This window comes from Streptomyces sp. CC224B, assembly GCF_030010595.1.
Lineage (GTDB): Bacteria > Actinomycetota > Actinomycetes > Streptomycetales > Streptomycetaceae > Streptomyces > Streptomyces longispororuber.
On record NZ_JASCXL010000009.1, the window covers coordinates 1 to 57,254 of the forward strand.

Here is a 57,254-nt window from a genome sequence, read left to right on the forward strand (position 1 = left end):
GCGGGCCGGGCGGCGGCGGCGCCCCCCGCCGCCGCGCCCCCCCCCCCCGGGGGGGGGGGGGGCGCCGGCCCCGCCCCGGGGGGGGGGGCCGCCGCCCCCCCCCCCCCCCCCGACGGCGGTTTTCCCCCGGCTCTCCGGGGCCCGCGGCCGCCCCGCGCTAGACCTGCTGCCCGTCGCCGCCGCCCCCGCCGCGGGCCTCCTTGATCCCCTTGGTGATCACGTCCATGGACGACACGGGCGGCGCGTCCTCGTGGTCGTCGACGCCGAAGCGGACCAGCACCATCGTCATGTCGTCGGCGGGGGACTTGAACGCGAGCGACTGCACGTAGCCGTCCGGGCCCTTACGGGTGTCGGCCTTCCACCGCACGAGATAGCCCTTCTGCCCGGCCACCGTGACCGGCTTCGAGAGGAGCTCCTTGTGCGACTTCAGCGAGCCGCCGTAGATCGTGCCGCCGTAGGACTCCTCCGCGTTCTTCTCGATGTCCGCCTTGGCCGCCGCCTCCGGCGTCGACGCGGTGACCTTCAGCCGGACCGCGGGCGCCGAGAAGGCGCCGCCGCGCACGCACTGCTTGCCGGAGTCGCCGGGGCAGGGGTACTCGCCGGTCTTCACGCCCGCGCCGACCCCGCTCGACTCGCCTTCCCAGCCGTCCGGGACGGGCATGCTGATCCCGCTCGCGGTGTCGGTGGCGTACCCCTTCTCCGTCTCGGGCCCCTCGGACGGGCCCGGCGAACCGTCGGGCGACTCGCTTCCGCCGTCGTCGTCGGGGCCCGGCTTCTCGGGCGCGGACGAGGCCGGGGGCTTGGCGCTGTCCTTGTCGTCGTCCTTGTCGTCGGCGGTCAGCGCGTAGACGCCGCCGCCGATGCCCGCGAGGAGGACCAGCACGACGCCCACGCCGATCGCCGTACGGACACGGCGCCGCCGCGGGTCCGGCGGCTGCGGGGGGTAGCCCGGGCCGGGGTGGCCGACGGCGCCCGGGGCGCGGACGTGATCGGTCCACGTGGTCCCGTCCCACCACCGCTCGGAGGGCGGGGCGCCAGGGATCTGCCCGGGGTCGGGGTACCAGCCGGGGGGAGTCGCGTGCGTCATGGCCGTCAGGGTAGGACCCCCGCCTGAAAGCCCGATGAGAGGGGGGCCGCGGGTTCCGGCCAACTCCCGCCCGCCGACACGGGTTCGTCCCGGTCAGACCGATATGCGACACCGCCCCGGGGACCGGTCGTCGTCTCTTCGCTCCTACCGGTTGTCGTCCCCTTGCCTCGACCGGTTGTCGTCCTCTTGGCCCGACGACCGGACGGCTGCTCACCCCTGCGCGCGGGCCGTCAGCCCGGCCGGACCGGTCATGCCCGCCCAGCCGGACCAGTCGTCAGCCGCGCTGGCCGTCCACCACCAGGCGGGTCGGCGTCGGCACCGGTGTCTCCCGGCCCGCGCCGGCCAGGCCCGGCAGGCGGAGTCCCGCGCGGCCGGGGGTGATCGAACCGAGGACGCTCGGGTGCCGCGCCCCGGTGCTCGCCGGTACGGTGCCGGGCAGGCCGTGGGCCGTCAGGAAGCCCAGGACGGCGAAGGCGTACGACTCCTTCGCCGCCGACGGCAGCCCGAGGTCGTCGGAGCGGCGCACCGGCACGGCGGGGCCCAGCTCCTCGCGCAGTATCGCCATGAGCGCGGGGTTGCGGACGCCGCCGCCGGAGGCGAGCACCTCCGTCGCCCCGGTCGCGCGTACCGCCGCCGCGACCGTCAGCGCCGTCAACCGCGTCAGCGTCGCCACCACGTCCTCGGCCGCCAGCCCCTCGAACCCCCGCAGCGCCTGGCGCAGATAGGCCGGGTGGAACAGCTCCTTGCCCGTCGTCTTGGGCGCGGGCAGCGCGTAGTACGGCTCGTCGAGCAGCCGGGCGAGCAGCTCCTCGTGCACCGTGCCGCACGCGGCGAGCTCGCCCCCTCGGTCGTACGCCAGGTGCGCGGCCCGGCCCTCGGGCGTCAGCTCCCGCACCGCCGCGTCGATGAGGGCGTTGGCCGGGCCCGTGTCGTACGCGGTGCCGTCCGGGGCGGTGATGTTGGCGATGCCGCCCAGGTTCAGCGCCACCGGGGTGCCGGCCCGGCCGCGCAGCCACATCTGGTCCACCAGGCTCACCAGCGGCGCGCCCTGGCCGCCCGCCGCGACGTCCCGCGGCCGGAAGTCCGCGACCACCGGCAGGCCCGTGGCCTCCGCGATCCACGCGGGCTGGCCGATCTGCAGGGTGCCGCGGACCTGCCCGTCGGCCACCCAGTGGTAGACGGTCTGCCCGTGGGAGGCGACCAACTCGGCGCGCCCGTCGCACAGTTCCCTGTCCGCCTCCACGGCCGCGGCGGCGAAGGCCTGCCCGATGAGCGTGTCGAGGCGGCACACGTCGGCCAGCGTGGTGGCCGCCGGGGGCAGGGCGGTCGCCAGGGCCGAGCGGAGCGCGTCGTCGTAGCCGCGGCTGATGAGGCCCAAGGGGGTCATGACCAGGCGGTCGCCGTCGAGGTCGAGGTCGACGGCGCCGGCGTCGATGGCGTCGTAGGAGGTGCCGGACATCAGGCCGATCACACGCACGGAGTCTCCTCTTTCCGGTCTTCCGGTTCCGCCAGCCCGCGCCGGGCACGGCCCTTCCCACTATGCCCCCCTACCGCGGCCCCTCAAGGAAGCGCCCCCTCCGCCCCGGATCAATGCGCTTTCCCCACGCGCCCCTTGGGAAGCCGCACTACCACCGGGCGCGCGCACCAAGCCCGGCACGGCGCCCTCCCCGAGCCCGGTACCACCATGCTTCCGGCCCGGTGCCACCCCCGTGACGCCCGCGCGAGCGCCGCGTGCGCCCCCGCCGCCTCGGGCTCGTCCGTACGGGGATGCCGAGCGGGGTGCTCATCCGAGGCGGCCGGGGCCTGTCGGTCTCCCCGGGCTCACCGGGGCGGGGGGCAGGGCCAGGCCGCGCCAGTGGCTGACGCTGCCCCAGGCTCCCCGCAGGGCGCGTGCCTTGAGGAGCCACAGGGACAGGTCGTACGCGGAGCTGTAGCCGATCGCGCCGTGCAACTGGAGCGCGGCCCGCGCCGAGCGGTACGCCGCCTCGGCCGCCGCGACCTTGGCGGCCGCCACGTCCCCCCACCCTTCCTCGGGCAGCGTCACCGCCGCCCCGAACACCAGCGGCCACGCGAACTCCAGCCCCACCAGCACGTCCGCGAGGCGGTGCTTGACGGCCTGGAAGGAGCCGACCGGGACCCCGAACTGCGTCCGCTGCTTCACGTACGCCACGGTCCGGTCGAGCAGCGCCGTCCCCACGCCGAGGCACTGCGCGGCCGTGGCGAGGGCCGCCCACCGCAGGGCCCACCGCGCCGCCTCGGCCACCACGGGCCCGGAGGCGAGCACCTCCCCGCCGGGCAGGGGCTTGGCGAGGCGCCGCGCCGGGTCGAGGGACGCCCGCACGCGCGCGTGCCCGGGCGCGAGCCGCACCTGCTCGGCCTCGACGGCGAGGACGAGCGACGCGGCGTCCGCGTCGAGCACGTACGGCCCCGTACCGGGCAGCGCGAGCGTCGCCCTGGCCTCACCCGCCACCAGGGAGGGCAGCAGCCGCTTCGCGGGCCCGGTCACGCCCCGCTCGGCGAGCCGGGTGAGGAGCGCCGCCGCGGCCGCGGTCTCCACCAGCGGCCCGGGCACCGCGTGCCGCCCCAGCTCCACGAAGGCGACGGCCACGTCGACGGGCAGCGGCCCCACGCCCTCGTACTCCTCGCCCGCCACCAGCGTGAACACCCCGGTGTCCGCGAGCCGCCGCCACACCGCCGCGCCCGGCGCGTGGTCCCCGGCGGCCCAGGCGCGTGCCACCGCCGGGGTGTCCGCGGCCGTCAGCAGGCCGTCGAGGGAGCGCGCGAACGCCCGCCGCTCGTCGTCCAGGAGGAACCTCATCAGCGCCGCCCCCTGGGCAGGCCGAGCAGCCGCTCGGCGATGATGTCGCGCTGGATCTCGTTGGTGCCCGCGTAGATCGGGCCCGCGAGGGAGAAGACGTACCCCTCGGTCCAGGCCGACGGATCCCCCCAGCCGCCCTCCGCTCCTCGGGCCTCCGTGCCCCGAGCCTCTGCCCCCCGGGCCACCGCGCCCCGAGCCTCCGCGCCCGGACTCCCCGCCCTCCGCCCGCCCCCGGCCTGGCTCTCCGTCAACTCCCCCTCCGCACCCAGCAGGTCCAGCGCCGCCTCGTGCACCGCGATGTCGTACTCCGACCAGAACACCTTGTTCAGGCTGGACTCGGCGCCGAGCGTGCCGCCGGCCCGGATGCGGGAGGCGCCGGCCCACGTGAAGAGCTGGTACGCGCGGGCGCCGATCACCGCGTCGGCCACCCGGTCGCGCAGCGCCGTGTCGGCCACGTCGCCGTACGCGTGCCACAGCCGCACCAGGCGGTCCGCCGTGGCGAGGAAGCGGCCAGGGGAGCGCAACGTCAGGCCGCGCTCGGCACTGGCCGTCGACATGGCGATGCGCCAGCCGTCACCGGGCGCCCCGATCACGTCCTCGTCCGGGACGAAGACGTCGTCCAGGAAGACCTCGGCGAAGGCGGGCTTGCCGTCGAGCCTGCCGATCGGACGGATCGTCACACCCTCGGCATCCAGCGGGAACATCACGTACGTCAGGCCCTGGTGCGGCCGCTCCGCGCGCGGGCCGCTGCGGAAGAGGCCGAACGCGCGGTCGGCGAACGCGGCCCGCGACGACCACGTCTTCTGCCCGCTCAGCCGCCAGCCGCCCGCCACCCGCCGGGCGGTGGCCCGCAGCGACGCCAGGTCCGACCCGGCCTCCGGCTCCGACCAGGCCTGCGCCCAGACGACCTCGCCCCGCGCCATCGGGGGCAGCACCCGGGCGCGCTGCTCCGCGGTGCCGTGGTCGAAGAGCGTCGGCGCCAGCAGGCTGATGCCGTTCTGCGAGACGCGGGCCGGGGCGCCCGCGGCGTAGTACTCCTCCTCGAAGAGGAGCCAGGAGACGAGGCCGGCCCCCTGCCCGCCGTACTCCTCGGGCCAGCTCACCACGGACCAGCGGTCCGCCGCCAGCTCGCCCTCCCAGGCGCGGTGGGCGGCGAAGCCCTCCTCGGTCTCCAGGGACGGCAGGGGAGCGCGGGGCACGTGCGCGGCGAGCCAGGCGCGCGCCCGCAGCCGGAACTCCTCTTCCCGCGGGGTGAAGTCGAGGTCCATCCCCTGCTCCCGTCTCTCGCCGCACACGCGGCCGCTCGCCGCTTCCGTCCGCTTCGCCGCCCATCGGCACGCGGCCCTTCCCTAACAACTGTTTGGTAGATTATCGTGCGGAGGGTCGGTCGTCGAGCACTCGATCGGGGGACGCCATGGCAGCACCGACGTACGTGCCCGGACACGGCCTGCTCACCGGCCGCGCCGCGGTCGTCACCGCGGGCGCCGGCGCGGGCATCGGCGGCGCTACGGTCCGCCGCTTCCTGGAGGAGGGGGCCCGCGTCGTCATCGGCGACGCGCACGCGCGCCGCACGAAGGAGGCGGTGGCCGCGCTGGCCGCCGAGTTCGGGGCCGCCCGCGTCGACGGCGTCCGCTGTGACGTCACGGACGAGTCCGAGGTGGCCGCGCTGTTCGACCTGGCCGAGCGGAGCCACGGCGGCCTGGACATCGTCGTGAACAACGCGGGCCTCGGCGGGACGGCGGCCCTCACGGAGATGACCGACGAGGAGTGGCACCGGGTCGTCGACACCACCCTGACCGGTACGTTCCGCTGCACCCGCGCAGCCCTGCGCCGCCTGCGCGCCACCGGCGGCCGGGGAGTCGTGGTGAACAACGCCTCGGTGCTCGGCTGGCGCGCCCAGGCGGGCCAGGCGCACTATGCCGCAGCGAAGGCCGGTGTCATGGCCCTCACCCGGTGCGCCGCCCTGGAGGCCGCCCCGCACGGCATCCGGGTCAACGCGGTAGCGCCGAGCCTCGCCCTCCACCCCCACCTCGCCAAGGTCACCTCGGCCGAGGTGCTGGACGAGCTCACCGCGCGCGAGGCCTTCGGGCGGCCCGCCGAGCCCTGGGAGATAGCCAACGTGATCGTCTTCCTCGCCAGCGGCTACTCCTCGTACATGACGGGCGAGACGGTCTCCGTCAGCAGCAGGCACCCCTAGGCGGAGAATGAGCGCGTGCCGACCCAGAAGCAGACCCAGAAGCAGGCCCCGAAGCAGACCCCGGACCGGAAGCCGAGCCGCAAGCAGACCAGCCGGACCGACCCGGCCGACGTGACTGACCCGACCGACCGAGCCAACCCGGCCAACCGAACCAGCCCGACCCGCCCGGCCAACCCGGCCAAGGACCAGGGCGAGCGCCGCTCCGAGCTCCTGCGCATCGCCGCGGACGTCTTCGCCGAGCAGGGCTACAAGGCCACCACCGTCCGTAAGATCGCGGACGCCGCGGGCATGCTCGCGGGCAGCCTCTACTACCACTTCGACTCCAAGGAGTCGATGCTCGAGGAGATCCTGCGCACGTTCCTGACCGAGCTGTGGGACGGGTACGAGGCCGTCCTCGCCGCGCCGCTCGGCCCGCGCGAAACGCTGGAGGCGCTCGTCACCGAGTCCTTCCGGGAGATCGACCGGCACCGCGCGGCCGTGGCGATCTACCAGAAGGAGTCCCGGCACCTGGTCGCCCAGACGCGCTTCGAGTACCTCCTGGAGTCCCAGCGGCGCTTCGAGAAGACCTGGCTCACGACGCTCGAACGGGGCGTCGCCGACGGCGTCTTCCGCGCCGACCTGGACGTCCGGCTCACCTACCGGTTCGTCCGCGACACCGTCTGGGTCGCCGCGTCCTGGTACCGGCCGGGCGGCGGCCACAGCCCCGAGGAGATCGCCCGCCAGTACCTGTCGATGGTGCTGGACGGCATCGCCGTCCGCGCCTAGCCCGGCGCCGCCGCGCGGCGCCCGTCACGCGAGGAGTACGCAGCCATGGCCGAGGCCTACATCGTCGAAGCGGTCCGTACGCCCGTCGGCAGGCGCGGCGGCGGACTCGCCGCCGCGCACCCCGCCGACCTCGGCGCCCACGTGCTCACCGCGCTCATGGAGCGCAGCGGCGTCGACCCCGCCGCCGTCGACGACGTCGTGTTCGGCTGCCTGGACGCGGTCGGCCCGCAGGCCGGGGACATCGCCCGTACGAGCTGGCTCGCCGCCGGGCTGCCCGAAGAGGTGCCGGGCGTCACCGTCGACCGGCAGTGCGGCTCCTCCCAGCAGGCCGTGCACTTCGCCGCGCAGGCCGTCCTCTCCGGCACCCAGGACCTCGTCGTCGCGGGCGGCACGCAGAACATGTCGATGGTCCCCATCGCCTTCGCCTCCCGGCGCGCCGCCGAGCCCCTCGGCCTCACCGAGGGCCCCTTCGCGGGCAGCGCGGGCTGGCGCGCCCGGTACGGTGACAAGCCCGTCAACCAGTTCCACGGCGCCGAGCTGATCGCCGAGGAACGGGGCATCTCCCGCCGGGAGATGGAGGAGTACGCGCTCGGCTCCCACCGGCGCGCGCTGCGGGCGCTCGACGAGGGCCGCTTCGAGCGCGAGGTCGTCCCGTACGGGGACGTGACCGCCGACGAGGGGCCGCGCCGCGACACGACCCCGGAGAAGATGGCGGCCCTGAAGCCCGTCCTCGACGGCGGCCGGATCACCGCCGCCTGCTCCTCCCAGGTCTCCGACGGCGCCGCCGCTCTCCTCCTCGCCGGTGAACGCGCGGTGCGGGACCACGGCTTGACGCCCCGCGCCCGCGTCCACCACCTCTCCGTGCGCGGCGAGGACCCCATCCGCATGCTCACCGCGCCCATTCCGGCCACCGCGCACGCCCTGCGGAAGACCGGCCTGGCGCTCGACGCCATCGACCTCGTCGAGATCAACGAGGCCTTCGCGCCGGTCGTCCTCGCCTGGCTGCGGGAGACCGGCGCCGACCCGGAGCGGGTCAACGTCAACGGCGGCGCCATCGCCCTGGGTCACCCCCTCGGTGCCACCGGCGCCCGGCTGATGACGACGCTCCTGCACGAACTGGAGCGCACCGGCGGCCGGTTCGGGCTCCAGACCATGTGCGAAGGAGGGGGCCAGGCCAACGTCACGGTCATCGAACGCCTGTGACCCGCGCCCCCGGCCCGGCACGCCGTCCCGGGCCGGCCGCCGCCGCCCACGGCCCGTCCCCCGCGGGTGGCCTGGCATATGACCGTCTGTCACCCGTGCGGGAGGAGCTGGCCGGACCTCGCTCCGTGCCGGGCCCGACCCGGCTAGTCTCAAGTTCTGTACGTCGATTGAGCGACCCCGGGAGGTAGCGCGATGACGCAGGGACGGCCCGGAGGTGGCGCCTGGGCCCCGCTGTGGGAGCGCGACGAGGAGATCCGCGCGGTCGAGCGGGCCGTGTCCGCCCTGTGCTCCGACCGGTCCAACGAGGGCGGCCTGCTCGTCTTCAGCGGCGAGGCCGGCATCGGCAAGACCGCGCTCATGGCCGAAGTGCGCCGCATCGCCCACGGCCGGGCCACCGTGTGGGCCGCGCGCGGCGGCGAGACCCTCCGGTCCGTGCCCTTCAACGTGGTGCGCCAGCTCCTCCAGCCCGCGCTCCTCGCCTTCACCCCCGACGAGGCCCGGGCCTACCTCGACGACTGGTACGAGATCGCCGGCCCCGCCCTCGGCATAGCCGAACCCGGCAGCGGCAGGCCCGACCCGCACGCCGTGTGCGACGGCCTGGTCGCCGTGGTCTCCCGTCTCGCCCGGCTGCACTGGCCGCTCGTCCTGCTCGTCGACGACGCGCACTGGGCCGACCAGGAGACGCTGACCTGGCTCGCCGCGTTCGCGGAGCACCTCGACGACCTCCCCGTCCTCGTCGTGGTGGCCCACCGGCCCGGTGACGCCCAGGGCGAGAGCGTCCGCCTGCTCGACCGGATCGGCCAGGCGGCCCGGCCCGCGACCGTCCTGCGCGCCCTCACCCCGGACGCCACGGCGGGCCTGACCCGCGCCACGCTCGGGGAGCACGCCGACGCCCCCTTCTGCCGCGAGGTGTGGGCCGTCACCGGCGGCAACCCGTACGAGTCCGTGGAGCTCCTCGCCAAGGTGCAGGACTGCGAGATGGAGCCGGTCGAAAGCTCCGCCGCCGAACTGCGCGCCCTGAACCGCACCGCGCGCGGCCGCGGCCTCGTCGCCCGCCTGGAGGAACTCGGCACCGACGTCGTCCGCTTCGCCTGGGCCGGCGCGATCCTCGGTTCCGCGATCTCCGTCGACCTCGCCGCGTCCCTCGCCGGGATGCGCCGCGACGAGGCCGAGCGATGCGCGGAGCGGCTGCGCGCCGCGCGCATCGTGACCGGCGGCGAGGAGGGCCTGGAGTTCGTGCACCCGCTGATCGCCTCGGCCGTGTACGACTCCATCCCGCCCGCCACCCGCACCGCCATGCACGGCCGTGCCGCATGGGCCGTCACCCGCTCCGGCCGCGGCGCCGCTGCCGCCTCCCGGCACCTGCTGCAAGTCATCCCGGACGACGATCCCGAGCTCGTCGAGCAACTGCGCCAGGCCGCCACCGAGCACCTCGCGGTCGGCGCGCCCGACGCCGCCCGGCGCTGCCTGGAGCGGGCCCTGCGCGAACCGCCCCGGCCCGACGTGCACGCCCACGTGCTCTACGAACTCGGCTGCGCCACCCTGCTCACCTCACCCGTCACCACCATCGGCCACCTGCGGGAGGCCCTGGCGATGCGCGGCCTGAGCCAGGAGCTGCGCGTCGACGCCGTGTGCCGCCTGTCCCAGGCGCTGGTCCACAACGACCAGCTCGGCGAGGGCCTGCACGCCATCGCCGAGGAGGCCGCCCGGCTGCCGGAGGGGCCCGCCCGGCTCCGCCTCCAGGCCGTGCACTTCATGTGGGAGGGCATCCACGCGGGCGAGGAGGACTCACCCGGGCGCTCCCGCCGCCTCGCCGCGCTCGCCGGCCCCCTGACCGGCCGCGACAACGCCGAGCGGGCCCTGCTCATCCTGCGCGCCTTCGACGCGATGACCCGCGGCGAGAACGCCGAGGAGGTCGTCGAGCTGTGCGACCGCGCCCTCGTCAACGGCCGCCTCGCGCCCGGCCTCGGCTGGACCGACGCCGAGTGGAGCTTCGAGCTGCGCCTCATGCTGGGCGGCTCGTACGCGTTCGCCGACCGGCTCGACCGCGCCGAGAGCCTGTTCACCGAGGCGGTCAAGGCCTATGAGACGGCGGGCTGGAGCGGCGGCCACCTCGCGCTCGCGCACGCCTTCCTCGGCTACGTGTACCGCCGCCGCGGACGGCTCAGGGACGCCGAGAAGTCAGTGCGCGAGAGCCTGCGACTGGCCGACCGCGTCGGCCAGGGCCAGCTCCCGATGCACTGGGAGGCGGCCAGCATGCTCATCGACACGCTGCTGGCCCGCGGCCACGCCGAGCAGGCCGAGGCCGTCGCCGAGCGCTACGGCTTCGCGCCGCCCTCCGCGTCCACGATCTACGTCCCCGACGCGATGTCCGTCCGCGGCCGGCTGCTCCTCGCGCTCGGCCGCCGGGAGGAAGGGCTGAACGAACTGGAGGCCACGGCGAAGGCGCTGACCGCGCGCGGCCAGTACAACACGGTGCTCGCGCCGTGGGCGTACGACCTGGCGCGGGCGCTCGCCGCCGAGGACCCGCGGCGCGCCGCCGACATCGCCGCCGACGCCCGCGTCCAGGCCGAGCGCTTCGGTACGGACACGGCCATCGGCGAGGCCCTGCGGTGCGAGGCCGCGCTGGCGTCCGGCCCGCGCTCCACCGCCCTGTACGCCAAGGCCGTGGCCTATCTGGAGGCCTCGCCCTGCGCGTACGAGCACGCCGTCGCACGCGTCGAGTACGGGCTGGCCGCGGGCAGCGTGGAGGAGCTGGAGCGGGGGCTCGCGCTGGCGCGGAGCTGTGGGGCGGACGGGTTGGCGGCTCGTGCCGAGCGGGGGCTGGCGGGGGCGCCTTGAGCGGGGGTTGTCGGCCTTCGGCCTCGTCCTCAAGCGCCGGACGGGCTGATTCTCGCGCTGCGCGCTCGTCCTCAAGCGCCGGACGGGCTTGATCCTCGCGCTGCGCGCTTGTCCTCAGACGCCGGACCGGCTTGATCCTCGCGCTGCGCGCTTGTCCTCAGACGCCGGACCGGCTTGGTCTTCGCGCTGCGCGCTTGTCCTCAAGCGCCGGACGGGCTTGATTCTGCTCCAGGTGGGCTGGTTTCCGCTCCGGTTTGAGGTCTGCTGTGCTCGTCGCGTAAGCGTGTGAGGGTTTCGTGGGCCTCCTCCATGATGCGGGTGATGAGGGTCTCGCAGGTCGGGAGGTCGTTGATGAGGGCCGTTACCTGGCCGGCGGCCATGATGCCTTGGTCGGGGTCGCCGTCCACCATGGCCGTCCTGAGGAGCATGGGGGTGTTCGCGGCCAGGAGCGTCCGGGGCCAGGTGAGGTGCTTGGCTCGGCGCAGGGCGCGGCCCTCGCGGAGCAGGTCGGGCCAGGTGCGGCCGGAGAGGCGGCGGAACGCCGCGGCGTGCCGGAGGGCGTGGCGGAGGGTGCGGAGGGGGCCTGCGCGCTCCAGGGCCGTCACCAGGTCCGTGCGGAGCATCCGGTGGGGGAGGCCGTCCACCCGGGCGGTGCGGGTGACGTCCTTGGCCGTGGCCGCCAGATAGCGGGCCTTCACCGCGTCGGGGACCGGCGAGTCCGAGGTGAGCAGGAAGCGGGTGCCCATGGCCACGCCCGCCGCGCCGTACGCGAGGGCCGCCACCAGGCCGCGGCCGTCGTGGAAGCCGCCCGCCGCGATCACGGGGATGTCCACGGCGTCCACGACCTGCGGCAGCAGCACGGTCGTGGCCACGTCGCCGGTGTGGCCGCCGCCCTCGCCGCCCTGGACGAGGACGGCGTCCGCGCCCCACGCCGCGACCTTCTCCGCGTGCCGGCGGGCGCCCACGGACGGGATGACGAGGACACCGGCGTCCTTGAGCTCGGCGACGAGGTCCCGGGACGGGGCCAGCGCGAAGGACGCCACGCGTACGCCCTCGGCGGCGAGCAGCCGGACGCGGTCGCGCGCGTCGACCGCGTCCGCGCGCAGGTTCACCCCGAACGGCGCGTCCGTGCGGGACTTCACCTCCCGTACCGCCGCGCGCAGCTGGTCCAGCGTCATCGTGGCGGAGGCCAGCACGCCCAGCGCCCCCGCCGCGGCCGTCGCGGACACCAGGCGGGGGCCCGCGACCCAGCCCATGCCGGTCTGCACGACCGGGTGCCGCACCCCGACGAGCCGGGTCAGCGGCGTCCGGAGGAGCGGCACGGCCGTCATGAGGGGACCTCGCGCTCGCGCAGGCCGGTGGGGTCCAGGACGTCGCGGATCAGGTGGAGCTCGGCCGGGGTGGGCGCGCGGGTGACGTCCGGGTCGTCGGGGACGTACAGGTCGAAGGCGGTCGCCTCGCGGATCTCCCGCGGGGTCACGCCCGGATGCGCGGACACCAGACGCATCGAGCGGTCGGGGGTCGCGAAGTCGAAGACGCCCAGGTTCGACACGACGCGGCGCAGGTCGTGGAAGCGGGTCGCCGCCGGGCCCGCCGCCGCGGCGCGGTCGTGACCGACGCCGCTGACCATGTCGACCCGCTCGACGAACACCCGCCTCGCGTGCTTCGGGATCCAGTAGCTGACGGGGTGGTTGAGGGTGTTGGCGGGCGCGCCGCGGGCGCCGATGAGCTGCCGGGCGGGGCGGTGCCAGTCGCCCACGCAGGAGATGTTCTGGTTGCCGAAGCGGTCGATCTGGCTCGCGCCCATCATCACGTGCCGCCGCCCGCCCAGCACCATCGTCAGATGGCGGCGGTACGGCAGCCAGCCCTCCGTGACCGCCGGGCGCGCCCCCAGCGCGGGCACGTCGCCCATCAGGAGCGCCTCGCCGTCCGTGAGCAGCAGTTCGGGCGCGAACGTCAGCTTGGCGAGACGGGCCCCGAGGGCCGGGACCGTGCCCATGGGGGAGGCCAGGATCTCCCCGTCGCCGCGCCAGGCCTCGGCGCACGCCACGACGCAGTACTCGGCTCGGGTAGCGCCCGGGGGAGGCGCGGGGCGCGTCATCGCTGCTCCTTGTGCCAGGCCTGGACGGCGAGGTGGTAGTCCTCCTCGTCGCCGGACAGGAAGCGGCGGCGGAAAGCCTCCCAGGCCGCCGGGTCGGCCGCGGCGGCGGCGTAGGCCTTCTGGAACGGCTCGTCGCGGCCGTAGTCCGGGGCGCAGGAGGTGAAGTGCGCGCCCTTGGGCGTCTGGGTCACGCCCGTGACGCTGTGCCGGGAGACGAGCAGGGTCTGGGGCGCGGCGTGCCGGGCCGGCTCGCCGGGGGCGACGATCCGCTCGCACGACACGTACGCCGCCTCGGCGGCCTCGCAGAACAGGTCGTCGAAGTACGGGTCGGGCCCCAGGTACTGGCCGTTGCCGCGGCGGTCGGCGCGGTTCAGGTGCACCAGGGCCGCGTCCAGGCGCAGGGCGGGGACCGCGACCAGTTCCTCGCCGTCCTCGTACGGCGACGTGACGGTGCGCAGGCCGGGGTTGACGCGCAGCACGTCCGAGCCGAGGCCCGCGCGCACCGGCAGGAACGGCAGGCGCTGGGCGGCGGCGGTCAGGCCCTGGAGGAGCATCGCCTCGTCCAGCTCGACCAGGTCGAAGGCGCCGCGCTCGCGGGCCGCCCGGAAGTGCGGCTCCAGGGGGATCGAGTCGAGCGTCACGAAGGCCGTGACCAGTGTGCGGATCTTCCCCGCGGCGGCGAGCAGCCCCACGTCCGGGCCGCCGTACGCCACCACCGTCAGGTCGGTGACGGGGGAGCGCAGCAGCGCGCGCACCAGGGCCATCGGCTTGCGGCGTGAGCCCCACCCGCCGATCCCCAGCGTCATCCCGCTCTCCAGACGCCCCACGATCTCCTCGGGGGTCATGGTCTTGTCCCGGACACCTGCCGTGCCATGGGCTCCTGCTTCCGCGGTCCGGGCACCCGCCCCGCCCCGGACGTCCGAAGCGCCCGCCGCGATCGTCATCCCGTGCCCTCCTCGCCCCGTGCGCCCTGGGCGCCGCGCGCCTCCTGTACGCCCCGCGCACCCCGTACGCCCCCCGCGCCGAAGCCGGCGCGGACGCGGGCGGCCACCCCGCTCAGGCCCGCCTCGAAGGTGAAGCCCTGCTCGAAGCGGTAGCTCCGGTGCACGTCCACCGGGTCGATGCCGTTGATCGCGGCCTTTGCCAGGCGCAGCAGCGTGCCGTCCTTGCGGGCTATCTCGTGGGCCAGCTCCAGTGCGGCGGCGGGCAGTTCGGCGCGCGGCACCACCCGCCACACCGAGCCGTGCGCGTGCAGCTCGGCGGCGGTGACCGTACGCCCCGTGTAGTACAGCGTGCGCATCAGGTGCTGGGGGACCAGGCGGGCCAGGTGCGTGGCGGCGCCGAGCGCGCCCCGGTCCAGCTCCGGCAGGCCGAACGTGGCGTCGTCACTCGCCACGACCGCGTCCGCGTTGCCCACGAGGCCGATGCCGCCGCCCAGGCAGAAGCCCTGCACGGCCGCGACGACCGGGACCGCGCAGTCGTACACCGCGGCGAAGGCCTCCGCGCAGCCGTGGTTGACACCGAGCAGCGCGTCGTGGCCGGGGTCGTCGCGCAGCTCCTTGATGTCCACGCCCGCGCTGAACCCCCGGCCCTCGGCGGCGAGGACCACGCAGCGCACCGCCGGGTCACGGGCCGCCGCGCGCACCGCGTCCGCCAGCGCGAACCACCCCCGCACCGGCAGGGCGTTGACCGGGGCGTGGTCCACCGTGACCACGGCCACGCCCTCCCTCGGGGGCGAAGTGGAGACAGGCATCAGAGGATCCGCTACCTTTCGACCAGCGCCTTCAACCAAACATTTGTTAGTCACTCAGGAAGGTAGCAGCGATGACTGACAATCGACAGGTGGTCGTGGTCACCGGCGGTACGCGCGGCGTCGGCGCCGGGATCGCCCGCGGCTTCCTCGCCGCCGGCGCGCACGTCGTCATCTGCGCCCGCAACCCGCCCGCCGAGCCGGTCCGGGCCCCGCGCCAGGGCGCTCACCGCCGCGAAGGCCCGTCAGCCACGGCTGAGTTCCGCCCGGTCGACCTGCGTGACCCCGACGCCGCCCGCGCCTTCTGCGCCGGGGTCGGCGCCGACCGCGGCCGGATCGACGTCCTGGTGAACAACGCCGGGGGCACGCCCTACGGCCTGCTCGCCGACACCTCCGCCGCCCGCCAGGCGAAGATCGTGCAGTTGAACCTGCTCGCGCCGCTCTACACCTCCCTGGCCGCCCACGAGGTGATGAGCCGTCAGGAGAAGGGTGGCGTCATCATCATGATCGGCAGTGTCAGCGGCACCCGTCCCTCGCCCGGCTCCGGGGCCTACGGCGCCGCCAAGGCGGGCCTGGAGAACCTCGCCCGCACGATGGCGGTGGAATGGGCACCGCACGTGCGCGTGAACACCGTCGTGCTCGGCCTGGTGCGCACCGAGAGCGCCCCTCTGCACTACGGCGACGAGGACGGCGTCGCGGCCGTGGCCCGCACCATCCCCCTGGCCCGCCTCGCCGAGCCCGCGGACGCCGCCGACGCCTGCCTCTTCCTCGCCTCCGACGCCGCGCGCTACGTCAGCGGTGCGGCCCTCCACCTGCACGGCGGCGGCGAGCGGCCCGCGTTCCTGGACGCCGCGACCGTGAACCACTGACCCCCCCGGCCGACCCCTCGATCCGCCCGCCGCCCCTGCCAGGAGCAGCCCGCCCCCTGAGACCGAGGCACGCCCCCGCCCCCGTACGCCACTCGTTCCGTACGCCACTCGTCCCGTACGCCACTCGTCCCGTACGTCACCCATTCCGTACGAAGGAGTCCGTATGACCACCACCGCCGCATCCGGGATCTGCGCGGGCCGCGTCGTGATCGTCACCGGCGCGGGCCGGGGCCTCGGCCGGGCGCACGCCCGCGCGTTCGCCGCCGAGGGCGCGCGGGTCGTCGTCAACGACCTGGGAGCCGCCCTGGACGGCTCGGGGGCATCCAGGGGCCCCGCCCAGGACACCGCGGCGGAGATCCGCGCCGCGGGCGGCGACGCCGTCGCCCACTGCGGTGACGTCGCGACGCCCGAGGGGGCGGAGTCCCTGGTGCGGACCGCCGTGGAGACGTACGGGCGCCTCGACACGCTCGTCAACAACGCGGGTTTCCTGCGCGACCGCATGCTCGTCAACCTGGAGGAGGACGACTGGGACGCCGTCCTGCGCGTGCACCTGAAGGGGCACTTCCTGCCCCTGCGGCACGCGGCCCGGCACTGGCGGGCCGCCGCCAAGGCCGGAGGTGCCCCGCACGCGTGCGTGGTCAACACCAGCTCGGGTGCGGGCCTGGCGGGCAGCGTGGGCCAGGGCAACTACAGCGCCGCCAAAGCGGGGATCCTGGGGCTCACGGCGGTCGCCGCCGCCGAACTCGCGCCCTACGGGGTGCGCGTGAACGCCATCGCGCCCGCCGCGCGCACCCGGATGACCGAGCGGACCTTCGCCGAGACCATGGCCGCACCCAGGGAGGGCGGGTTCGACGCGATGGCCCCGGAGAACGTGTCCCCGCTGGTCGTCTGGCTCGGCTCCACCGCCTCCGCCGGGGTCACGGGCCGCGTCTTCGAGGCCGAGGGCGGCCGCATCACCGTCATGGAGGGCTGGCGCCCCGGCCCCAGCGCCGACAAGGGCACCCGCCGTAGCCCCGCCGAGGCGGGCGACACGGCCCTGGAACTGCTCTCCAGGGCCGAACCGCCCCAGCCGGTGTACGGGGCGCGCTGACCCGGGCCGCCCCCGGGCCCGACGCCCGCCGGCACGCTTACGTGAACGGCGGGAACACCCTCTCTCCGCCGGCGCGCGAACACAGCCACGCACACGTAACAGCCACGCATCCCCAGGGGACGCCACCCGGCACGGGGACACGGACCGCCCCGTGTCCGTCCGCGTGCGCCGGGGCCCGGCCCAAGGCCGTGAACGTGACGCCGCCGCGCCCGCGTACGGCGTCGCTCACCGCGTCCCGCCGCAGCGCCCCCGGCGTGCCCGCGCGCGAGACGTCCGGCGCGGGCTGCCACGTCACGCCTTCGTGAACACCACCCACACCGGCCCCGGCGCGAAGGCCAGCGGCCTGCCGTCCGCCGTGGTGAACTCCGTGCCGTCCTGGGGCGACGCCCGCCGCCAGCGCGCCTCGTACGCGCGGCCGTCCCGCAGCACCCGCGCGGTGCCCGAGCCCACGGTGCGGCTGAAGGGCGAGGAGTTGCCCCAGCCGTCGCGGAAGCGCGAGTCGCGGATGTCGACGCGCTGCTCCACCACCGTGGCCGCCGACAGGGCCTTGCCCGACGGCGTCCGGGCGGGCGTGCCGTCCATCGCGATGTGCCAGCGGCCCTCGTACTCGACCCAGGTGAACGCGAAGTTCGCCGAGGGAAAGTCGACCGTGTGCCGCGTCGCCGGGGTGCCGCCCGCCGGTGCGGCCCCGAACCGGAAGCCCGTGCTCTTCAGGCCGGCCTCGTCGACCCGCGCCCCCAGGGCCTTCGGCCGGACGTAGAGGTTGTGCGGCGAGGGCCGTGACTCGTCCCGGTGGTACGCCTTCTCGGTGCTGTCCTCCGGCGGCAGGGCACGCAGCGGGGCCGCGTCGATCAGCGGGAGCAGCTTGGACTGCGCCCCGGAGAACGCGAGCGCCGGGCCGTCGAACTGGCGCAGCAGCTCCAGGTCCGTCTCGCGCGCGCTGCGCACCGGCCCCACCACGGGCGGCAGCTTGCGGGCGTACACCGCCATCAGCCGGCTGAGCCCGGACTCCACCTGCTCCACGTAGACGACGTCGGCCGCCTCCAGGCCGGTCCCCGGCCGCGCCGGCTGGACGTTGTCGATCTTCACGGCGAGGACCCGGCCGTCGGCCGGCTTGCCGGGCGGGCCCTGCCGTACGGCTTCCTTCTCCGGCTTCTCGGGTTTGTCGGCCTGCTCCGCCAGTGTGCAGGCGGGCGCGAGCGCGGCGAGCGCCGTCACCAGGACCGCCGCCCGCCGCACTCGCGCTCCTCGCGCCGTGGTGTGTGCCACGCGTGTTCGCCATGTCATGCCGGGGGTCTACCCGAACCAGCCGGGGGGTCTATCAGAAATTACCCCTTTTCGACCCCTTTTCGGCCCTATTTCGGCCTCATCCAGGCCCAGCTCTCGGCCCATCCGGCCTGGCTTTCAGCCTCATCCCGCCCTGGTTTTCAGCCTCACCCCGTTCCGGCTCTCACCCCAGGTCGAAGGCGTTCGGCAGGCCGAGGCGGTAGCGGGCGCGGTCGGCGCGCTTGAGTCCTTCCAGCTCCGGGGCGCGGTAGAGGGGCTTGACCGTGCACCGCTTCGCGTCCGAGCCCACCCGGTCGAGGAGGGCGTTGACGGCCTGGCGGGCGGCGGCGTTGGCGCCCTCCATGGTGGCCAGGTCGATGTCCACGGCCACGTAGTCGCCCGCCAGGAAGAGGTTCGGGACCTTCGTGGCGGCCGAGGGGCGGTTGTGCAGGGTGCCCACGGGGTGGATGAGGAGCTCGTCGTCGTTCGTGGGGTTCGGGCCGCCGATGCCGTCGACGCCCGGGTCCAGGTACCAGGAGTGCAGCTTGCCGTCGCTCAGCACCTGTTTGCCGGTGTCGTTGAGGTGGGCCTTCAGCTGCGCCCACACCTCGCGCGCCACCTCCTCGCGCGTGCACTTCTTCGCCGTCTTGCCGTACAGGATGCCCGGCTGGTCCCACTCGGAGATGTCCACCGACAGGCAGTCGAGCACGGTGCCGTCGCCGTAGTCGGCGGGGAAGTCGCGGCCCTTCCAGTGCGCGGCCTGCGCGATGCCCGTCAGCGACCACGCCGAGTCGACGCAGTTGAAGTGGCCCTCGACGATGTCCGGCCGCTCCGTCAGATAGAACTGGATGCCCGTCATCCAGTCCGTGCGCAGCTTGTCGCAGCGCGCGAGCTGCGGGTCGGCCGCGCGCAGCGCCGCGCCCCAGGTCCTGCGGGCGTGCTCCACCGGCATGGCCTGCACGTAGTGGTCGGCCGTGACGTCCTGGCGGGCACCCTGGGGGTCCTCGATCACCGCCTTGGTGACGCGTCCGCCGCCGTACGCCACCTCGCGCACGGTCCAGCCGACGCGGAAGTCGACGCCGAGCGATCTCAGGTGCTCCACCCAGGGGTCGATCCAGGCCTCGTTGGTCGGCGCGTTCAGGATGCGGTCGGGCGGGCCGTCCGCGCCCCGGCCGAGCGCGTTGAACACGAAGGCCTCGCCGAGCGTGCCGACGGTGCGGGTGCTGGCCACCTCCGCCTTGGTCGCCACGATGTTGCGGGTCACGCCGATCGCGAGGATGCGCCGGTAGTCGTAGCTCATCCGCTCGGCCCGCACGAAGTCCCACCAGGGCTTGGCCTCCCACTGGTCCTCACGGCGCTCGTCGCAGCTCGTGAGGAAGACCAGGGCGCGGTTCACGAAGTACGCGACCTCGTGCGCGGGGATGCTGAACGCCGTGTCGAGGAACGCGGTGAGCGCGCGGGCGATGTCGTCCAGGGTGAGGTCGGCCGGGTCGCCGTCCCGGCCCGGGATGGGCATCCGGATGTCCTCGCGGCCCCCCGAGCGGGCGAAGCTCATCTCCGGCGGCGCGACCAGGTTGTCCCAGACGCCGTTGCGGTTCCCGGGGAAGGGGATGCGGCGCATCGTGTCCGGCAGGTTGTGGTAGATCCCCGGGATGAAGCGGAAGCCGTGCTCGCCCGGCAGCGGGGCGCGGGAGCCCTTCCCGCTGTCCGGCACGCCGAAGCTGCGGGCCTTGCCGCCGAGCGCGCGGCGCTCGTAGACGGTGACGGCGAAGCCGCGCTCGGCGAGTTCGTGCGCGGCGGTCAGGCCGGCGACGCCGCCGCCCAGCACCGCGACGGTCCTGCCGGACGAGGGCGCGGCGTGGGCGGCCCGTGGCAGGGCGCCCAGGCCCAGCGCGGCGGCGCCGCCGACCGTCGCCGCGCGTGTCACGAAGGTTCTGCGGGTGCTCCCGGATGGCTGCGGCTGCCCCATGCGACTGTCCCCTTACCGTAGGTAACGCCGGTATTGGGCGCGGAGCCTACGGGTGGGTGCGCAGAGGCGGAAGCGGTTCGGGAGCTTTGGCGTGATGTCGTCTGCGAACGCGCGTGTGGGCCGCCGTCGCCGCGGCGAGTCCGGTCCGTGCCGGTGCCGGCCGCCGCGACCGCCGCCGACCGGGACGCGAGCGCGCTCCGGCCGCCGGTGCCCCCGCCCGGCGGAGCCGCTCACTCCGGAGGCGACCCCAGGACCTTGGCCAGATCGTAGCGAGGCGCCTCCTCCAGCTGGGCGTATGTGCACGAGCCGGGGTCGCGGTCGGGCCGCCAGGCGCGGAACTGGGCCGTGTGCCGGAAGCGCGCCCCGTTCTCCATGTGGTCGTACGCCACCTCGCACACCCGCTCCGGCCGCAGCGGCACCCACGACAGGTCCTTCTTCCCCGTCCACCGGCTCACCGCGCCGGGCAGCCGCGCGCTCTCATGGGCGGCCTCGTCCGTCCAGGCGGCCCACGGGTGCTCCGCGGCGGAGTCCATCCGCAGCGGCTCCAGCTCGGCGACGAGCTGTTCGCGCCGCTTCATGGAGAACGCGGCGCACACCCCGACGTGCTGGAGCGCGCCCGCGTCGTCGTACAGGCCGAGCAGCAGCGAGCCGACCACGGGACCGCTCTTGTGGTAGCGGAACCCGGCGACCACGCAGTCCGCCGTCCGCTCGTGCTTGACCTTGTACATGAGGCGCTCGTTCTGTCGGTAGGCGAGGTCGAGGGGCTTGGCGACCACCCCGTCCAGGCCCGCCCCCTCGAAGCTCTCGAACCACTCCCGCGCCACCTCCTGGTCCAGCGTCGCGGGCGCCAGGTGGACCGGGGCCGTGACGCCCTCCAGTGCCTTGACCAGGAGGCGGCGGCGGTCGCGCAGGGGCACGTCCCACAGCGCCTCGTCGAAGAGGGCGAGCACGTCGAAGGCGACGAACGACGCCGGGGTCCGCTCCGCGAGCGTCCGCACCCGCGACTCCGCCGGGTGGATGCGCTCGGTGAGGGCGTCGAAGTCGAGCCGCCCGCCGCGCGCGACGACGATCTCGCCGTCCAGGACGCACCGCTGCGGCAGCCGCTCCCGCAGCGCCTCCACCAGCTCCGGGAAGTAGCGGGTCAGCGGCTTCGCGCCGCGGCTGCCCAGCTCCACGTCGGGGCCGTCCCGGAAGACGATCGCCCGGAAGCCGTCCCACTTCGCCTCGTACTGCATGCCCGGCGGGATCCTCGCCACGGACTTGGCGAGCATGGGCTTCACGGGCGGCATCACCGGCAGGTCCATGATCCGATTCTGCGCCGGGGCGAGGGAAATCGCCCGATATGCGCTCTTCGGGCGGCCCGTCTACCGTGGCCGCATGGGCGCGGGCGCGGCGATCGAGCTGACGGCGGGAGAGCGGACGGTACGGCTCTCCAGCCCCGACCGGGTGCTGTTCCCCGAGCGCGGCTTCACCAAGCGGGACCTGGCGGAGTACTTCCTCGCGGTGGGCGACGGCATCCTGCGTGCGCTGCGCGACCGGCCCACCACCCTGGAGCGCTACCCGGAGGGCGTCACCGGCGAGCACTTCTTCCAGAAGCGCGCCCCCAAGAACCGCCCCGACTGGATTCCGACCGCCACCATCGCCTTCCCCAGCGGCCGCACCGCCGACGAGATGTGCCCGACCGAGGTCGCCGCCGTCGTCTGGGCCGCGCAGTACGGCACGCTCACCTTCCACCCCTGGCCGGTGCGCCGGGGGGACCTCGACCACCCCGACGAGCTGCGCCTGGACCTCGACCCGCAGCCCGGCACGGACTACGCCGACGCCGTCCGCGCCGCCCACGAACTGCGCGCGCTGCTCGACGAGTTCGGCCTGCGCGGCTGGCCGAAGACCTCCGGCGGCCGGGGCCTCCACGTGTTCGTGCCGATCGAGCCGCGCTGGACGTTCACCGAGGTCCGCCGGGCCGCGATCACCTGCGGGCGGGAGCTGGAGCGGCGCATGCCGGGCGAGGTGACGACCGCCTGGTGGAAGGAGGAGCGCGGCGAGCGGATCTTCGTCGACTACAACCAGACCGCCCGGGACCGCACCATCGCCTCCGCCTACTCCGTCCGCGCCGGCCCCCACGCCCCGGTCTCCGCGCCGCTGCGCTGGGACGAGCTCGACGACGCCGTGCCCCGGGACTTCGACCTCGGGACGATGCCCGCCCGCTTCGCCGAACTCGGCGACCTGCACCGGGACATGGACGAGCACGCCTTCTCGCTGGAGAGGCTCCTGGAGCGGGCCGACCGCGACGAGCACGACCACGGCCTCGGCGACCTGCCCTATCCGCCGGAGTACCCGAAGATGCCCGGCGAGCCGAAGCGGGTCCAGCCGAGCCGTGCCCGGCACGACGGCTGAACCCGCCCGCGTCCGCACCCGCCCGCGCTCCCCGGGCGGCTACAGCTCCTTGATCCGGATGTCGCGGTACGACACCACGTCCGTGACCCCGTGAACCTGGAGGCCCACGTACCCGGTCGCGTAGCGGCGGCCGTCCGTGCCGGGGTCGTCGGCGCGCGGCGGCTCGAAGACCTGCCCGCCGCCGTTCTCGAACTCGTTGATCAGCGCGCCGTTGCGGTACACCGCGTAGTGCTGGCCGACCACGCGGATCTCGTAGTCGTTCCAGGTGCCCTTCGGGGTCACGCCCGCGCCCGCGAGGCCGACGCGGTCGAAGCCGTAGACCGACCCGGTCTTGTACGGGTCGCCGTCGGGGCGGTCGAGGACCTGGACCTCGTGGCCGTACTTGATGGCCACCCACTCCGGGCGCGGCTCCTCCGGGTGGTCGTGGACCTGCGGGAAGCGGACGAACACACCGGAGTTGGCGTTGCCCTGGCCGGGCGCGTCGTCACGCCACTGGAGCTTCAGCGAGAAGTCGCCGTACTTGCGCGCGGGGAACCACAGCATGCCGAGCCCGCTCCTGGTGGTGCCCGACGTCATGGTGCCGTCGGCGTTCAGCTCGAACGAACCGCCGCCCACGTGCTGCCACTTGGCGAACGACTGCCGCGTACCGTCGAAGAGCGGGCGGTAGCCCTCGGTCTGGCCGGGCTTGCCGATGCCGGACTCCTTCGCGGCGCGGTTGATCGCGGTGTGCTCGCGCCGGTCGATCTCGCCCGCCTTCTCCAGCCGGTCCGTGACCGCCTTCACGTGCTTGAGGAAGAGCGCGTGCGACGACCAGTCCTTCTCGTCCTCGATCAGCTCGCCGATCCGGCAGCGGTTGTCGGTGACCCGGTTCGGGATGCCCGTGTCGACCGTGCCGACGAAGACCGTCGACCGCTCGTCGTACTCCGGGCAGCTGGGCCCCGGTACCCCGCCGCCCGGGTCGACCGTGAACGCCACCGACTTCGCGGGTGCCGTGTTGCCCGCCTTGTCGCTCGCCCGGTACGCCACCGTGTGCCGCCCGGCGCGGTCGACGACCACGGGGGCCGTGTACGCGACGTAGGGGCCGCCGTCCAGGGAGTACTCGACCTTGTCGACACCCGAGCCCGCGTCGGTGGCGGTCACCGTCACCTTCGCCCGGCCGAGGTAGGCGCCGTCGGAGTTCTTCTCGCCCTCGACCTCCGCCGAGGTCCGGGGCGGCGTCCTGTCCTCCGCCGGCGGGGCGACCACCGTGAACGCGACCGACTTCTCGGGGGCGGTGTTCCCGGCCTTGTCGGACGCGCGGTAGCGCACGGTGTGGGCGCCGGGCGCGTGCACCATCACGGGCGCCGTGTACGCGGTCCAGGCGCCGTCGCCGAGGGCGTACTCGACCTTGTTGAGGCCGGAGCCCGCGTCGGAGGCCGACACCGTGACCGTGGCCATGCCGACGTACTGGCCCTGCCCGTTCTGCTCGCCGGTGACGGTGGCGGAGGTCTCCGGGGGCGTCCTGTCGTCGGTCGGTGGCGCGACGACCCTGAAGTCCACCGCCTTCTCGGCGGCCACGTTGCCCGCCTTGTCGCTCGCGCGGTAGCGGACCTTGTGGGTGCCGACCGTGTTCACGACCACCGGGGCGGTGTACGGCTGCCACGCGCCGTCCGCGCCGAGGGCGTACTCGGTTTTGTCGACGCCGGAGCCCTCGTCGGTGGCCGTCACCGTGACCGTCGCCGAGCCGACGTACGCGCCGTCGCCGTCGGTCACCCCGTCGACCCGCGCCTTCGTCTCCGGAGCGGTCGTGTCCTGGCCGCCGCCCTCGGTCACGACGAGGACGCCCTGCATCGCCGCGTGCCCGGGGATGGTGCAGTAGTAGCGGTAGCGGCCCGGGGTGAGGGTCACCTCGGCGGTGTGCCTGCCGCCGCGGTCGTCGCCGGGGTTGGCGAGGATGTTCAGCGGGACGTCGTTGTTGTACTCCGGGTCGGACACGTCGAACGTCAGGGTGTGCGGCATGCCGGTGGTGTTGCCGGTGGCCACGCTGTTCTCGAAGACGATCGTCGTCCGGCCCGCGACCGCCGTCGTCGGCGCGGACCGGTACGCGTTGATGTCGTTGTCGGCGGTCCAGGTCAGGGTCTGCTGCTGCGGGCGGGGCCCGTCCGGCCGGGCGGTGGCCGCCGGGGTCAGGCCGAGCACCAGCGCGAGCGCGGCGAGCAGCACCGGCCACACCCGCGGGGGAGCGGTTCTCATCGTCGCGCCTTCCTGGCCAGGTCGTCCGCGGCCGGGGTGGGTTCGCCGCCGGTGTACGTCACGCGCCACAGCGCCGACTTGGCGTCCGAGGTGAAGAAGCCGCGCCCGTAGTCGAGGACGTACAGCGACCCGTCCGGCGCGAACTTCCAGTCCATGAGGTTCTTGATGCCGTCGTCGCCGACGGGAATGATCTTGCGCAGCGACTCGGCGTGCACCGGGAGCCCGCCCTTGCCGACCGTCCTGGGGTCGGTGAGCACCGCGTGCCGCGGCTGCTCGCCGTCGTAGAAGTCGCCGACGAACCACTTGCCGTCCCAGTACGCGGGCCAGGCGCCGGGCCCCGCGCCCGCCGGGTCGTACCGGTGGACCGGGCCGTTCATCGTGGCCTGGCCGCCGCCCTTGAGCCAGGGCAGGAGCTGCTTCTGCTCGGACGTCTGGTAGCTCGGGACGCCGTGCGCGTCGCGCGGGTAGTCGACGCCGCCGCCCTGCGGGGAGTACCAGATGGTGTTGGGCTCGGCGGGCGGGATCTTCACCAGGCCGTCGTTGTTCGGGGACTCGTTGCGCAGGTTCCGGCAGTCGTACCAGCCGAGCGGCGTGGCCGGGTCCGGCAGGTTGCGGTCGCGGTAGGGCTGGTTGTTGCCCATGCAGTACGGCCAGCCGCGGTTGGAGGCGTGCGTGATGGCCGCGAACGTGTCGTACTTCGCGGGGCCCCACGTCGTCGAAGGCCGGCTCGCGTCGGGGCCGACCCAGCCCGCGTAGAGGATGTCGGTCTTCTTGTCGACGAAGATGCGCGCCGGGTTCCTGACGCCCATCACGTAGATCTCGCCGCGCGTCCTGCCGCCGCCCTCGTCCGGCTCCCGGCCGGTGAAGAGGTTGCCCTCGGGGAGCGTGTACGTGCCGTCGGGCTCGGGGTGGATGCGCAGGATCTTGCCGTTGAGGTTGTTGGTGTTGCCCGCGGTGCGGCGGGCGTCGGCGAAGGAGACGCCCTTGAAGTTCGGCTGCGGGTTGTTGCCCGAGTAGCCGTCGCTGAAGCCGGAGGAGTTGTTGTCACCGGTCGCGATGTACAGGTTCCCCCGGGAGTCCCAGGTCATCCCGCCGCCCGCGTGGCAGCAACTGTGGATCTGCACCGGCCACTTGAGGAGCACCTTCTCGCTGTCCACGGCGAGCTTCTTCGTGGCCTTGTCGTACGTGAAGCGCGAGACGTAGCGCTCGCCCATGTGCGTGTCGCGGTTGATGCGGGCGTGCGGCGTGTAGTGCAGGTACACCCAGCCGTTGTCCTCGAACCGCGGGTCCAGCTCGATGCCGAGCAGGCCCTCCTCGTTCTTGACCAGCTCACCGCCGCCGCCCTTGTTGCCGAAGACGGTGACGGCGCCCGCGAGCGTCGACTCCTTGGTCCGCGGGTCGTGGACGTGGATCTCGCCGCGGCCCTTGCCGACGTCCGGGTCGTTCCAGTCGGTGACCACGGGCCGGGAGGAGTCGGCGCCACCGCGGCCGATGGTGAAGACCGTGCCGTCGGGCGCCGTCACCAGGCCGTGCGGCTCGCCGATCTGGTCGTTCTGGCCGGGCTTGTTGGGCCGGGTCACGCGCTCGGCCCGGTAGTGGGCGGTGATGGTCGCCTTGCAGTCGGCGCGCGCCAGCCGCGTGGTCCACAGCAGGGCGCCGCGCAGATGCGTACGGAAGTCCGCCTCGTCGTACGCGTCGGGGGTGCCGCCCATGCCGGTGTAGAAGGAGCGGCCGCCGTCGTAGTCGCGGCACCAGGAGACCGGGTGGTCCCAGCCGTTCGCGCCCGCACCGGGCTTGTACGTCGACTCGCGGACGCGCGCCACGGTGTGCACGCCGCCCGAGGGGTTGGTCTCCCAGTTGAGCCACCGGTCGGGGCGCTTCCACTCCAGCGGCAGGTCCTTGGTGGCCGGGTGGCGCCGGTCGCCGACCTCGACGGTCGCGCGCTGCGCGGCCGGCGGGTCCTCGTCCTTCGGCCGGGCGCCGATCAGCCCGGTGAACCAGCTCGAGTAGGGCTCCGCGCGGGCCGCGTCGTGCAGGCCGAGGAAGCCGCCGCCGGCCTCCATGTAGGCCTCAAGGCCCGCCTCCTGCTCGGCGTCGAGCACGTCGCCGCCGCCGGTCACGAAGGCGACCGCGTGGAACCTGCCGAGCCGACGGGCGTCGGTGAACACGGCCGGGTCGTCGGTCGCCGTCACCGCGAACCGCTCGGCGGCCGGGCCCGACCGGCCGATCCCCTCGATCGCGGCGATGGCGGCGTCGACCACGGGCGACTCGTCGCCGGGCGCGGCCGAGCCGTGGAAGACGAGGACGCGCACGGTCGCGCCGCCCGGCGGGGACGGCAACGACATCGTTGTCCGCACGGGCTCGGGGAAGGGCCGCGCGGACGCGGCGGGGCCCGACAGGGCCCCCGTGAGGAGCGCCCCCGCGACCAGGGCGGCCGCCCCGGCGCGGCGCCCGGCCCCAGGTGTTCCGTGTGTTCCGTGTGCTCTGGACGCTCTGTGCCTGGTTCGGCCCAACCTGCGTACGGTTGGGGGCGTGTGATGCGGTGTCAGCCGCATGAGCAGCCCACCCCTCGTCGGTCACGGCTCCGGTGGATACAGCAACGGCGCCGCTGAAGCTAGCCCTCTTTCGACGGCTGGCCAAGAGCTATGACATGACTCCGTCGACCTTTGTCCTGTGTGTGGATAAACGCGGGCCCTGCCGCTAGCGTGTGGCCGGATCCCACACCTCGCGCGCCGTGCACGCGCCCGTACGCAAGGTCAGTCGCCCTACCGCATGGGGGAGTTCGGCATGGACAGACGCAGCTTCAACCGGCGGATGGTCGTGGGAGGGGCGGCCGCCGCGACCGCCGTGACATCGATGTCGGCCCTGGCGCCCGACGCCGTACCGGCCGAGAACCCGCCCCGGAGGGCCCCGGCGGGCGGCGAGGTCCGGCGCCTCACCCTGTACGCCGAGAAACTGCCCGACGGGCAGCTCGGCTACGGCCTGGAGAGGGGTAAGGCGACGGTCCCCGGCCCGCTGATCGAGCTCAACGAGGGCGACACGCTGCACATCGACTTCGAGAACACCACGGACGCCGACGTCAGCCTGCACGTCCACGGCATGGACTACGAGATCTCCAGCGACGGCACCAGGCACACCAAGTCCCATGTGGCGCCCGGCAGGAGACGCACCTACACCTGGCGCACGCACCGGCCCGGCCGCCGCAAGGACGGCACCTGGCGCCCGGGCACCGCGGGGTACTGGCACTACCACGACCACGTGGTCGGCACCGACCACGGCACGGGCGGCCTCCGCAAGGGCCTGTACGGGGCGGTGATCGTGCGCCGCGAGGGCGACGTCCTGCCCGACAAGACCTTCGTGGTGGTCTTCAACGACATGCTGATCAACAACAAGCCCGCCCACTCCGGCCCGGACTTCGAGGCCACCGTGGGGGAGCGGGTGGAGTTCGTGTCCATCACGCACGGCGAGTACTACCACACGTTCCACGTCCACGGTCACCGCTGGGCCGACAATCGCACCGGCATGCTCACCGGTCCCGACGATCCCAGCCAGATCCTCGACGACAAGATCACCGGGCCGGGTGACTCGTTCGGGTTCCAGGTGATCGCGGGAGAGGGAGTCGGCGCGGGCGCGTGGATGTACCACTGTCACGTGCAGAGCCACTCGGACATGGGGATGGTGGGCCTGTTCCTGGTGAGGAAGCCGGACGGCACGATCCCCGACTACGAGCCGCACCACCCCCACGGGGCCCGGGAGCGCGGGGGCGAGAAGCGGAAGCAGGCACACCACTAGCGGGGCCGAGCGCGCCGCCGGAGGGGCCCGCCGCCGGTCGTCGTCGTCCGGACGGCGGAGCGGCGCCCCCGGCGCGAACGTGGCTCGGGGGCGTACGGGACGGGCGTGCGCCGCGGCTATCCTGACCGGCAACCGCCGATGAGGAGTCCCGAGGTGAGCGAGGCAGTGGCGCGTCCCACCCTGGAGGCCGTGGCCGCGCGAGCCGGTGTCTCGCGGGCGACGGTGTCCCGGGTCGTGAACGGTGAGGCGGGGGTGCGGGAAGCCCTCGCGGCGAAGGTGAGACGCGCCGTGGAGGAACTCGGCTACGTCCCCAACCGGGCCGCCCGCAGCCTCGTCACCCGCCGCCACGACGCCGTGGCGGTCGTGATAGCCGAACCGGAGACGCGCGTGTTCGCCGACCCGTTCTTCGCGCTCCAACTGCGCGGCATCAGCAAGGAACTGACCGCGCACGACGTCCAACTGGTGCTCCTGCTCACCGAGGGCCGCGCCGACCACGCGCGCGTGGGGCGCTATCTGGCCGGCGGCCACGTCGACGGCGCGCTCGTCTTCTCGCTGCACCTGGACGACCCGCTGCCGAACCTCGTCCAAGGGGCGGGCGTCCCCACCGTGTTCGGCGGCCGGCCCGGCTGGGCGGGCGGCGCCGACAGCGCCCGGTACGTCGACTGCGACAACCGCGGCGGCGCGCGCACGGCCGTGCGCCACCTCGCCGGACTCGGCCGCACCCGGATCGCGCACATCACCGGCGCCCTCGACCAGACGTCGGCGGTCGACCGCCTGGAGGGCTTCCGTGACGTGCTGCCCTCCCCGGACGCGCGGCTCGTCGCCGAGGGCGACTTCTCCCCCGCGGGCGGCGAACTCGCCATGCGGCACCTGCTCGACCGGTGCCCCGACCTCGACGCGGTGTTCGCCGCGAACGACCTGTCGGCGGCGGGGGCGCTGCGCGTGCTGCGCGCGGCGGGGCGGCGCGTACCGGACGACGTCGCCGTGGTCGGCTTCGACGACATGCTGCCCGTCGCCGAGCAGGCCGACCCGCCGCTGACCACGGTCCGCCAGGACATCGAGGAGATGGGGCGCCTGATGGCGGCGATGCTGCTGCGGGGCCGGCCGCGGGGACCCGGGCGGCTCCCGGAGCCCGACGACGCCGAGGAGGCGGTGAGCGTCGTGCTGCCGACGGAGCTGGTGCGGCGGGAGTCGGCGTAGCGGACGCGCGGGGCGCGCCCTGGGGCGCACGGCCGGCTCCCGTGTCCCGCGCCCGGTGCGGGTGGCTTCCGCGCCCCGTCCAGTGCGGCTGGCTCCCGTGCTCCGTCCCGTGCGACAGGCCGCCCCCGCGGGCCAAGCCCGGTGCCCCGTGGCCGAGTTGCCGAGGCCGACGGCCAGGCGCTTCCCTTGTAGGAAGTGCCTCGTCCGGGAACGCTGGGAGCCTACGGGCGTGCGGTCGTCCTTCTCGGCGGAAAGGACGGGCCGGAGGTGAGGGTCGGTGGGGACCGACAACAACCTGGCTGCCGTACTGGAGAGCCTGCGGCCCTCCCCCGGGGACACGGGCCTGATCAGCGCCGACCCGTACCTGTGTGCCCAGGTCCTGCGCGTGGACGGCGTCGCCGTCTGTGTCATGACCGACGGCGGCCCCGGTGAGCTGCTGTGGTCCACCGGAGGCACCGGGGCGTGGCTGGCGGACGTGCAGTACACCTTCGGGCAGGGCCCGTGCCTCGACGTGGCCGCGTCCTGCGCGCCGGTGTTCGCGCCGGACCTGACACGCCTGCCGCCCGGCCGGTGGCCCGCGCTGCTGCCCGAGGTCGTCGCGACGGGCATCGCCGCCGTCTTCTGCTTCCCGCTGGGCGTCGGGTCCGCCTGCCTGGGGACGCTGACCCTGCACCGCACGGTGCCCGGCCCACTGCCGGACTCCGCGATGACCGACGCGTGGATCGTGGCCGACGCCCTGTCCGCCGTCCTCCTGCGCGGCGGCCCGCAGCAGGACGCCTTCGCCGCGGGCGAGACCGCGGACTTCTACGGGGCCGTCGTCCACCAGGCCACGGGCATGGTCAGCGTGCAGGCCTCGGTGCCCCTGGCGCAGGCGTTGCTGCGCCTGCGTGCCTACGCCTTCCGGCACGGGCGGACGCTCGCCGAGGCCGCCGGGGACGTGGTGGCCAGGCGACTTCACTTTCGAGATGATGACAACCGGCCGGAGACAGGAGCCGGCGAAGGGACTGGAAGGCCATGAACCGTGAGGAACAGTTGCTGGCGGCCATGGTCGAGGTCGTCGACACCCTGGTGGACGACTTCGATCTGATCGACTTCCTGCACCACCTGTGCGACCGCTGCAACGAACTGCTGGACGTGTCGGCCGTGGGCGTCATGCTCGCCGACCCGAATGGCAAGCTGCAGCTCATCGCGGCCTCCGACGAGCACACCCGGCTGCTGGAACTCTTCGCCCTGCAGACCGAGGAGGGCCCCTGCGTGGAGTGCTACCGCGCGGGCACCACCCGGCTCAACATCGATCTCCGCTCCCCCTCCCAGGTGGCCGCCTTCCCGCGCTTCGCCGAACGCGCCCGTCAGGGCGACTTCGTCATCACCCACACCCTGCCGATGCGGCTGCGCCAACAGGTCGTGGGCGCGCTGAACCTCTTCGACACCCGCGACCAGGAGCTCAGCGACCCCGACGCGCGCGTGGCGCAGGCGCTGGCGGACGTGGCGACCATCGCCGTCCTGCAACACCGCACCCTCGTGCACGCGAACATCGAGCGGGCGCAGATGCAGGCCGCCCTGTCCAGCCGCGTGGTCATCGAGCAGGCCAAGGGCATACTGGCCGAACGCTGGCAGACCACCCCTGACGAGGCGTTCGGGGTCCTGCGCCGGCACGCCCGCACCCATCAGCTCCGCCTGACCGTGCTGTGCCGACAGGTGATCGACGGTTCGGACGTCGTGCGCACCATGCAGGGCCCCTGACCGCCCCCCCCCGACCGCCCGCCCCCGACCGCCCGCCCCCTCGGCGGTCACCCCCGCCACCCTCGGCACCAGCTCTGGCCGCTGCCTGGGGCGCCCCTCCCAGTGACAGAGGTCCGATGGACAACGACCAGCACGCCGCGGCATGGCAGCGCATCGGGTCCGTCGCGTCGACCGCCGGCCTCACGCTCGCCAGCGCCTGCCAGGCCTGCACCGACGACCTGAGCGCCGACTTCGGCGGTGCCACCCTGGTCACCGCCGGAGAACTGCGCCTGCTGGCGGCGGCGACCGACGCACGTGCCAGGGCCGTGGAGGACGCGCAGCTCGTCACGGGCGAGGGACCCTGCACCGACGCCTACACGCGCCGCGCCCCCGTCGAAGTGGCGGACCTCGACCAAGCGACCGGCCGGTGGCCCGCCTTCGCACCCCTCGCCGTCGAACACGGAGGCCGTGGCGTCCTGGCCCTGCCCCTGACCCTCGGCATCCTGGCCTTCGGCGCCGTGGACCTCTACCGCTGCGCGCCCGTTCCGTTCACCCGGGACGAGAAGGCCCGGGCCACCGCGTACGCCCGCATCCTGGCCATGCTCGCGCTGGAGGAGCACCCGCACCTGCTCGCCGCCCTGCCCGCGCGCTTTGTCCGGCCCGGGCCGCAGGGCTATCCGCCCGCCGTGCACATGGCCGCGGGCGTCCTCGCCGCCGCCTACGACATCTCCCCCGACGACGCCCTGGCCCGCCTCCGCGCCCACTCCTTCCGCCACAACCAGCCCCTGCTGCGCACCGCCGAGCACGTCCTCGACCACCAGCGGCTCGACTAGGGCGGCGGCCGGGGACCACCGCGCGGGCCGGGATCCTGCCGCGGGTGCGCGCCACCGTACGTTCGACATACGAACACCAACGCCCGTTTCGCGCGCTGTTCCCGGGACACACGAGCGGTGAACCGAATGCAAGGGAGAACACCGTTATGGGCATTATCGGGTGGATAGTCGTCGGCCTGCTCGCGGGAGCGGTCGCGAAGGCGATCATGCCGGGCAAGGACCCGGGTGGCATCCTCGTCACCATGCTCATCGGGATCGCCGGAGGCCTGCTCGGCGGCTTCCTCGGCAAGGTGATCTTCGGAGTCGACTCCATCGACGGCTTCTTCGAGCTGTCGACCTGGATCGCGGCCGTCGTGGGGTCGGTCATCCTTCTCACGCTGTACCGGATGCTCACCGGCCGCGGCCACCGGCGCGGGCACGCCCACGCCTGACCCACCGGGGCAGGAGCGGGGCGCGCCGAGGGCCCGAGGGGCGTACCGCGTGCAAGCGGAGACCTCGTCCGCGTGCCCGCTCCCCCCGCGCCTCATACGATGGGAACGACGAGGCCGCCCTCGCCCGCGCCTTCCGCGCCGCACCCGGCGCCGCTCGCTCCGCCCGGCCGACGCCGATGCCGGCGGCGCGCCGCGTACAGACCTTCGTACGGACGCGTACAGACCTTCGTACGGAACAGGCGTCGGGCACGCGGACAGAGCCGGACGACCCAGGAGCGGTGACTCCCGCGCACCACTGACCGGCCGCCGACGGCACCGCTCGGCGGCCGTGGTGTGCCGGGGCCCGGACGGGAGAGGCCCCCCGGGTCATGTGCCCGTGGCGAAGGGGCAAGCGGACGATGAGGAGAGGCAGCCATGGGGCGGAAGGCGTCACGGGCGGAGCGGGACCGGAGCGCGCGCCTGCGGGAGGTCGCCGCCGACGTGTTCGGCTGGGACACCCTCCTGCCCGAGCAGCTCACCGCCATGGAGTGGGTGCTCGACGGCGACGACGTGCTGGTCGTCATGCCCACCGGCGCCGGGAAGTCCGCCGTCTACCAGCTCCCCGCCGTCCTGCTGCCGGGCCCGGTCGTGGTCGTCTCGCCGCTCCTTGCCCTCCAGCGGGACCAGATCGCGGGCCTCCCTGAGGGCGAGGGCGCTCCCCGCGCCGTGGCCGTCAACTCCGACCTGAGTGCGGCGCGGACGGAGGAGGCCTGGGAGCAGGTGCGCGGCGGGGAGGCGCGGCTGCTGTACCTGTCTCCCGAGCAACTGGCCAAGGACGAGGTGCTGGAGCGCCTCACGGAGGCCGGCCCGTCCCTGTTCGTGGTGGACGAGGCCCAGTGCGTGGCGACCTGGGGCCACGACTTCCGCCCCGACTACCGGCGCCTGGAGGCGGCGGTACGCCGCGTGGGCGCACCGCCGGTGCTCGCCCTGACGGCGACCGCGGCCCCACCGGTGCGCAAGGAGATCGTCGAGCGCCTCGGCATGCGCGAGCCCCGGCTGCTGGTGACCGGTTTCGACCGGCCCAACATCAGGCTGGAGGCGGACCGCTACCGCGACGAGGACGACCGGCGCCGCGCGGTGGTCGAACGGGCCGCCGCCGAACCCAAACCGGGCATCGTCTACGCCGCGACCCGCAAGGTCTGCGAGCAGTACGCCGAGGAGCTGTCCGCCCTGGGACTCGCCGCGGAGGCGTACCATGCGGGGCTGCGCGCCGGGGAGCGCACCCGGATCCACGACGCCTTCCTGTCCGGCGCGGCGGACGTCGTGGTGGCGACCTCGGCGTTCGGCATGGGCATCGACAAGGAGGACGTACGGTTCGTCCTGCACGCGGCGCTGCCGGGCTCCCTGGACGCCTACTACCAGGAGATCGGCCGCTGCGGCAGGGACGGCCGCCCGGCCCTCGCCGTCCTGCACTACCGGCCGGAGGACACCGGCATGCAGACGTACTTCGCCGGACGCGCCCCCGGCCACGACACGCTGTCCGCGGTGGCCGACGCCGTCCACGACCACGACCGCGACGACGACCCGGCGGACCTGGCCGGTCTGCGCGCGGACACGGGCCTGTCCGGGAACCGGGTCACCGCGGCGGTCAACCTGATGGAAGAGGCCGACGCCGTCGCCACGGGGGAGGGCGGAGAGGTCCGTCCGGCCCCCGGTGTCTCCGCCGGGCAGGCGGTGGAGGAGGCCGAGCGGACCGCGCGGGCGCACCGGCGCACCGACCGGTCACGGGTGGAGATGGCCCGCGCGTACGCCGAGACGACCGGCTGCCGGCGCCACCTCCTGCTCGGCTACTTCGGCGAGGACCACCCGGCCCCGTGCGGGAACTGCGACCGGTGCGACGAGAACGGCACGGAGGACCCGGCCGCCGAGCGCCCCACCCACCCGGCGGCGGCCCGCTACCCCGTCGGGAGCGAGGTACGCCACGAGCAGTGGGGCGACGGCGTGGTGCTGAGCCAGGACAAGGACCGCATCACGGTCCTCTTCGAGCAGGCCGGGTACCGCACGCTGGCCCTGGAGGCGGTGGCCGGGCACGACGGCCTGCTCACCGTGGTGCGCCGGCCGGGCGAGGACCGGCCGGCCCGCGGCTGAGGGGCCCTCAGGCACCCACGGACACGGTGAACCGCCGTGGGTTGCCGTCGTGGGCGGCGCCCGACACGTCCGGCTGGCCGTCCGGCCGCACGTCGTCGTACGGGAAGGCGTACCCGATGGGGGAGTGCGCGTGCACCAGGCGGGCCCAGTGGTTGGTGACGGCGTCCCGGTAGTAGTCCCCGGCGGTGGTGCCGTTGGGCTGGGAGGGGTGGCTGAGCATGAGGCCGCGGTTGAACCCGGCGGCGAGACGGGCGAGGATCGCCTTCTTGTCGTCGGGGTCGCCGGGGTTGTTGGCGAACGGGCCGTGGTCGCAGGTGAAGACGTCCCGCGACGTGGGCCTGGCGAAGGTGTGCCCGCCCTCGAAGGTGAGCGTGTCCCCGCTGACCCGGCCCGCGCGGACGCCGCGTCCGCCCTGGAGGTCGATGCGCAGGTCGATGGAGCGGTACTTTTCCCAGACCTGGTCCACGTAGCCGTTCCAGTAGTCGCGGAACGGCATCTGGTCGGGCCGGTCGGCGTACGGGGCCATGACGTTCTGCGGCGACACCACCCGCAGGACGCGCCCGTCGCGGCGGATCACCAGTCGGTCCCACGGCCGGCCGTCCCTGCCCGCCTGCGCTTCGAGACCGGCGGCGATCCGGTCGACGGCGCCGTCGGGCAGCGGTGCCACGGTATGGGTCGCGTTGCCTTCCAGGGTCAGGCCTATGGGCAGGGCGGTGACCAGGTCGACGTAGCTGATGTTCGCGTACAACTGGGTGGTGTTGAAGGTGAACTCGCAGAACGACCAGGTGCGGCCGTAGTTCGGGTCGGCCGGGGTGGCGAAGGCGGGCTCGACGAGGGCGGGGCCCGGGTTCAGGAAGAAGTCGAGCCTGTCGTCGCGGACGAAGTACACGCGGGCGCCGTGCATCTGAGGCAGCGTCAGCACCTTGGGGGCCGAACCGGCAGGGCCCAGCGGGATGGAGCAGTCGACGGGCAGCGGCGTCCGCGGGGCCGGCGGGGACACCGGGCGGTACACCCCGCCGTCCGCCGTGAGCAGCAGCCAGCGGCCCGTGCCCGGCTCGTGACCCGTGACGTACGCGCGGACCTGCCCGGGCAACGAGGCGTTCCGCAGGGCGAGTTCGCAGGTGGCGGGGGCCGCCGCGGCGCTGGGGCCGAGGGCGGCGCCCCAGAGCGGGTAGGTGAGGGCGCCGGTGGCGGCGGCGGTGGACGTCAGGAACACTCTGCGCGAGATCACGGCATCTCTCCTGGCGGGAACGTGGGGGGAAGGGGAGGGAGCGGGGGCAGGAGCGCGCCCCGGGGTGCGCGGTGGTGCCTCGAGGTGCCCCCACTGTCGCGGCCGGAAAAACGAGACGTCAAGAGGTGTGACTGAGAGCGCTCTCAGAATCTTGTCCGTCTTCACAAGGTGATGACGGGGTGGTGCGGAGGGTGACGGAAAACCGCTTGGGGTGGGGTGGGCGCGCGCGGGCGTGGCTGGGGGAGCGCGCCGGAGGGCCGGGTGCTGGGGCTCGGGCGGCGGGGGCCGGGTGCTGGGGCTCGGGCGGCGGATGCCAGGTACCGGGCGCGCCACTGTGCGTCGGTCGCCGCGCGCGGATTGTCAGTGCCCGGTGCGAGACTCGGAAGGGAGACGACAGGACGGGCACGGGCAAGGGAGACGGCAGGACGCGGACGGGCGGCATCGCCTGGCCGGGTGGTGATACGCGGACGGGTAGCGGCACCACCTGGACGAGCGACGCGGCTACGGCAGGGCGCGACGGCAGGGCGCGACAAAGCGGCACGGCAGGGCGCGACAAAGGAGTCGATGATGCTCAGCACTCGCTATGTCACCGGGTCACCGATCTGGGTGGACCTGGGGACGACGGACATGGACGGAGCCGCCGCGTTCTACCGCGGGCTCTTCGGCTGGGACTTCGAGAGGGGCGGCGAGGAGGTCGGCGGGTACGGCCTGTTCCGGCGTGACGGCAGGACGGTCGCGGGCGGCATGACCGTCACCCCGGAGATGGGTGCGCCCGCCTGGTCGGTGTACTTCAGGACACCGGACGCGGACGCCACCGCCCGGCAGGTCGAGCAGGCCGGGGGACGCACCACCTGGGAGCCGGCGGACGTCCTGGACCTCGGCCGCATGGCGGGCTTCACCGACCCCGGCGGGGCCGCGTTCTCCGTCTGGCAGCCGGGGCGGAACCCGGGCCTGGAGCTGGTGGACGCCCCTGGCGCCCTGGTGTGGACCGAGCTGTACGCACCGGACACCGAGGCCGCCGCGGCCTTCTACGGCACGGTGTTCGGCTGGAGGACCCTCGGCCAGCCCTTCGAGGGCGGTACGTACACGATGGTGTACCCGGGCGCGGGCTCCGAGGACGACATGTTCGGCGGCCTGTGGCCGCTGGACCAGGACCCGGTCGAGCGGGAGGCGGGCGCCTGCTGGATGCCGTACTTCCAGGTCGACGACATCGACGCGGTGGTGGAGAGGGCGCGCGCCACGGGCGGCACCGTCCGGGCCGAGCGCATGGACCTCAAGGAGGTGGGCGCCTTCGCCAAGCTCGCCGATCCGTACGGGGCGCGCTTCGCGCTGATGCAGCCCGAGCGGAGCTGAGCGCCGACGCACCCTCGCGCCCTGCGGACGGCCTTGCCGCGGGGGCCTTGCCGCGGCGGTCCCGCCGTGGCGGCCCTGCGCGGCGGTCCGGAAGGGCGACGCGCCCACGGCCCGGTAAGCCGGAACGGGCCGGGGCGCGGGCCCGTACCGTGTGCGGTACCGAGCGGCCGGTACGCCGCGCGCGAGCGTGCCCGGCGCGCCCCGTTGAGCGAACGTTGATCCGTTGTTTCGCACCACCCACCAGGATCACGGCATGCACTTCGACACCATCGTGACCGAGACCGAACTCGCCTGGCAGGAGCAGGCCCTGTGCGCACAGACCGGACCGGAGTTCTTCTTCCCCGAACCCGGCAGCTCGGTGCGCGAGGCCAAGAACATCTGCCGCCTCTGCGACATGCGCACCGCCTGCCTGGCCTACGCGCTGGACAACGACGAGCGGTTCGGCGTGTGGGGCGGGCTCTCCGAGAAGGAGCGGCAGAACCTGCGCCGTGAGAAGGCCGCACGCCGTGCCTGAGCGTCCGCCCCGGCCCGCCCCCGCCGCCCCGCGGGCGCCCGCGCGAGCCGCGGCGGCCCTCAGCCGTACGTGACCGTGAACCGGCCCGTCCCGGCCGGTACGCGCACGTCGTCGCCGGACACCGGCAGCGCGCGCCCGTCCGCCGTGGCCGCACGCACCGGGCCGAACCGGCACGGGTAGACGAACCGGACGCCGTCCGGGGCCCGGGTGACGTCCACGGTCACCGTGCGCTCACCCGCGTCGTGCCCGAGCCGGTAGCCGAACGGCGCGCCGAACAGCGTCGGCGCCTCCGCCACGGCCACCGTCCCGCCGTCCGGCACCCAGTGCGGGCGCACGCCCGGCGCGACGTACAGGTGCGGGTCGCGGTCCTCGTCGGCCTCGAAGAAGAGGATGTCGCGGACCAGGAGCAGGTACTCCGCCGCCGCCCAGCCGTGCGGGATGTCGCCCATGTACCAGTACCGGTGGGGCACTTCGCCGTAGTCGGAGGCGATGGGGAAGGCGTGCTGCTCGTTCCAGGCACCGAGCGCCACGGCCCGGTCCTCCGCGCGCGGCGACGCGGCGGCCACGGTCCAGCCGAGCAGCGCGTCCATCCGCCCCGGGTCCCCGGCCAGCAGGTACGCGTGCGCCAACTGCGTAGTCAGGTAGGGCCCGTAGGCGTTCCAGGCCGCCTCGTGCCGGAAGCCCCCGGTGACGAAGCGGGCGTACATCGTGTCGAGCGTGAACCGGGCCGCCTGGTCGATGTCGCCGCCCAGCTTGGCGCCCATGTGCAGCCGCAGCGGGTGGAAGTACGCCGCCGCGCCGATCATCGTCGAGTCGCGCCGCCCGACGTCGCCGGGCCCGGTCGGGATGTACGTCTCCCAGTCGCCGCGGCGCCGCTGCTCGGCGAGGACCCAGCGGACGGACGCTGCCGTGGCCTCCCTCAGGTCGTCGTAGGCGGCCCATAGTTCGCCCGTCTCCGGGGTGCCGAGGCGCTCGGCGAGGCGGGCGGCCTCGTACAGGCCGGCGATGCCCCACAGGTCGTCCCAGTAGTGCGGCTTGTCGCGCTCGCCGAGGTGCTCGGCGCTCCAACCGCTGTGCAGCAGGCCGTACTGGTCGCGGTTGTCGCGCAGCCAGCGCGCGGCGTCGACGACGTACGGCGTGTACAGCTTCGCGCCGAACGCCGCGTCCCGGCCGCGCGTGCGGTCGAAGCGGCCGATCGCCCACAGCGCCTGGCCGTTGCTGTCCCACTCGTGGTCGTCCTTCTCGTGCGGGCCGCCGTAGAAGCCGTACTCGGCGCACGGCCCGATCCGGCCCGTGCCGCGGTTGAACCGCAGCGGGTAGTGCGTGCCCAACTGGTGCTCCGCGAGGGCGGTGTCGCCCACGAGGGAGCACGCCGTGGCCTCCACCGACGAGTCCCGGATCCAGAACGAGTCGTACACCGTCGGGCCCGGGTGGATCTCGCCGTGGTCGGAGAGCACCAGCAGCTGGGCCCGCGCCTGCCGGAACTGGTCCGTCAGATGGGCCACGGGCTCCGGCAGGTCGGGCTGCACGCCCTGGCCGAGCAGTTTCGCCGCCCAGAACGCGTGGTGCGCCTCCTCCAGGGCGTCGGCGGGCGTGGCGCGCAGCTCCGCCAGGTCGTCGGCCCCGCTGTACAGGTCGACGGGCAGCCGCACGTCCAGTCCGAACTCCTCCTCGCCCGCGACCCGGAACGGCCACGCGAAGGCCGCGCTGCACAGGCCCGCGACCTGGTCCTGCGCCTGGAGCGCGGCGTTCAGCTTGCCGCCGGTGACCAGGTCGTGGAACGGGTTGCGCAGCAGGTACGCCGACGGGTCCCGGGTGAAGTCCGGGTTGCCGTACACGCCGTGGTGCTCCGGCGGGGTGTCGAACACCGGGCCCCAGCCGCTGTTGGTCTCCACCCGCGCCTCGTCCGGCAGGTAGCGCAGGAACGTCAGGCGCCGGTCGGTGATCTGCTCCCCGCGCCGGTCGTGCCGCTGGAAGCCGCTCGGCCCCGCGGGCAGCACCGCCGCGCACAGCCAGCCCTCGCGCGGGCGGCCGTCCGGGCTGCGCACGGCCAGGCGCGTCACGGCCAGGTCCCGCTGCCGGGCGCCGACCGCCGCCGCGAAGGTCCGCTGCTCGTACGCGGCCCCGTCCGGCGTCCGGAACGCCGTGACGACCGCGGGCAGGTGCGGCGCCTCGATCCGCTGCTCCACCGTGCCGCCCGCCGCGAGCTGCGGCAGGCTCACCGTGCCCGCCGCCGGGTCGTACAGGAAGAACGTCAGGCTGTACTTGTCGTAGACCGGCTCGATCTCGCCCGCCTGCCCGATCAGTGACTCCTGGCGGTGGTCCTTGACGCCCACCATGTGCCAGTACCGGTACAGGGCGTTCGAGGCGAAGGCGGCCTCCTTCGACGCGTACGTGCCCCGGTCGAAGTCGTCACTCCACCGCCGGAACGCGGCCTGCGCCCACCACGGCACGGGATACGGCACCCGCGCCCGCCCGGCCCACCCGCGCCACATGACCTCGTAGAACATCCACTCGTGCGGCTGTGCCACTCCCATCCACCCCCAGGGGCCGACGACGCTGCCTCGTCCGCCCACCACCATGGCACCGCCGGGGGGAGCCGTACATCGGTGCGGGGGCCGGGGCGGTTCGAGATGGGCGGAGGGTGGTTGTCAGTGCCTGGTGCTTCCATGGAGAGCGGCGGGGAGTCGTGGAGGAGGGGGAGCTGTGTCCAGGAACCGGCGGGACTTCGGCAGGGGCGGTCACGACGTCCGGGGGGAGGCACGGGGGCGCGAGGCTCGCGGCACGGTGGCGGGGGAGGCGCGGTGAGCCGTCGGCGCCGCCGCGGCGCGCGCGGTGGCGACACAGGACTCGTGACCTTCGGCGTCCTGGCCGTGGCCGTGCTGCTGGCGGTCAGGGCCGTCCAGTGGCTCGCGGCGCACGGGTGGGTGCTGGTCGTCCTCGGCCTGCTGGCACTGTCGGCCGCGGCGGGGTGGTGCTACGCCCGGGCCCGCCGGACCCGGGCTGCCCGGCTGCGCACCCAGGGCCTGACGTACTCGATCGAGCAGATCGACGCCATGCACCACAGCGCCTTCGAGATCGCCATACGCGACCTGCTCGCCCGCGACGGCTCGCGGGACGCGCTGCGCTGCGGGGGCTGGGGCGACCTGGGCGCCGATGTGAAGGGTCATGATCCGCTGGGGCGATTATGGGTGATCCAGTGCAAGCACCGCGGGGCGGGGCTGAACGGATCGGCGGTGGGCACGCCCGACCTGCAGACGCTCAACGGCACGGGCCGACCGGTGCACAGAGGCGATGTCGTCGTCATGGTGACCAACGGCCGCGTCACCCAGCCCGCCCGGGCGTTCGCCCGACAGCAGCGTCTGCACCTGGTCGACCGGCGGGTGCTCCAGCAGTGGGCCCGTGGAGCGCGACCCCTGTGGGAGATCCTTCCGGCGGTTCCGCCACCGAGGCCGCCGGCGCGGCTGCGCCGGCGGCCTGACCCGGGCTGAGCGTGCTCAGCCCGGGTGCCGGGCGGCCCCGGCGGGCCGTCAGCGTCGGGCCTCCATGCGGGCCCGGCGGGCGGCGAGGCGTTCGTCGAAGCGGCGGGCCTCCGTGTCGAGGCCGTCGAGGTAGAGGCCCAGCTCCTCCTGTGCGCGGACGCCGTCGGGGCCGAGCCCCGGCACCTCCATGACCTTGAGGAAGCGCAGCACGGGCTGGAGGACGTCGTCGTGGTGGATGCGCAGGTTGTACACGCCGCCGATCGCCATCTTCGCGGCGGCCCGCTCGAAGCCGGGGATGCCGTGGCCGGGCATGCGGAACTCGACCACCACGTCCCGCACCGCGCGCATCGTCGCGTCGGGCGCGAGCTCGAAGGCGGCCTTGAGGAGGTTGCGGTAGAAGACCATGTGCAGGTTCTCGTCGGTGGCGATGCGGGCCAGCATCCGGTCGCAGACCGGGTCGCCGGACTGGTGTCCGGTGTTGCGGTGGGAGATGCGGGTGGCCAGCTCCTGGAACGCCACGTAGGCGACGGAGTGCAGCATCGAGTGCCGGTTGTCGGACTCGAAGCCCTCGCTCATGTGCGACATGCGGAAACGTTCAAGCTGGTCCGGGTCCACGGCCCGGGACGCGAGCAGGTAGTCCCGCATCACGATGCCGTGGCGGCCCTCCTCCGCCGTCCAGCGGTGCACCCACGTGCCCCACGCCCCGTCGCGGCCGAAGAGCGAGGCGATCTCGTGGTGGTAGCTCGGCAGGTTGTCCTCGGTCAGGAGGTTGACGACGAGGGCGATCCGGCCGACGTCGGTGACGGGGGACTGGGACAGCTCCCAGGCCTCGCCGTCCTCGAACAGGCCGGGGAAGTTGCGGGCGTCGGAGAACGGCACGTACTCGTGCGGCATCCAGTCCTTGGCGACCTTCAGGTGGCGGTTGAGCTCGTTCTCGACCACCTCCTCCAGCGCGTACAGCAACCGGGCGTCGGTCCAGGTGTCCGGGGGGCTGCCGAGGTGGGGAGAGGTGAGCGTCACAGGGTCTCCAGAAGATGGGGGGTAAGGGGACGACATACGCACTGGGGTGGGGACGGGCGGGGCGGTGCGCGGAGGGGCCGCGGCACCGGTCCCCGCGGACAAGGATACCTACGGCATCGTAGGTTACGTTTCCGTAGGTTAAACCCGCTGTAAAGGTGTGACGGTCGTCTCAGCGGCCAGTGGCGCGTGGTTCCTGGTCCCGGCGGGCGGGGGCGCGTGGTGGCTGACCTGGTGTGCGGGGGCGCGCGGCGGTCGCTCACCGCATCGCCAGGCGCCGGGTGACGGCCGCGCTGAGGATCCGTACGCCGCGCGTCGAGCCCGGCGGGAGGCCGGTGAGCTCCCGCACCCGGCGCAGCCGGTAGTCGAGGGTGCGGGGGTGGACGTTGAGGGCGGCCGCCGTGGCGCTCCGGTCCATGTCGTGGCGGTAGTACGCGTCGAGGGTGACGACGAGGTCCGGCCCGGGTTCGAGGCGCCCGGCCACGGTGGCCAGCCAGGCGTCGACGAGGGGTACGTCCGCGACGGCGAGTTCGACGAAGACGTCGGCGGTGGTGTGCGGCCGCGGCCCGGCGGGCGCGTGCCGCAGCGGCGCCGCCCTGCTGATCCGCCGGGCCCGGGCGAGGGCACCGGCGAGCTCCGCGAGCGGCGCGGTGGCGGTGCCCGCGGCGCAGGGGCGGCCGATGGCTCCGGCGAAGTCCCGTACGAGGTCACGGGCGAGGTCGGGCACGGGCTCGAAGGTGAGGTCCGGGACGGGGTCGAGGGTCAGCTCCGGTGCGGGGGCGGGTTCGCGTGCGGGTGCGGGAGGGGGAGCGGGGGGAGGGGCGGCGCTGGGCAGCGGGGGTCTGCGGCTGGAGGGGGGCGCGGGAGGGGGCGTGCGGTCGGAGGCGGCTGCGGGAGGTCTGCGGCTGGAGGGAGGCACGGGAGGTGTGCGGCCGGGGGTGGGTGCGGGGCGTGTGCGGCCGGAGGCGGCTGGGGGAGGGGGCGTGCCGCCGGAGGTAGGCGCGGGCGGCGTACGGCCGGGGGTGGGCGCGAGAGCAGGCGTGTGACCGGAGGTGGATTCGGGGGCGGGTGTGTGTCCGGAGGCGGGTGCGGGAGGGGGCGTGCCGCCGGAGGCGGGCGCGGGAGGCGGGCCGCCGGGGGTGGAAGTGGGAGCAGGCGTGTGGCCGGAGGCAGGTGCGGGAGACCTGCGCACGGGCGCAGGCGCGGGCGGTGTGCGGCCGGATGGGGGGTGGGGGTCGGGCGTGCGGCCGGAGTGGGGCGTGGGCGGACGGGCGCAGCCGGAAGGGGGCGTGGGAGGCGTGTGGCCGGAGGTGGTTGCGGGAGGTGTGCGGCCGGAGGTGGGTGCGGGGGGTTTGCGGACGGGGACAGGCGCGGGCGGCGTATGGCCGGGGGTGGGTGGGGGTGTGGGGGTGTGGCTCGGGGGCTCGGGTGGCTTCGGGGGGTCCTCGGTGCTGGGGACCACGGCGATCAGCTCCCCGCCCCCGTCGCCCGCCGGGCACCACACCATCGGCACCCGGTGGGTCTTCACCAGGTGCTCGACCGCGTGCTGCGGCCCGCCGGGACCACCCGCCCCGTGCGGCACACGGATCACCGTCACCGCGCAGTACGGGGGCAGCTCCATGCCCACGGCCGGGGCGAGCTCCGCCGCCAGGGGGTCGTGGGAGAGGAGCGACCGGGCGAGCAGGGCGACCTGCTCGACGTACGGCAGGCGGCGGCGCAGGGCGGTCACGAAGCCCTGGCAGTAGGCGCCGATGCCGCGCTCGCCCTGCGGCGCGAACCAGCCCATGACGCGCAGGAGTTCCTGGGCGGCGCCGCCGCGCTGGGCGTCGACCGCCTCGTGGATGTCGCGCAGCATCAGCGCGGTGTGCAGGCGCAGGACGCGCTGCCGTGACTCCAGGGACATGCCCGAGCCGCCCCGCACCTCGCCCATGGCGGCGATGGCGGCGAGGTCGTCCGGCGTCAACGGGGCGTCGTACGGGCGAGTTCGAGCGTGCGGCGACGCAGCCACACCGCGTACTCCAGTGTCTCGGCCCGGGCGCGGGCGTCGGTGTCCAAGGAGGCGAACTCCGGGATCTCGCGCGCGTACGCCTCGACCTCCCGGCGTGCGCTGGCCGCCGCTTGCCGGGCCAGCTCGGCGAAGAGGCTCCTCATGGCCGCGAGCATCCCACCGCGTGCGAACGGCCCGACAGGCGGGAACCGGTCGGCGTGCACATGTCGCGCACATATCACCCGGGACGGCGGGCGGCCGTTTGTCACCGGGCGCAAAGTTCCCCGGATGCGGCGGCGTTGTCCCCGGATCCGCTTGTCGGCCCCCGGTGACCTGGGCTTAATGAGAACCGCGTACCCGCCCGTGGGGGGAACACCGTGGCGACCGGGGAGACCCGCATCCGCCCCAAGACGCAGTCCGCAACAACGGGAGGGAAGACACCATGAAGGCTCTCAGCAGCATGCGCGCCAGGAGGAGATGCGCGGCGGCGGTCGCGGTGCTCACCGCGTCGACGGCGCTCATGATGGGGGCGCCCGGCACCGGCTCGGCGGCGCCCGCCGTCGTGCCCAGCGTGCAGGCGTTCGGGATCAGCGGCGACGGCCTCCTGATGGCCTCGTTCAAGACCGACAACCCGCGGCAACTGGACTGGGTGCGGGAGATCACCGGCCTCAAGGGCGACCAGAAGGTGGTCGGCATCGACTTCCGGGTCCAGGACGGCCAGTTGTACGGGGTCGGCGACAAGGGCGGGATCTACACGTTCAAGTGGCCGCCCGAGGTGCCGGAACCGACCGCCACCAAGGTCTCCCAGCTCCAGTTCGACCTGCTCGGCACCAACTTCGGCGTGGACTTCAACCCGGCGGCCGACCGGCTCCGGGTGATCAGCGACGGCGCCCAGAACCTGCGGCACAACCTGAACAACCACACCACGGAGGAGGACATCGCCCTCACCGCCCCGCCCGTCACCGGGTGGGCCAGGGGCGTCAGCGCGGCCGGTTACACGAACAACGACCTGAACGGGGCCACCGGCACCCTCCTCTTCGACATCGACACCAGGCTGGACCAGCTCGTCGTCCAGGCCCCGGCCAACAACGGCACCTTGTCGGCGGTCGGCTCCCTGGGGGTCGACGCGGGGCCCAACGCGGGCCTCGACGTCTACAGCACCCTCTCGGGCGGCAAGACGGTCTCGAACGCGGGCTTCGCCGTCCTCGGCCCCGCGTCCGGCACCGGCAATCCCAGTCTGTACAACGTCAACCTCTTCACCGGTGAGACCGGCGTCATCGGCCGCTTCCCCGTGAACATCACGGACCTGGCCATCTATCCCAGCAGGTGAGCCCGGACCGCGGCCCGGCGACCACCGGGCCGCGGTGTCCACCGGGCGGTGGTGACCGACGGGCCGCGGTGACCACCGGGCCGCGGTGACGGCCTACGCGGCCACCGCCCGCCGCAGGTGCTCCGCGGTGAACGAACCCTCCGCGGCCAGCAGTTCGCGCGGCGTCCCCTCGAAGACGATCCGGCCGCCGTGCTTGCCGCCGTCGGGCCCGAGGTCGACGACCCAGTCCGCGTGCTTGACGACGTCCAGGTTGTGCTCGACGACCAGGACGGTGTTCCCCGCGTCGACGATCCGGTCGAGCAGCGCGAGGAGCCCGGCGACGTCCGCCATGTGCAGCCCGGTCGTCGGCTCGTCCAGGACGTACGTCGTGCCGGTCCGGTGGAGCTGCGTGGCGAGCTTGATGCGCTGGCGCTCGCCGCCGGAGAGGGTGCTCAGCGGCTGCCCGAGGGTGAGGTACGTGAGCCCCACGTCCCGCAGCGCCCCGAGGCGGCGGCGCACCGCCGCGTCCGGGAAGTCCTCCAGGAACGCCAGCGCGTCCTCGGCCGTCATGTCCAGGACGTCCACGATCGAGCGCCCGCCCACGGTGAGGCGCAGCACCTCCTCCTTGAAGCGCCGTCCCGCGCACCGCTCGCAGACCGTCGTGACCGGGTCCATGAAGGCCAGGTCGCTGTAGATGACGCCGCGGCCCCGGCAACTCTCGCACGCACCGCTGGAGTTGAAGCTGAACAGACCACCCTCCGCGCCCGTGTGCCGGGCGAACAGCGCGCGCACCCGGTCCATGATCCCCAGGTACGTGGCCGGGGTGGACCGCCCCGAGATCCCGATGGACGACTGGTCCACGACCACGGCGTCCGGGTGCTGCGCGGTGAACACCTCGGAGACGAGCGTGCTCTTGCCCGATCCTGCGACCCCGGTGACGACCGTGAGCACGCCGGCGGGCAGGCGGACGGTGACGTCCTTGAGGTTGTGCAGCCCGGCGTCCTTGATCCACAGCTCGCCGGACGGTTCGCGCGGGTGCTCCTTGACGCCCGTGGCGCGGCGCAGGGCGCGGCCGGTGAGGGTGTCGGCGGCGCGCAGCTCCGCGGGGGTGCCCTCGAAGACGACGTGGCCGCCGTGGGTGCCCGCGGCCGGGCCCATGTCGACGACGTGGTCGGCGACCGCGATCACGTCCGGGTCGTGCTCGACGACGAGGACGGTGTTGCCCTTGTCGCGCAGGCGCAGCAGCAGGTCGTTGAGCCGGCCCACGTCCCGCGGGTGCAGCCCGACGCTCGGCTCGTCGAAGATGTACGTCATGCCGGTCAGGCTGGAGCCCAGGTGCCGGACCATCTTCAGGCGCTGGCCCTCGCCGCCGGAGAGCGTGGACGTCTCGCGGTCCAGGCTGAGGTAGCCGAGCCCGATGGCCTCGACGCGCTCCAGCGCGGCAACGGCCGCCGCCGCGACGGGCCCCGCGACCGGGTCGTCGACGCGGCCCAGCTCCGCGATCAGGTCGGTGACCTCCATCCGGGCGCAGTCGGCGATGGACAGGCCGTTGATCCGGGTGGCGAGCGCCGCCGGGTTGAGGCGCGCGCCGTCGCAGGCGGGGCAGCGGGCCTCGGTGAGGAACGCCTGCACCAGGTCGCGGGTCTTCTGCGACAGGGCGGACAGGTCGCGGTTGAGGTAGAGGCGTTCGAAGCGGTCGGCGAGCCCCTCGAAGTCGATGTCCCGCGCGCCGCCGGTGTTGTCGATGGTGACCTTCCCGCTGCCGGGGCGCCCGCGCAGCAGGAATTGCCGCTCCTCGGCGGTGAAGTCGCCGACCGGCTTGTGCGGGTCCAGGTCCGGGCTGTTGGTGTACGTCTGGCCGTGCCAGGTCCCGGCGGCGAACGGCGGGAACAGGACCGCGCCGTCCGCCAGGGACCTGGCCGGGTCCAGGATGCGGTCGTAGTCGGGCCGCACCGTGCGGCCGAGCCCGTCGCACTCGGGGCACATGCCGCTCGGGTCGTTGAAGGAGTACGCGGTGGCCGGGCCCGCGCTGGGCGTGCCGTGCCGGGAGAACAGGACCCGGATCACCGCGTAGATGTCCGTCATCGTGCCGACGGTCGACCGGGAGTGGCCGCCGATCGGCTTCTGGTCCACCACGATCGCGGGCGCCAGGTCCTCGATGGCGTCCGCCTGCGGCCGCTCGTACTTCGGCAGCCGGTTGCGGACGAACCACGTGAACGTCTCGTTGAGCTGGCGCTGCGACTCCACGGCGATGGTGTCGAAGACGACCGACGACTTCCCCGAGCCGGACACCCCGGTGAAGACCGTCAGCCGGCCCTTCGGAATGCGCAGGCTCACCTCCTTCAGATTGTTCTCACGGGCTCCGGTGACGGTGATGTGGTCGTGCGTGAGTGCTGCGTGCATGCACCCGACGCTAGGCGGAATACCCGACAGCCTCTGTCCTGTTTTCCGGGTCGTTTTCGGCGGTCCCGGCACGGCCGCCGTCCGTCATGTCCCCCGGACCCGCGATCTCCCGTAGCTCCCCGTCGAGCAGCAGCCAGCGCGTGATGCCGAGGGACTCCAGGAACGGCAGGTCGTGGCTGGCCACGACCAGCGTGCCCTCGTACGACTCCAGGGCCGTGGTGAGCTGCCGGACGCTCGCCATGTCGAGGTTGTTCGTCGGCTCGTCGAGCAGGAGGAGCTGCGGCGCGGGCTCGGCGAGCATGAGCGCCGCGAGCGCCGCCCGGAACCGCTCGCCGCCCGACAGGGTGCCCGCCCGCTGGTCGGCCTTGGCGCCCCGGAACAGGAAGCGGGCGAGCCGGGCCCGGACCCGGTTGTTGGTCGCGTCCGGGGCCTGCCGCGCCACGTTCTCCGCCACGGACAGCTCGTCGTCGAGCACGTCGAGGCGCTGCGGCAGGAAGCGCAGCGGCACATGGGCCCGCACCTCTCCCGCCACCGGCGCGAGGTCACCGCCGATGGTCCGCAGGAGCGTGGTCTTGCCCGCGCCGTTGCGGCCCACGAGCGCGATCCGCTCCGGCCCGCGCAGCTCGAACTCGCCCCGTACGGACGATCCGTAACGCAGCGTCAGGTTGCTCAGGGACAGGACCGTGCGGCCCGGCGGAACCGCCGTGTAGGGCAGGTCGACGCGGATCTCGTCGTCGTCCCGCACCGCCTCGACGGCCTCGTCGAGGCGCTCCCTGGCCTCGGTGAGCCTCCCCTCGTGCAGGGTGCGGTGCTTGCCGGCGGACTCCTGCGCCGCCCGCTTGCGGTTGCCCATGACGATCTTCGGCTCGCGCTTCTGGTCCCACATCTTCTGGCCGTAGCGCTTGCGGCGGGCCAGCTTGACCTCGGCCTCGACCAGTTCGCGCTTCTGCTTGCGCAGATCGGCCTCGGCGGCGCGCACCATGCGCTCGGCCGCCTCCTGCTCCACGGCCAGCGCCTCCTCGTACGCGGAGAAGTTGCCGCCGTACCAGGTGACCTCGCCGTCCCGCAGGTCGGCGATGTGGTCGACGCGGTCGAGCAGCTCGCGGTCGTGGCTGACCACGACGAGTACGCCGGACCAGGCGTCGACGGCCGCGTACAGGCGCTGCCTGGCGTACAGGTCCAGGTTGTTGGTGGGCTCGTCGAGCAGCAGCACGCCGGGCTTGCGCAGCAGCAGCGCGGCCAGGCGCAGCAGGACCGACTCGCCGCCGGACACCTCGCCCGTGGTGCGGTCGAGGCCGATGTGACCGAGGCCGAGCTGGTCGAGCGTCGCCGTGGCGCGCTCCTCGACGTCCCAGTCGTCACCGACGGCGGCGAAGTGCTCCTCGCGCACGTCACCGGCCTCGATGGCGTGCAGCGCGGCGCGCGTCCCGGCGATGCCGAGGACCTCGTCGACGCGCAACCCGGTGTCGAGGGTGACGCTCTGCGGCAGGTAGCCGACGTCGTCGGCGGTGCGCACCGTGCCCTCGTGCGGGGCGAGCTCCCCCGCGATCAGCTTCAGGAGCGTGGACTTGCCCGAGCCGTTGCGGCCGATGAGGCCGGTCCTGCCGGGGCCGAAGGCGACCTGGAGGCCGTCGAAGACGGGCGTGCCGTCGGGCCAGGCGAAGGTCAGCGACGAACAGGCGATGGACGGGGTGGGGGAAGTAGACATAAGGCGGCCTCGCGGTTGCTGGGTGGGGCGTGGTCGGGTGCAACACGTGGGAGACACCGCGAGGAGGCGTGCACACCGCTCGGGCCCCGAAGGGGCGCGGCCGGGCCATGGAAAAGGGCCCTGTGCCGGGGCGGACGGCTCGTACGCCGAGGTCGCACGCGACGCACACAGCGATCGAGAGCTGTGTGACGCGGTGTCTCAAGACCTCAGACGAGCAACGTCCTTCTCCGTTCGACGGCAACAGAACCGTTGTCCAACGTAAGGAGGTGGGGGAGGGGTGTCAACGCCTTTTCCAGCGGGGCTCGCGGGGGCCTGCGGGCTGTCTGTGAAGGCCCGCGGTGCCCGGGCGGGGTTCGCGGGGGCTGTCGCGGTGGCCCCGGCGGGCCGCGCCCGGTGCCCGGGGTAGGTGTCGGATTTCTGCCGGACCCGGTGCCGCGCGGGCTGGTTGAGTGCTCCGCATGACACAGCAGTACGACACCGCGACCGCCTTCCGTGACCTGCACGTCCCCGGGAAGCCGCTGGTCCTGCCGAACGCCTGGGACGCCGCGAGTGCCCGCCTCGTCGAGGCGGCCGGGGCCGCGGCCGTCGCCACCACCAGCGCGGGGCTCGCCTGGGCCCTCGGCGCCGGGGACGGCGACCGGCTCACCCGCGACGAGGCCCTGGGCGCCGTGGCCCGGATCGCGGACACGGTCTCCGTGCCCGTGACCGCCGACGTCGAGAGCGGCTACGCCGAGGACGCCGCGGGCGTCGCCGACACCGTCCGGGCGGTCCTGGCCGTGGGCGCGGTCGGCGTGAACATCGAGGACGCCTCGCACGGCGGGGACGCGCCGCTGCGGCCCGTCGCCGAGCAGGCCGAGCGCCTCACGGCCGCGCGCGGCGCCGCGGACGCGGCGGGCGTGCCGCTGTTCGTGAACGCGCGGATCGACACCTATCTGCGGGGCGTGGGGGAGGGGCCGCGGGAGCGGCTCGCGCTGACCCTGGAGCGGGCGGCCGCGTTCCTCGCCGCCGGGGCCGACGGCGTCTTCGTACCGGGCGTCGTGGACCCGGAGACGGTGGCGGCCCTGGTCGCGAAGGTCGACGGGCCGGTCAACGTGATGGCGGGGCCGGGGGCACCGCCGGTGGCCCGGCTCGCCGAGCTCGGCGTCGCGCGGATCAGCGTCGGCTCGGGCATCGCGCAGGCGGCCCACGCGCTGGTGCGGGCCGCGGCGCGGGAGCTGCTCACCGAGGGGACGTACGAGTCGCTGGCGGGCGGGCTGGACTTCGGGGAGCTGAACGGGCTGTTCGGGCGGTGAAGTTCGCGGGCGCCGCGAGCTGCGCGCCCGCGAGCCGGGCGTCGGGGGGCGCTGACGGCTGACGCCGCGGTGCGCGGGGACGCGCGGCACGGGCGCGGGCGAGCCCCGGCGGTCACAGGCCTCCGGCAGCCGGCGGGTGTCCGGCATCCGGCGGGGTCAGGTGATCAGCGGAGGCCCGGGGGCAGCGGGTGCCCGGAGCTACAGGTGCCCCAGGGCCAGCGGGCGTCCCGTAGCCAGCAGGCGGCCGAGGTCACAGGCACCCCGGGGCAGCGTGCGCCACAGCGTCAGCAGGCGCCCCCGAAGGCAGCAAGCGCCCCAGAAGCAGCGAGCACCCCCAGGACCAGCAGGCGTCCCCGGACCGGCAGGCACCCGATCAGCAGGCACCCGGACCAGCAGCCCGTCCCGGAGTCAGCAGGCGTCCCGCATCAGGTCGGCCAGGTCCCGGTCCAGGTCCACGTGCCGGTGCTCCTGGCCCACCGGTACGAGGACCGTGGTGCGGTGCAGGAACCGGCGCACGTCGCCGGTGCGGACGTGCACGATGGCCGTGCCCTCGGGGGCGTGGAACTCCAGGACCGTGCGGTCGTACCCGTAGGGGCGGACCCGGACGTCGCCGTCGCCCACCGCCTGCTCCACGCCCTGCGCGAGCAGTTCGCGGGCGAACGTCCAGTGCACCTCGACGCCCTCCAGGGTCGCCGGGGCCGGGAAGCTCATGCGGACGGCGAAGGGGTCGCGCCGGTCGTAGTGGAGTGTCGCCGGGATGGTCGGCATCCGGGGCGCGGCGGCGACCAGGCGGGCCTCGACGGCTTGCTCGATGACAGTGGACAAGGCCTGCTCCCTTGACTCTGGCGACTGGACGACCGGGGTGTGCACGACCGGGGTCGGGCACTTGAATAGACGTGGGAATCGGCGAATCCGTGCACGCGCGGACCCGGTCGGACCGAGTGACCTCCGTCACCGCGTCCCCGCGAACCGCCGCGCGACACCCTCCGTCCGCCGCACGCCCGCGCGCGTACGGGCCCGCGTACGGACCTCTGGACGGCACCGGCCCGGTGGGCTAGCTTCGCCCGCCATGAGGCGCATGGGGCAGGCGGACTTCAGGGGGCGCGTGGTGCGGACGGTACGGAAGCCGGGGCGGTCGGCGGAGCGGCGTACGGGCCGCGGGGCGACCGGCCGGGCCAGGGTGCTCGGCGCGCTGGCGCTCGGTGTGACGGCGCTCGCGGCGACGGTGCTCGCCGCGCCCGGCGCCGTGGCGGCACCCGCCGCGAGCCCGGACGCCACGGGCCGGAGCGGCACGGCCCGGGGTGCGGCCTGGAGCGGCGCGGGCTCGGGCAGCGAGGGCGGGCACGGCGCGGGCTGGGACCTCAAGGACACCGGCACCGACGCCCGATTCCGGGGGCTCGCCGCCGTCAGCCGGACCACCGCGTGGGCGGCCGGGTCGCGCGGCACCGTCCTGCGCACCGCCGACGGCGGCAGGAGCTGGCGCGACGTGTCGCCGCCCGGGGCGGCCGGCCTGGAGTTCCGCGACGTCGAGGCGTTCGACGGGCGGCGGGCCGTGGTGCTCGCGATCGGCGAGGGCGAGGCGTCCCGCGTCTACCGCACCACGGACGGCGGCGCGACCTGGACCGAAGCCTTCCGCAACCCCGACCCCAAGGCCTTCTACGACTGCATGACGTTCTTCGACCGCCGCCACGGCCTGGCGGTGAGCGACCCGGTGGACGGTAAGTACCGCATGCTGTCCACCGCGGACGGCGGCCGCTCCTGGAAGGTGCTGCCGAACCAGGGCATGCCCGCCGCCCAGGACAAGGAGGCGGCCTTCGCCGCGAGCGGCCAGTGCCTGGTGAGCACGGGGCCGCGCGACGCCTGGCTGGCCACGGGCGGGGCCGCGCGCGCCCGGGTCCTCCACTCGGCCGACCGGGGCCTGACCTGGACGGTCGCCGACGCGCCGATCCCCGCGGGGGACCCGGCACGCGGCGTCTTCGGCCTGGCCTTCCGGGACCGCGCGCACGGGCTCGCGGTCGGCGGCGACTACCGGCCCGGGCAGCCGTCGCCCACGGCCTCCGCCGTGACCCGCGACGGCGGCCGCACCTGGCGGCCCTCCGCGCGCCCCGCGCCCGCCTACCGCTCCGGCGTGGCCTGGCTGCCGCACAGCCGCACCACGGCCCTCGCGGTCGGCCCCACCGGCACGGACCTCACCACGGACGCCGGGCGCACCTGGCGCACCGTCGACGACGGCTCGTACGACACCGTGGACTGCGCGCGCGACTTCGGCTGCTGGGCGGCGGGCGAGAAGGGCCGCGTGGCACGCCTGGAGCCGCGCTGACGCGCCGCCCGCGGCCCTGCCCTCGTCAGGCGGGCGGCTCCTGCCGGTACGCGGCGAGCGCCGGGGCCGTCTTCGTGGCCAGGAACTCGGTGATCCGGTACGCGCACACCCCGCCGACGACGAACGGGTCCCCGGCCGCGAGCTCCTCGATCCGCTCCCGGCTGTCCCCGACGGCGAGGATCACCCCGCCGTCACGGGGGTTCTTCCGCCCCGAGGCGAGTACGACGCCCGCGGCGTACTGCGCGTCCAGCCAGGCGACGTGCTCGGCGAGCAGGGCGTCGACGCGGTCGAGCGGGGCGGTGTAGGTCAGCTCCATGACGAACATGATCAGGAGGCTACTCCGCCCTTGCGGACGGGTTCGGGACGGGCTCCGGGCGGGTTTCGGACGGGCTCGGGACAGGTTCGGGACGGGCACCGGGCGGGTGCGGGGCAGGTGCAAGGCGGGCTCCGGGCGGGCTCGGGGCGAGTTCCGGACGGGCTCTAGGCTGGGGCTCATCATGAACACGACCGCCGTCGCCATCCCGCCCCTGCCCGCCGACTGGCCCGCCGACGAGGCGGCGGCCCGTGCCGTCCAGGACCGTCTGCGCGGCCGGGTGGTGCGCGACGAGCCGGGGCCGCCGCCCGGGGCGGGGCACGTCACGGGCGTGGACGTGGCGTACGACGACGAGCGGGACGTGGTCGCCGCGGCGGTCGTCGTCCTGGACGCGGCGGACCTCACGGTCGTGGAGGAGGCGACGGCGGTGGGCCGCGTCGCGTTCCCGTACGTGCCCGGGCTGCTGGCCTTCCGCGAACTGCCCGCCGTGCTCGCCGCCCTGGAGGCGCTCACCGCCGACCCCGGCCTGGTCGTGTGCGACGGCTACGGCGTCGCGCACCCGCGCCGCTTCGGGCTCGCCAGCCACCTCGGCGTGCTGACCGGCCGCCCCACGATCGGCGTCGCCAAGAACCCCTTCACCTTCGCGTACGAGGCCCCGGGCGCGGCGCGCGGCAGCGTGGCGCCGCTGCGCGACGGCGCGGAGGAGGTGGGCGGGGCGCTGCGCACCCGGGACGGCGTGAAGCCGGTGTTCGTGTCGGTCGGGCACCGTGTGTCCCTGGAGACCGCGTACGCCCACGTGCTGCACCTCACCCCGCGCTACCGGCTGCCGGAGACCACCCGCAGGGCGGACGCGCTGTGCCGGGCGGCCCTGCGCGAGGCGACGGGCTGAGCGCGGCGGCCGCCACCGAACGGGCCGCGCGGCGGAGCGACCGGGTCACGCCGCCACCGACCGCACCGCATAGCGCGGCGAGCGCCCGGGCCACGCGGCGACCGCCGCACCGCACCACGCGGCCCCCTAGGCACCACCCGGCCACCGGTGGAGCGTCAGCGCACCGCCGCCACCCGGAAACCGATCCCCGCCGCCGTGAGCCGCGCGGTCAGGGCCTCGCCCATGGCGACGGCGGAGGTGACCTGGCCCGCGGTCTCGGGCAGGTCGTCCAGGGCGAGGCACAGCGCTGCCTCCGCGAAGATCTTCGCGGTCTCGCCGTAGCCGGGGTCCCCGCCCGTCACCTCGGTGTACACCCGCCGCCCGCCACCCTCGCCGACGTACCGCAGCGAGAACCAGCTCTCCGCGCGCCGTGCCGCGTCCGGCCCCTCGCCCGGCTTCACCAGGCCCGACAGCAGGCGCCGCGCGGGCGGGAGCTGCGCGGCGACGAGCAGCGCCCCGGCCGCCGCGACCCCGCCCACGGCCGCGGGCAGCGATTGCACGGCGGCGTAGTGCCGGTAGCGGAAGTCCGGCCCGTAGCGCGGAAGTTCCCGCGCGGAGCGCTCGACGACCTGCGGGTCGATCGTCGGCAGCGGCAGCGCCCACGCGCCGACCTCCCCGGCGTACCGGGGCGCGCCCGGCGGCGCGTACGCCGTACGGTCCGCCGGGCGCGGCTCCAGGTGGCGCCGCTCGCGGGCGGCGGCCAGCATCTGCCGCCCGCGCGCGAGTTGCTGGAGCGCGGAGGAGAACGTCCCGCCGGAGAACCGCGCGTGCACGCGGACGAAGCCGTCAACGCGCAGCGGCACGTCCTCCGGGAGCTGGTGGACCGTGTAGCGCACCCCCAGGTCGTGCGGGACGGAGTCGAAGCCCGCGGCGTGCAGCAGGCGCGCCCCGGTCTCCCGCGCGCGGGCGTCGTGCCGTACGTACATCCGGTCCACGAACTCGGGCTCGCCGGACAGGTCCAGATAGTCCGTCCCGGCCTCCGCGCAGGCGGCCACCAGCTCCTGGCCGTACGTCAGGTACGGGCCCACGGTGGTGGCCACGACGCGGGCGGACGCGGCCAGTTCGCGCAGGGACGCCGGGTCGCCGGCGTCCGCGCGCAGCAGCGGCAGCCCGGCGCACGCGGGCCGGTCGGCGGCCAGGCGCTCCCGCAGCCGCTCCAGCTTCGCCGTGTCCCGCCCGGCGATCGCCCAGCGCACCCCCTCGGGCGCGTGCGCGGCGAGGTACTCGGCGGTGAGCGCCCCGACGAAGCTCGCCGCCCCGAAGAGCACGATGTCGTAGGGGAGTTCCCTGTCCCGCGGGCCCTGTGCGGCCCTGCTGTCCTGGGTGTTCCGGCTGCCGTTGGTGTCCCGGTTGTCGTTGCTGATGTCGCCGTCGTTGCCGGCGTTGCTGTCGGTGCTGTTACGAGTGTTCCGGGCGTCCTGGGGAGTCATGGCGGTCTTGGCACCTCTCACTCGGGTCCTGCTCGGGTGGTACGGCGTCGACGCGGACCGCTGAGGCTAGCGCGCCCGGCCGGGACCCGCGGTCACACCCCCGGCGCCCCGGACACGCCACAATCGGCTAAGCGCTTGCTCGTCCGGGGCTTGTGCGCGGTGGAACACGTTCTTAGCATCACTGGTGTTACATCGGTTGTGTCATAGCGGTGGCGGAGCGGTGTCGTAGCTGTGGCAGAGCGCTGGGGGCGCCATGACAGTGCCGCACAAGGGTGTTCGGGGGCCGCTCGACGGCGTCCGCGTGGTCGAGCTCGCGGGCATCGGCCCCGGCCCGTTCGCCGCCATGCTCCTCGCCGACCTCGGCGCGGACGTCGTGCGCGTCGACCGGCCCGGCGGCGCCGGGCTCGGCATCGACCCGGCGTACGACCTCACCAACCGCAACAAGCGCAGCGTGCTCGTCGACCTCAAGGCCCCGGACGGACCGGCCCGCGTCCTGGACCTCGTCGAGCGTGCGGACGTGCTCGTCGAGGGCTACCGGCCCGGGGTCGCCGAGCGCCTCGGTGTGGGCCCCGAGGCCTGCCACGCCCGCAACCCGCGGCTCGTCTACGGCCGCATGACCGGCTGGGGCCAGGACGGCCCGCTGGCGCCGCGCGCCGGGCACGACGTCGCGTACATCGCCGTCACCGGCACCCTCGGCATGATCGGGGAGCCCGACGAGCCGCCCACGGTCCCGGCCAACCTCGTCGGGGACTACGCGGGCGGCTCGCTGTACCTGGTGGTCGGGGTACTCGCCGCGTTGCACCACGCCCGCGCGCACGGCACCGGGCAGGTCGTGGACGCCGCGATCGTGGACGGGGCCGCGCACCTGGCCACGATGATCCACGGCATGCTCGCGGCGGGCGGCTGGCAGGACCACCGGGGCGCCAACCTCCTGGACGGCGGCTGCCCGTTCTACGGCACGTACGAGACGGCGGACGGCGGCCACATGGCCGTGGGCGCCCTGGAACAGCGGTTCTACGACGAGTTCGCGGCCCTCCTCGGGCTGGCGGAGGCCGCCGACGCGCGCGCGGACCCCGCCCGCTGGGGCGAGCTGCGCGACGCCGTCGCCGCCCGCTTCAAGACCCGTACGCGCGCCGAGTGGACGGCCGTGTTCGAGGGCTCGGACGCCTGCGTGGCACCCGTGCTCTCGCTGCGCGAGGCCCCGCACCATCCGCACCTGGCGGCCCGCGGGACCTTCACCGACCACGGCGGCCTGACCCAGCCCGCGCCCGCGCCCCGCT

At 74.5% G+C, this 57,254-nt stretch carries 45 protein-coding genes (1 of these 45 running past the window's edge); 22 read left to right on the plus strand and 23 right to left on the minus strand.

Annotated elements, in window-relative coordinates:
* Positions 1-157: 157 nt before the first annotated feature.
* The 4 genes from QK440_RS05535 to QK440_RS05550 all read right to left on the minus strand — a co-directional run bounded on the left by QK440_RS05535 (position 158) and on the right by QK440_RS05550 (position 5,173).
* Entirely contained in the window at positions 158-1,087 is a 930-nt protein-coding gene (locus QK440_RS05535; RefSeq protein WP_282791829.1) for a DUF2510 domain-containing protein, read from the minus strand.
* 274 nt (positions 1,088-1,361) lie between these two features.
* Entirely contained in the window at positions 1,362-2,564 is a 1,203-nt protein-coding gene (locus QK440_RS05540; RefSeq protein WP_282791830.1) for an anhydro-N-acetylmuramic acid kinase, read from the minus strand.
* A 306-nt stretch (positions 2,565-2,870) separates the two neighbouring features.
* Positions 2,871-3,905 (minus strand): acyl-CoA dehydrogenase family protein, encoded by a 1,035-nt coding sequence (locus QK440_RS05545; protein WP_282791831.1) that lies wholly within the window; start codon positions 3,903-3,905, stop codon positions 2,871-2,873.
* Positions 3,905-5,173, minus strand: a complete 1,269-nt coding sequence (locus tag QK440_RS05550; RefSeq protein ID WP_282791832.1) for an acyl-CoA dehydrogenase family protein — start codon at positions 5,171-5,173, stop codon at positions 3,905-3,907. The genes QK440_RS05545 and QK440_RS05550 overlap by 1 nt, the downstream gene beginning before the upstream one ends.
* 146 nt (positions 5,174-5,319) lie before the next feature.
* Between QK440_RS05550 and QK440_RS05555 the strand changes: the two genes are divergently transcribed.
* The 4 genes from QK440_RS05555 (at position 5,320) to QK440_RS05570 (ending at position 10,911) form a co-directional block, all read left to right on the plus strand.
* Positions 5,320-6,102, plus strand: coding sequence for an SDR family oxidoreductase (locus QK440_RS05555; protein WP_282791833.1), 783 nt, complete (start codon positions 5,320-5,322; stop codon positions 6,100-6,102).
* A gap of 210 nt (positions 6,103-6,312) precedes the next feature.
* Positions 6,313-6,867 (plus strand): TetR/AcrR family transcriptional regulator, encoded by a 555-nt coding sequence (locus QK440_RS05560; protein ID WP_190136502.1) that lies wholly within the window; start codon positions 6,313-6,315, stop codon positions 6,865-6,867.
* 45 nt (positions 6,868-6,912) lie between these two features.
* Complete coding sequence (locus QK440_RS05565) at positions 6,913-8,070, plus strand: acetyl-CoA C-acetyltransferase (RefSeq protein WP_282791834.1); 1,158 nt, start codon at positions 6,913-6,915, stop codon at positions 8,068-8,070.
* 192 nt (positions 8,071-8,262) lie between these two features.
* Positions 8,263-10,911 carry an AAA family ATPase gene (locus tag QK440_RS05570; protein WP_282791835.1) on the plus strand — a complete coding sequence of 883 codons (2,649 nt, stop codon included), beginning with the start codon at positions 8,263-8,265 and terminating at the stop codon, positions 10,909-10,911.
* Positions 10,912-11,111: 200 nt separating this feature from the next.
* Here the strand turns inward: QK440_RS05570 and QK440_RS05575 are convergent, their stop codons facing one another.
* The 4 genes from QK440_RS05575 to QK440_RS05590 form a co-directional block, all read right to left on the minus strand.
* Positions 11,112-12,242 carry a nitronate monooxygenase family protein gene (locus QK440_RS05575; protein WP_282791836.1) on the minus strand — a complete coding sequence of 377 codons (1,131 nt, stop codon included), beginning with the start codon at positions 12,240-12,242 and terminating at the stop codon, positions 11,112-11,114.
* Positions 12,239-13,012, minus strand: coding sequence for a CoA-transferase (locus QK440_RS05580; protein WP_282791837.1), 774 nt, complete (start codon positions 13,010-13,012; stop codon positions 12,239-12,241). Before QK440_RS05580 ends, QK440_RS05575 begins: the two co-directional genes overlap by 4 nt.
* A complete protein-coding gene (locus QK440_RS05585) occupies positions 13,009-13,857 on the minus strand; it encodes a CoA-transferase (RefSeq protein ID WP_282791911.1) in 849 nt (282 codons plus the stop codon). The genes QK440_RS05580 and QK440_RS05585 overlap by 4 nt, the downstream gene beginning before the upstream one ends.
* 95 nt (positions 13,858-13,952) lie before the next feature.
* Complete coding sequence (locus QK440_RS05590; RefSeq protein ID WP_282791838.1) at positions 13,953-14,765, minus strand: enoyl-CoA hydratase family protein; 813 nt, start codon at positions 14,763-14,765, stop codon at positions 13,953-13,955.
* 71 nt (positions 14,766-14,836) lie between these two features.
* Here QK440_RS05590 and QK440_RS05595 point away from each other — a divergent pair, with 71 nt between their 5' ends.
* Both QK440_RS05595 and QK440_RS05600 read left to right on the plus strand, forming a co-directional pair.
* Positions 14,837-15,631 (plus strand): SDR family oxidoreductase, encoded by a 795-nt coding sequence (locus QK440_RS05595; RefSeq protein ID WP_282791839.1) that lies wholly within the window; start codon positions 14,837-14,839, stop codon positions 15,629-15,631.
* Between the two features lie 163 nt (positions 15,632-15,794).
* Positions 15,795-16,721, plus strand: coding sequence for an SDR family oxidoreductase (locus QK440_RS05600; protein ID WP_282791840.1), 927 nt, complete (start codon positions 15,795-15,797; stop codon positions 16,719-16,721).
* A 291-nt stretch (positions 16,722-17,012) separates the two neighbouring features.
* Here the strand turns inward: QK440_RS05600 and QK440_RS05605 are convergent, their stop codons facing one another.
* From QK440_RS05605 to QK440_RS05615, 3 genes are all read right to left on the minus strand, one after another.
* Positions 17,013-17,960, minus strand: coding sequence for a DUF3048 domain-containing protein (locus tag QK440_RS05605; protein ID WP_282791841.1), 948 nt, complete (start codon positions 17,958-17,960; stop codon positions 17,013-17,015).
* Between the two features lie 211 nt (positions 17,961-18,171).
* Positions 18,172-19,956, minus strand: coding sequence for an FAD-dependent oxidoreductase (locus QK440_RS05610; RefSeq protein WP_282791842.1), 1,785 nt, complete (start codon positions 19,954-19,956; stop codon positions 18,172-18,174).
* Positions 19,957-20,186: 230 nt separating this feature from the next.
* The gene (locus QK440_RS05615) at positions 20,187-21,260 is read right to left on the minus strand and encodes an ATP-dependent DNA ligase (RefSeq protein WP_282791843.1); all 1,074 of its coding nucleotides are present in this window, start codon (positions 21,258-21,260) and stop codon (positions 20,187-20,189) included.
* 73 nt (positions 21,261-21,333) lie between these two features.
* On the opposite strand from QK440_RS05615, the gene ligD reads away from it, so the two are divergent.
* On the plus strand, positions 21,334-22,350 hold the full coding sequence (gene ligD, locus QK440_RS05620; RefSeq protein ID WP_282791844.1) for a non-homologous end-joining DNA ligase: 1,017 nt from the start codon (positions 21,334-21,336) through the stop codon (positions 22,348-22,350).
* A 39-nt stretch (positions 22,351-22,389) separates the two neighbouring features.
* On the opposite strand, the gene QK440_RS05625 is transcribed toward ligD, so the two are convergent.
* Positions 22,390-24,582, minus strand: a complete 2,193-nt coding sequence (locus QK440_RS05625) for a family 16 glycoside hydrolase (protein ID WP_282791845.1) — start codon at positions 24,580-24,582, stop codon at positions 22,390-22,392.
* Positions 24,579-27,011: a ThuA domain-containing protein gene (locus QK440_RS05630; RefSeq protein ID WP_282791912.1), complete on the minus strand. Its 2,433-nt coding sequence runs from the start codon at positions 27,009-27,011 to the stop codon at positions 24,579-24,581. The genes QK440_RS05625 and QK440_RS05630 overlap by 4 nt, the downstream gene beginning before the upstream one ends.
* Positions 27,012-27,369: 358 nt before the next feature.
* Here QK440_RS05630 and QK440_RS05635 point away from each other — a divergent pair, with 358 nt between their 5' ends.
* From QK440_RS05635 to QK440_RS05665, 7 genes are all read left to right on the plus strand, one after another.
* Positions 27,370-28,374, plus strand: a complete 1,005-nt coding sequence (locus tag QK440_RS05635; protein WP_282791846.1) for a multicopper oxidase domain-containing protein — start codon at positions 27,370-27,372, stop codon at positions 28,372-28,374.
* Positions 28,375-28,527: 153 nt separating this feature from the next.
* A complete protein-coding gene (locus tag QK440_RS05640; RefSeq protein ID WP_282791847.1) occupies positions 28,528-29,574 on the plus strand; it encodes a LacI family DNA-binding transcriptional regulator in 1,047 nt (348 codons plus the stop codon).
* Positions 29,575-29,851: 277 nt separating this feature from the next.
* Positions 29,852-30,592 (plus strand): GAF and ANTAR domain-containing protein, encoded by a 741-nt coding sequence (locus QK440_RS05645; RefSeq protein WP_282791848.1) that lies wholly within the window; start codon positions 29,852-29,854, stop codon positions 30,590-30,592.
* The gene (locus QK440_RS05650; protein ID WP_282791849.1) at positions 30,589-31,317 is read left to right on the plus strand and encodes a GAF and ANTAR domain-containing protein; all 729 of its coding nucleotides are present in this window, start codon (positions 30,589-30,591) and stop codon (positions 31,315-31,317) included. Before QK440_RS05645 ends, QK440_RS05650 begins: the two co-directional genes overlap by 4 nt.
* A 116-nt stretch (positions 31,318-31,433) precedes the next feature.
* Positions 31,434-32,129 carry an ANTAR domain-containing protein gene (locus QK440_RS05655; protein WP_282791850.1) on the plus strand — a complete coding sequence of 232 codons (696 nt, stop codon included), beginning with the start codon at positions 31,434-31,436 and terminating at the stop codon, positions 32,127-32,129.
* A 146-nt stretch (positions 32,130-32,275) separates the two neighbouring features.
* Complete coding sequence (locus QK440_RS05660) at positions 32,276-32,560, plus strand: GlsB/YeaQ/YmgE family stress response membrane protein (RefSeq protein WP_282791851.1); 285 nt, start codon at positions 32,276-32,278, stop codon at positions 32,558-32,560.
* Between the two features lie 414 nt (positions 32,561-32,974).
* Positions 32,975-34,687, plus strand: a complete 1,713-nt coding sequence (locus tag QK440_RS05665; protein ID WP_282791852.1) for a RecQ family ATP-dependent DNA helicase — start codon at positions 32,975-32,977, stop codon at positions 34,685-34,687.
* 7 nt (positions 34,688-34,694) lie between these two features.
* Here the strand turns inward: QK440_RS05665 and QK440_RS05670 are convergent, their stop codons facing one another.
* Entirely contained in the window at positions 34,695-35,918 is a 1,224-nt protein-coding gene (locus QK440_RS05670) for a glycoside hydrolase family 64 protein (RefSeq protein ID WP_282791853.1), read from the minus strand.
* A gap of 567 nt (positions 35,919-36,485) precedes the next feature.
* Here QK440_RS05670 and QK440_RS05675 point away from each other — a divergent pair.
* Both QK440_RS05675 and QK440_RS05680 read left to right on the plus strand, forming a co-directional pair.
* Positions 36,486-37,271, plus strand: a complete 786-nt coding sequence (locus QK440_RS05675) for a VOC family protein (protein WP_282791913.1) — start codon at positions 36,486-36,488, stop codon at positions 37,269-37,271.
* 253 nt (positions 37,272-37,524) lie between these two features.
* Positions 37,525-37,785, plus strand: coding sequence for a WhiB family transcriptional regulator (locus tag QK440_RS05680; protein ID WP_190135738.1), 261 nt, complete (start codon positions 37,525-37,527; stop codon positions 37,783-37,785).
* Positions 37,786-37,844: 59 nt separating this feature from the next.
* On the opposite strand, the gene QK440_RS05685 is transcribed toward QK440_RS05680, so the two are convergent.
* The gene (locus QK440_RS05685; protein WP_282791854.1) at positions 37,845-40,316 is read right to left on the minus strand and encodes a hypothetical protein; all 2,472 of its coding nucleotides are present in this window, start codon (positions 40,314-40,316) and stop codon (positions 37,845-37,847) included.
* A gap of 321 nt (positions 40,317-40,637) precedes the next feature.
* Here QK440_RS05685 and QK440_RS05690 point away from each other — a divergent pair, with 321 nt between their 5' ends.
* Positions 40,638-41,276, plus strand: a complete 639-nt coding sequence (locus tag QK440_RS05690; protein WP_349239266.1) for a restriction endonuclease — start codon at positions 40,638-40,640, stop codon at positions 41,274-41,276.
* Between the two features lie 39 nt (positions 41,277-41,315).
* Here the strand turns inward: QK440_RS05690 and QK440_RS05695 are convergent, their stop codons facing one another.
* The 3 genes from QK440_RS05695 to QK440_RS05705 form a co-directional block, all read right to left on the minus strand.
* Positions 41,316-42,287, minus strand: coding sequence for an acyl-ACP desaturase (locus tag QK440_RS05695; RefSeq protein ID WP_282791856.1), 972 nt, complete (start codon positions 42,285-42,287; stop codon positions 41,316-41,318).
* Between the two features lie 256 nt (positions 42,288-42,543).
* Positions 42,544-44,247 carry a helix-turn-helix domain-containing protein gene (locus QK440_RS05700; RefSeq protein ID WP_282791857.1) on the minus strand — a complete coding sequence of 568 codons (1,704 nt, stop codon included), beginning with the start codon at positions 44,245-44,247 and terminating at the stop codon, positions 42,544-42,546.
* Positions 44,244-44,435, minus strand: a complete 192-nt coding sequence (locus QK440_RS05705) for a hypothetical protein (RefSeq protein WP_282791858.1) — start codon at positions 44,433-44,435, stop codon at positions 44,244-44,246. The genes QK440_RS05700 and QK440_RS05705 overlap by 4 nt, the downstream gene beginning before the upstream one ends.
* A gap of 278 nt (positions 44,436-44,713) precedes the next feature.
* Here QK440_RS05705 and QK440_RS05710 point away from each other — a divergent pair, with 278 nt between their 5' ends.
* Entirely contained in the window at positions 44,714-45,601 is an 888-nt protein-coding gene (locus QK440_RS05710; protein WP_282791859.1) for a DUF4394 domain-containing protein, read from the plus strand.
* 93 nt (positions 45,602-45,694) lie between these two features.
* On the opposite strand, the gene QK440_RS05715 is transcribed toward QK440_RS05710, so the two are convergent.
* Positions 45,695-47,983, minus strand: a complete 2,289-nt coding sequence (locus QK440_RS05715; RefSeq protein WP_282791860.1) for an excinuclease ABC subunit UvrA — start codon at positions 47,981-47,983, stop codon at positions 45,695-45,697.
* Between the two features lie 10 nt (positions 47,984-47,993).
* Entirely contained in the window at positions 47,994-49,691 is a 1,698-nt protein-coding gene (locus QK440_RS05720) for an ABC-F family ATP-binding cassette domain-containing protein (protein WP_282791861.1), read from the minus strand.
* Positions 49,692-50,149: 458 nt separating this feature from the next.
* Between QK440_RS05720 and QK440_RS05725 the strand changes: the two genes are divergently transcribed.
* Positions 50,150-50,983, plus strand: coding sequence for an isocitrate lyase/phosphoenolpyruvate mutase family protein (locus QK440_RS05725; protein ID WP_282791862.1), 834 nt, complete (start codon positions 50,150-50,152; stop codon positions 50,981-50,983).
* A 408-nt stretch (positions 50,984-51,391) separates the two neighbouring features.
* Here QK440_RS05725 and QK440_RS05730 read toward each other — a convergent pair whose 3' ends face one another.
* Positions 51,392-51,808 carry an SsgA family sporulation/cell division regulator gene (locus tag QK440_RS05730; RefSeq protein WP_282791863.1) on the minus strand — a complete coding sequence of 139 codons (417 nt, stop codon included), beginning with the start codon at positions 51,806-51,808 and terminating at the stop codon, positions 51,392-51,394.
* Positions 51,809-52,052: 244 nt separating this feature from the next.
* On the opposite strand from QK440_RS05730, the gene QK440_RS05735 reads away from it, so the two are divergent.
* Complete coding sequence (locus QK440_RS05735) at positions 52,053-53,303, plus strand: oxidoreductase (protein ID WP_282791864.1); 1,251 nt, start codon at positions 52,053-52,055, stop codon at positions 53,301-53,303.
* A gap of 25 nt (positions 53,304-53,328) precedes the next feature.
* On the opposite strand, the gene QK440_RS05740 is transcribed toward QK440_RS05735, so the two are convergent.
* The gene (locus tag QK440_RS05740) at positions 53,329-53,628 is read right to left on the minus strand and encodes a YciI family protein (RefSeq protein WP_282791865.1); all 300 of its coding nucleotides are present in this window, start codon (positions 53,626-53,628) and stop codon (positions 53,329-53,331) included.
* Between the two features lie 172 nt (positions 53,629-53,800).
* Here QK440_RS05740 and nfi point away from each other — a divergent pair, with 172 nt between their 5' ends.
* Positions 53,801-54,505: a deoxyribonuclease V gene (gene nfi / locus QK440_RS05745; protein ID WP_282791866.1), complete on the plus strand. Its 705-nt coding sequence runs from the start codon at positions 53,801-53,803 to the stop codon at positions 54,503-54,505.
* A gap of 155 nt (positions 54,506-54,660) precedes the next feature.
* Here the strand turns inward: nfi and QK440_RS05750 are convergent, their stop codons facing one another.
* On the minus strand, positions 54,661-55,974 hold the full coding sequence (locus QK440_RS05750) for a saccharopine dehydrogenase NADP-binding domain-containing protein (protein WP_282791867.1): 1,314 nt from the start codon (positions 55,972-55,974) through the stop codon (positions 54,661-54,663).
* Positions 55,975-56,227: 253 nt separating this feature from the next.
* Between QK440_RS05750 and QK440_RS05755 the strand changes: the two genes are divergently transcribed.
* Positions 56,228-57,254 carry the 5' portion of a CaiB/BaiF CoA-transferase family protein gene (locus QK440_RS05755; protein ID WP_282791868.1) on the plus strand. It continues 113 nt past the right edge of the window, so only the first 1,027 of its 1,140 coding nucleotides appear in the window; its start codon is at positions 56,228-56,230; its stop codon lies off the right edge, out of view.

Coding starts and splice junctions, on each gene's coding strand:
- QK440_RS05720 (WP_282791861.1), bottom strand. CDS start 49,691: ATGTCTACTTCCCCCACCCCGTCCATCGCCTGTTCGTCGCTGACCTTC.
- QK440_RS05675 (WP_282791913.1), top strand. CDS start 36,486: ATGCTCAGCACTCGCTATGTCACCGGGTCACCGATCTGGGTGGACCTG.
- QK440_RS05715 (WP_282791860.1), bottom strand. CDS start 47,983: ATGCACGCAGCACTCACGCACGACCACATCACCGTCACCGGAGCCCGT.
- QK440_RS05565 (WP_282791834.1), top strand. CDS start 6,913: ATGGCCGAGGCCTACATCGTCGAAGCGGTCCGTACGCCCGTCGGCAGG.
- QK440_RS05735 (WP_282791864.1), top strand. CDS start 52,053: ATGAGGCGCATGGGGCAGGCGGACTTCAGGGGGCGCGTGGTGCGGACG.
- QK440_RS05590 (WP_282791838.1), bottom strand. CDS start 14,765: ATGCCTGTCTCCACTTCGCCCCCGAGGGAGGGCGTGGCCGTGGTCACG.
- QK440_RS05575 (WP_282791836.1), bottom strand. CDS start 12,242: ATGACGGCCGTGCCGCTCCTCCGGACGCCGCTGACCCGGCTCGTCGGG.
- QK440_RS05660 (WP_282791851.1), top strand. CDS start 32,276: ATGGGCATTATCGGGTGGATAGTCGTCGGCCTGCTCGCGGGAGCGGTC.
- QK440_RS05600 (WP_282791840.1), top strand. CDS start 15,795: ATGACCACCACCGCCGCATCCGGGATCTGCGCGGGCCGCGTCGTGATC.
- QK440_RS05665 (WP_282791852.1), top strand. CDS start 32,975: ATGGGGCGGAAGGCGTCACGGGCGGAGCGGGACCGGAGCGCGCGCCTG.
- QK440_RS05545 (WP_282791831.1), bottom strand. CDS start 3,905: ATGAGGTTCCTCCTGGACGACGAGCGGCGGGCGTTCGCGCGCTCCCTC.
- QK440_RS05650 (WP_282791849.1), top strand. CDS start 30,589: ATGAACCGTGAGGAACAGTTGCTGGCGGCCATGGTCGAGGTCGTCGAC.
- QK440_RS05585 (WP_282791911.1), bottom strand. CDS start 13,857: ATGACCCCCGAGGAGATCGTGGGGCGTCTGGAGAGCGGGATGACGCTG.
- QK440_RS05615 (WP_282791843.1), bottom strand. CDS start 21,260: ATGGACCTGCCGGTGATGCCGCCCGTGAAGCCCATGCTCGCCAAGTCC.
- nfi (WP_282791866.1), top strand. CDS start 53,801: ATGAACACGACCGCCGTCGCCATCCCGCCCCTGCCCGCCGACTGGCCC.
- QK440_RS05580 (WP_282791837.1), bottom strand. CDS start 13,012: ATGACGCGCCCCGCGCCTCCCCCGGGCGCTACCCGAGCCGAGTACTGC.
- QK440_RS05740 (WP_282791865.1), bottom strand. CDS start 53,628: ATGTTCGTCATGGAGCTGACCTACACCGCCCCGCTCGACCGCGTCGAC.
- QK440_RS05680 (WP_190135738.1), top strand. CDS start 37,525: ATGCACTTCGACACCATCGTGACCGAGACCGAACTCGCCTGGCAGGAG.
- QK440_RS05750 (WP_282791867.1), bottom strand. CDS start 55,974: ATGACTCCCCAGGACGCCCGGAACACTCGTAACAGCACCGACAGCAAC.
- QK440_RS05570 (WP_282791835.1), top strand. CDS start 8,263: ATGACGCAGGGACGGCCCGGAGGTGGCGCCTGGGCCCCGCTGTGGGAG.
- QK440_RS05595 (WP_282791839.1), top strand. CDS start 14,837: ATGACTGACAATCGACAGGTGGTCGTGGTCACCGGCGGTACGCGCGGC.
- QK440_RS05610 (WP_282791842.1), bottom strand. CDS start 19,956: ATGGGGCAGCCGCAGCCATCCGGGAGCACCCGCAGAACCTTCGTGACA.
- QK440_RS05705 (WP_282791858.1), bottom strand. CDS start 44,435: ATGAGGAGCCTCTTCGCCGAGCTGGCCCGGCAAGCGGCGGCCAGCGCA.
- QK440_RS05550 (WP_282791832.1), bottom strand. CDS start 5,173: ATGGACCTCGACTTCACCCCGCGGGAAGAGGAGTTCCGGCTGCGGGCG.
- QK440_RS05535 (WP_282791829.1), bottom strand. CDS start 1,087: ATGACGCACGCGACTCCCCCCGGCTGGTACCCCGACCCCGGGCAGATC.
- QK440_RS05725 (WP_282791862.1), top strand. CDS start 50,150: ATGACACAGCAGTACGACACCGCGACCGCCTTCCGTGACCTGCACGTC.
- QK440_RS05655 (WP_282791850.1), top strand. CDS start 31,434: ATGGACAACGACCAGCACGCCGCGGCATGGCAGCGCATCGGGTCCGTC.
- QK440_RS05710 (WP_282791859.1), top strand. CDS start 44,714: ATGAAGGCTCTCAGCAGCATGCGCGCCAGGAGGAGATGCGCGGCGGCG.
- QK440_RS05555 (WP_282791833.1), top strand. CDS start 5,320: ATGGCAGCACCGACGTACGTGCCCGGACACGGCCTGCTCACCGGCCGC.
- QK440_RS05635 (WP_282791846.1), top strand. CDS start 27,370: ATGGACAGACGCAGCTTCAACCGGCGGATGGTCGTGGGAGGGGCGGCC.
- ligD (WP_282791844.1), top strand. CDS start 21,334: ATGGGCGCGGGCGCGGCGATCGAGCTGACGGCGGGAGAGCGGACGGTA.
- QK440_RS05625 (WP_282791845.1), bottom strand. CDS start 24,582: ATGAGAACCGCTCCCCCGCGGGTGTGGCCGGTGCTGCTCGCCGCGCTC.